The 44092-nt window shown below is 71.5% G+C and carries 36 protein-coding genes and 1 pseudogene (1 of these 37 only partly in view); 25 read left to right on the top strand and 12 right to left on the bottom strand.

Going from position 1 to position 44092, the window contains the following annotated elements; translation table 11 throughout:
• From ACH47Z_RS34595 to ACH47Z_RS34585, 3 genes are all read left to right on the top strand, one after another.
• Positions 1-836 (top strand): FAD-dependent monooxygenase (locus tag ACH47Z_RS34595; protein ID WP_399080884.1); only part of this gene is annotated, 836 nt, incomplete at its 5' end.
• Complete coding sequence (locus tag ACH47Z_RS34590; protein WP_399080882.1) at positions 833-2851, top strand: acetoacetate--CoA ligase; 2019 nt, start codon at positions 833-835, stop codon at positions 2849-2851. The genes ACH47Z_RS34595 and ACH47Z_RS34590, both read left to right, overlap by 4 nt.
• Before the next feature lie 63 nt (positions 2852-2914).
• Entirely contained in the window at positions 2915-3538 is a 624-nt protein-coding gene (locus tag ACH47Z_RS34585; RefSeq protein WP_399080880.1) for a malonic semialdehyde reductase, read from the top strand.
• 93 nt (positions 3539-3631) lie between these two features.
• Here ACH47Z_RS34585 and ACH47Z_RS34580 read toward each other — a convergent pair.
• A pseudogene (locus ACH47Z_RS34580) lies at positions 3632-4549 on the bottom strand (HoxN/HupN/NixA family nickel/cobalt transporter); the annotation flags it as partial.
• Positions 4550-4563: 14 nt separating this feature from the next.
• Between ACH47Z_RS34580 and ACH47Z_RS34575 the strand changes: the two are divergent.
• The 8 genes from ACH47Z_RS34575 (at position 4564) to ACH47Z_RS34540 (ending at position 14754) form a co-directional block, all read left to right on the top strand.
• On the top strand, positions 4564-5004 hold the full coding sequence (locus ACH47Z_RS34575) for a hypothetical protein (RefSeq protein WP_399080902.1): 441 nt from the start codon (positions 4564-4566) through the stop codon (positions 5002-5004).
• A 50-nt stretch (positions 5005-5054) separates the two neighbouring features.
• Complete coding sequence (locus tag ACH47Z_RS34570; RefSeq protein ID WP_399080878.1) at positions 5055-5306, top strand: hypothetical protein; 252 nt, start codon at positions 5055-5057, stop codon at positions 5304-5306.
• 269 nt (positions 5307-5575) lie between these two features.
• Positions 5576-6418, top strand: coding sequence for an oxygenase MpaB family protein (locus ACH47Z_RS34565; RefSeq protein WP_399080876.1), 843 nt, complete (start codon positions 5576-5578; stop codon positions 6416-6418).
• A gap of 126 nt (positions 6419-6544) precedes the next feature.
• Positions 6545-8689: a tetratricopeptide repeat protein gene (locus ACH47Z_RS34560; RefSeq protein WP_399080875.1), complete on the top strand. Its 2145-nt coding sequence runs from the start codon at positions 6545-6547 to the stop codon at positions 8687-8689.
• An 89-nt stretch (positions 8690-8778) separates the two neighbouring features.
• Positions 8779-10344, top strand: a complete 1566-nt coding sequence (locus tag ACH47Z_RS34555) for a phytoene desaturase family protein (RefSeq protein WP_399080873.1) — start codon at positions 8779-8781, stop codon at positions 10342-10344.
• Positions 10345-10423: 79 nt separating this feature from the next.
• Complete coding sequence (locus ACH47Z_RS34550; RefSeq protein ID WP_399080872.1) at positions 10424-11536, top strand: NAD(P)H-dependent flavin oxidoreductase; 1113 nt, start codon at positions 10424-10426, stop codon at positions 11534-11536.
• Positions 11533-13113 (top strand): acyl-CoA synthetase, encoded by a 1581-nt coding sequence (locus ACH47Z_RS34545; protein ID WP_399080870.1) that lies wholly within the window; start codon positions 11533-11535, stop codon positions 13111-13113. The genes ACH47Z_RS34550 and ACH47Z_RS34545 overlap by 4 nt, the downstream gene beginning before the upstream one ends.
• Before the next feature lie 144 nt (positions 13114-13257).
• Positions 13258-14754, top strand: coding sequence for an acyl-CoA synthetase (locus ACH47Z_RS34540; RefSeq protein WP_399080868.1), 1497 nt, complete (start codon positions 13258-13260; stop codon positions 14752-14754).
• Here the strand turns inward: ACH47Z_RS34540 and ACH47Z_RS34535 are convergent.
• The 4 genes from ACH47Z_RS34535 to paaK all read right to left on the bottom strand — a co-directional run bounded on the left by ACH47Z_RS34535 (position 14751) and on the right by paaK (position 18039).
• On the bottom strand, positions 14751-15308 hold the full coding sequence (locus ACH47Z_RS34535; RefSeq protein ID WP_399080866.1) for a S1 RNA-binding domain-containing protein: 558 nt from the start codon (positions 15306-15308) through the stop codon (positions 14751-14753). The genes ACH47Z_RS34540 and ACH47Z_RS34535 overlap by 4 nt on opposite strands.
• A 33-nt stretch (positions 15309-15341) precedes the next feature.
• The gene (locus ACH47Z_RS34530; protein ID WP_399080864.1) at positions 15342-16238 is read right to left on the bottom strand and encodes a TIGR03620 family F420-dependent LLM class oxidoreductase; all 897 of its coding nucleotides are present in this window, start codon (positions 16236-16238) and stop codon (positions 15342-15344) included.
• Positions 16239-16344: 106 nt separating this feature from the next.
• A complete protein-coding gene (locus tag ACH47Z_RS34525; RefSeq protein ID WP_399080862.1) occupies positions 16345-16677 on the bottom strand; it encodes an ArsR/SmtB family transcription factor in 333 nt (110 codons plus the stop codon).
• A gap of 57 nt (positions 16678-16734) precedes the next feature.
• A complete protein-coding gene (paaK, locus tag ACH47Z_RS34520; RefSeq protein ID WP_399080860.1) occupies positions 16735-18039 on the bottom strand; it encodes a phenylacetate--CoA ligase PaaK in 1305 nt (434 codons plus the stop codon).
• Positions 18040-18230: 191 nt separating this feature from the next.
• Between paaK and ACH47Z_RS34515 the strand changes: the two genes are divergently transcribed.
• Together ACH47Z_RS34515 and ACH47Z_RS34510 are read left to right on the top strand one after the other, a co-directional pair.
• Positions 18231-19097 carry an alpha/beta fold hydrolase gene (locus ACH47Z_RS34515; protein ID WP_399080858.1) on the top strand — a complete coding sequence of 289 codons (867 nt, stop codon included), beginning with the start codon at positions 18231-18233 and terminating at the stop codon, positions 19095-19097.
• Positions 19098-19134: 37 nt separating this feature from the next.
• The gene (locus ACH47Z_RS34510; RefSeq protein WP_399080856.1) at positions 19135-19839 is read left to right on the top strand and encodes an alpha/beta fold hydrolase; all 705 of its coding nucleotides are present in this window, start codon (positions 19135-19137) and stop codon (positions 19837-19839) included.
• A 39-nt stretch (positions 19840-19878) separates the two neighbouring features.
• Here the strand turns inward: ACH47Z_RS34510 and ACH47Z_RS34505 are convergent, their stop codons facing one another.
• Both ACH47Z_RS34505 and ACH47Z_RS34500 read right to left on the bottom strand, forming a co-directional pair.
• The gene (locus ACH47Z_RS34505) at positions 19879-21528 is read right to left on the bottom strand and encodes a sulfatase (RefSeq protein WP_399080855.1); all 1650 of its coding nucleotides are present in this window, start codon (positions 21526-21528) and stop codon (positions 19879-19881) included.
• A gap of 154 nt (positions 21529-21682) precedes the next feature.
• A complete protein-coding gene (locus ACH47Z_RS34500; RefSeq protein WP_399080853.1) occupies positions 21683-23317 on the bottom strand; it encodes an acyl-CoA synthetase in 1635 nt (544 codons plus the stop codon).
• 189 nt (positions 23318-23506) lie between these two features.
• Here ACH47Z_RS34500 and ACH47Z_RS34495 point away from each other — a divergent pair, with 189 nt between their 5' ends.
• The 7 genes from ACH47Z_RS34495 to ACH47Z_RS34465 all read left to right on the top strand — a co-directional run bounded on the left by ACH47Z_RS34495 (position 23507) and on the right by ACH47Z_RS34465 (position 30236).
• Positions 23507-24307 (top strand): crotonase/enoyl-CoA hydratase family protein, encoded by an 801-nt coding sequence (locus ACH47Z_RS34495; protein ID WP_399080851.1) that lies wholly within the window; start codon positions 23507-23509, stop codon positions 24305-24307.
• Positions 24308-24483: 176 nt separating this feature from the next.
• The gene (locus ACH47Z_RS34490) at positions 24484-25425 is read left to right on the top strand and encodes a Zn-ribbon domain-containing OB-fold protein (RefSeq protein ID WP_399080849.1); all 942 of its coding nucleotides are present in this window, start codon (positions 24484-24486) and stop codon (positions 25423-25425) included.
• Complete coding sequence (locus ACH47Z_RS34485; RefSeq protein WP_399080847.1) at positions 25422-26492, top strand: thiolase domain-containing protein; 1071 nt, start codon at positions 25422-25424, stop codon at positions 26490-26492. Before ACH47Z_RS34490 ends, ACH47Z_RS34485 begins: the two co-directional genes overlap by 4 nt.
• Positions 26489-27655, top strand: coding sequence for a thiolase domain-containing protein (locus ACH47Z_RS34480; protein WP_399080845.1), 1167 nt, complete (start codon positions 26489-26491; stop codon positions 27653-27655). The genes ACH47Z_RS34485 and ACH47Z_RS34480 overlap by 4 nt, the downstream gene beginning before the upstream one ends.
• A gap of 103 nt (positions 27656-27758) precedes the next feature.
• Complete coding sequence (locus ACH47Z_RS34475; protein ID WP_399080843.1) at positions 27759-28001, top strand: DUF397 domain-containing protein; 243 nt, start codon at positions 27759-27761, stop codon at positions 27999-28001.
• Between the two features lie 122 nt (positions 28002-28123).
• Positions 28124-29026 (top strand): universal stress protein, encoded by a 903-nt coding sequence (locus ACH47Z_RS34470; protein WP_399080841.1) that lies wholly within the window; start codon positions 28124-28126, stop codon positions 29024-29026.
• Between the two features lie 712 nt (positions 29027-29738).
• The gene (locus ACH47Z_RS34465) at positions 29739-30236 is read left to right on the top strand and encodes a hypothetical protein (RefSeq protein ID WP_399080839.1); all 498 of its coding nucleotides are present in this window, start codon (positions 29739-29741) and stop codon (positions 30234-30236) included.
• Positions 30237-30247: 11 nt separating this feature from the next.
• Here the strand turns inward: ACH47Z_RS34465 and ACH47Z_RS34460 are convergent, their stop codons facing one another.
• Positions 30248-32218, bottom strand: a complete 1971-nt coding sequence (locus ACH47Z_RS34460) for an N-acetylmuramoyl-L-alanine amidase (protein ID WP_399080837.1) — start codon at positions 32216-32218, stop codon at positions 30248-30250.
• Between the two features lie 260 nt (positions 32219-32478).
• A complete protein-coding gene (locus ACH47Z_RS34455) occupies positions 32479-33615 on the bottom strand; it encodes an aminoglycoside phosphotransferase family protein (RefSeq protein ID WP_399080835.1) in 1137 nt (378 codons plus the stop codon).
• A 257-nt stretch (positions 33616-33872) separates the two neighbouring features.
• On the opposite strand from ACH47Z_RS34455, the gene ACH47Z_RS34450 reads away from it, so the two are divergent.
• Positions 33873-35366 (top strand): hypothetical protein, encoded by a 1494-nt coding sequence (locus ACH47Z_RS34450; protein ID WP_399080833.1) that lies wholly within the window; start codon positions 33873-33875, stop codon positions 35364-35366.
• A 53-nt stretch (positions 35367-35419) separates the two neighbouring features.
• On the opposite strand, the gene ACH47Z_RS34445 is transcribed toward ACH47Z_RS34450, so the two are convergent.
• Positions 35420-36847: a PP2C family protein-serine/threonine phosphatase gene (locus ACH47Z_RS34445; protein WP_399080831.1), complete on the bottom strand. Its 1428-nt coding sequence runs from the start codon at positions 36845-36847 to the stop codon at positions 35420-35422.
• Positions 36848-37194: 347 nt separating this feature from the next.
• Between ACH47Z_RS34445 and ACH47Z_RS34440 the strand changes: the two genes are divergently transcribed.
• Both ACH47Z_RS34440 and ACH47Z_RS34435 read left to right on the top strand, forming a co-directional pair.
• On the top strand, positions 37195-37608 hold the full coding sequence (locus ACH47Z_RS34440) for an SsgA family sporulation/cell division regulator (RefSeq protein WP_399080829.1): 414 nt from the start codon (positions 37195-37197) through the stop codon (positions 37606-37608).
• Positions 37609-37737: 129 nt separating this feature from the next.
• Positions 37738-39765, top strand: coding sequence for a phosphocholine-specific phospholipase C (locus ACH47Z_RS34435; protein ID WP_399080827.1), 2028 nt, complete (start codon positions 37738-37740; stop codon positions 39763-39765).
• On the opposite strand, the gene ACH47Z_RS34430 is transcribed toward ACH47Z_RS34435, so the two are convergent.
• Positions 39755-40789 (bottom strand): Gfo/Idh/MocA family protein, encoded by a 1035-nt coding sequence (locus tag ACH47Z_RS34430; RefSeq protein WP_399080826.1) that lies wholly within the window; start codon positions 40787-40789, stop codon positions 39755-39757. The genes ACH47Z_RS34435 and ACH47Z_RS34430 overlap by 11 nt on opposite strands.
• 89 nt (positions 40790-40878) lie before the next feature.
• The gene (locus ACH47Z_RS34425; RefSeq protein WP_399080824.1) at positions 40879-41973 is read right to left on the bottom strand and encodes a chemotaxis protein; all 1095 of its coding nucleotides are present in this window, start codon (positions 41971-41973) and stop codon (positions 40879-40881) included.
• A 157-nt stretch (positions 41974-42130) separates the two neighbouring features.
• Here ACH47Z_RS34425 and ACH47Z_RS34420 point away from each other — a divergent pair, with 157 nt between their 5' ends.
• Positions 42131-42907, top strand: coding sequence for an alpha/beta fold hydrolase (locus ACH47Z_RS34420; protein WP_399080822.1), 777 nt, complete (start codon positions 42131-42133; stop codon positions 42905-42907).
• A gap of 327 nt (positions 42908-43234) precedes the next feature.
• A protein-coding gene (gene asnB / locus ACH47Z_RS34415; RefSeq protein ID WP_399080820.1) for an asparagine synthase (glutamine-hydrolyzing) crosses the window boundary here: on the top strand, positions 43235-44092 show its 5' end (the start). The gene runs 984 nt beyond the window's last position; 858 of the gene's 1842 nt are visible here — the first part of the coding sequence; it begins with the start codon at positions 43235-43237; the stop codon falls past the right edge of the window.

The raw sequence follows: 44092 nt of genomic DNA, 5'->3' as shown, positions 1-44092 counted from the left end.
CCGACGGGCCGCAGGGCGACGACTTCGAGGTGATCCGGCAGGCCCAGTACACCTTCCGGGCCCGCCTCGCCGACCGCTGGCGCCAAGGGCGCGTCTTCCTGCTGGGCGACGCCGCCCACCTCACCCCGCCCTTCGTCGGGCAGGGCCTGTGTGCCGGCCTGCGCGATGCCTACAACCTCACCTGGAAACTCGCCCGCGTCCTGCGACAGGGCGCACACGACGGACTGCTGGACACCTACCAGCAGGAACGAAAGCCGCACGCACGCCACCTGATCCGCGTCGCGGTCGCCGTGGGCTGGGCCATGACCGGCGGCCAGGGCCGCGGTGCGGCCCTCCGCCGGGCCGTGGTGGGCGCGGCCTGCCGCATCCCCGGCGTGACCGCGGCAGTGAGCCGCGACCTCAGCCCCGCACTGACCGCCGGCCCACTCGTACGGCGTCACCCCCGGCCGGCCGGCCGCGCACTGGCTGGAACCTTCTGCCCGCAGCCCTGGGTACGCCACGACGGCGGGCCGGTCCGCCTCGATGACGTCCTCGGCAACTCCTTCGCCGTCCTGACCGCCGTGCCGCCCACAGCGGGGATGACGGCCGTGGCCACAGCCCTGGGCGCACCCCCGATCCACGTCGACGACCTCGACGACGACGGCACCTTGGGCGCCTGGCTGGCAGGCGGCCGCTCGGACGCCGTCCTGCTGCGTCCCGACCGTGTCGTGATGGACACCGTCCCCGCCGGCACCGGCGACTTCACGGGCACCGCCGCCTGGGCACCCCTGCTGCACACGGGCCGCCGTACGCCTGATGCCCGGGCCGTTCCCCTGCCGAGGAGCAGCACACCATGACCACCCCGCACCCCACGCCGTACCCGGCCCCCTTCTTCACTCCCGACCCGAAGGCGGCCGCCCGCAGCCGCATCGCGGACTTCGCCCGGTGGGCCGCACGTCACCAGGGCGCCGAAGGAGTTGACGAACCCACCGACTACGAGGCTCTGCACCGCTGGTCCGTCACCGACCTCGAAGGGTTCTGGGAGGCGGTGTGGCAGTACTTCGACATCGACGCCACGACTCCGTACGAAAACGTGCTGGCCGAGGAAACCATGCCCGGCGCACGCTGGTTCCCGGGCGCCACTCTCAACTACGCCCACCACGCGGTGCGCAACCTGCACCCGGACGCGCCCGCGATCACCGCGCTGGACGAGACCGGAGCCGGCTACGAGATCACGGGCCGGCAGCTCCGCGCCCAGGTCGCCTCGGTCGCCGCCACCCTGCGCGACCTGGGCGTCGGACAGGGCGACCGGGTAGTGGGCTACCTGCCCAACACGCCCCACGCCATCATCGCCTTCCTCGCCACGGCCAGCCTGGGCGCGGTGTGGTCGGTGTGCGGCCAGGACTACGCGCCCAAGGCCGCCGCCGACCGCTTCGCCCAGCTCGAACCCACGGTGCTCATCACCGCGGACGGCTACCTCTTCAACGGGACCACGCACGACCGCCGTACCGCCTCGCTCGAGCTGGCAGCCGCCCTGCCGACGCTGAAGGGCACGGTGTTGGTGGACCACATGGGCCTCGCCTGGCCCGAGGCGGGCCCCTCGGGGCTGGTGATTCCCTGGGCGGAAGCGGTCAGCCGCGTCGAGTACCTCGCCATCACCCCGGTGCCGTTCGACCACCCGCTGTGGGTCGTGTTCTCCTCCGGCACCACCGGCCTGCCCAAAGGCATCGTCCACGGGCACGGCGGCGTCCTGCTGGAGCACCTCAAGACTCTCGGCCTGCACAGCGACCTGGGCGTCGGAGACCGACTGCTGTGGTACACCACCACCCACTGGATGATGTGGAACCTGGTCGTCTCCACCCTGCTGACCGGCGCCACCACCTGCACCTACGACGGCAGCCCCGCGCCGCAGGCCCGCCCGGACATCCTGTGGGAGCTGGCGGCCCGCCACCGGGTCACCGTCTTCGGCACCAGCCCCCAGTACCTGCTGGCCATGACCAAACTGGGCATCGAACCCTCCGCGCACGACCTGTCCGCCGTCCGTGTCATCGGATGCACGGGCTCCGCCCTGCCCGCATCCACCTACCCGTGGGTCCGCGACCACGTCGGCGCAGGCATCCAACTGGCCTCCACCAGCGGCGGCACGGACGTCGTCTCCGGCTTCGCCGGCAGCGCCCCCACCACCCCCGTCTGGAAGGGGGAGTTGTCCGCCCCCAACTTGGGCGTGGCACTGGCCGCCTACGACTCCGAGGGCACGCCGGTTCGCGACCTGGTCGGCGAACTGGTCGTCACCCGGCCCATGCCGTCGATGCCGTTGTACTTCTGGAACGATCCTGACGGCAGCCGCTACCGCGACGCCTACTTCGGCGCCTACCCGGGCGTGTGGCGGCACGGGGACTGGATCACCCACACCTCCCACGGCTCGGTCATCGTCCACGGCCGCTCCGATGCCACCCTCAACCGCAACGGCGTACGCCTGGGCAGCGCGGACATCCACGACATCGTCGAACGCCTACCCGAGATCACCGAGGCCCTCGTCATCGGCGCGGAGGAACCCGATGGCGGCTACTGGATGCCGCTCTTCGTGGTCCTCACCGAAGGGACCGTCCTGGACGACGGGCTGCGCGACCGGATCCGCGACGCGATCCGCGCCGGCGCCTCACCCCGACACGTCCCCGACGAGATCCTCGCCGTACCGGCCCTGCCTCACACGAAAACCGGCAAGAAGCTCGAGGTTCCCGTCAAGCGGCTCCTCCAGGGCGCCGCCGCCGAGCAGGTCCTCAACCCCGGAGCCGTCGACAATCCCGAACTGATCGCCTACTTCGCCCGGTTGGGCGCGGAGCGGAACAAGCGGTCGACAGACCACACATGACCGTCGGAGCGGAGACCCTGCCCCGACACCACACCATCCCCACACCGAAGCAAGAGAGAAACCGTGAGCACCACCGACCGCGAACAGCAGCCCCTCGATGTACTTGACGAAGCCGGGCGAAAGATCCTCTTCACCGAAGCCCGCACTGCGAACACCTTCGCCACCACGGCTGTTACCGACGACGAACTCGCCACGATCTGGGAGCTCGCCCGCTGGTCGCCGAGCGCAGCCAACGGCCAGCCTCTGCGTGTCCTCTTCGTGCGCACCCGTGAGGGCAGGGAGCGACTGGTCCGGCATCTCGACGAGGGCAACAGGGCCAAGACCCTCAGTGCGCCGGCCGTGGCGATCCTCGCGTACGACGTCGACTTCCACGACCAGATGCCGACCGTGTTCCCGGCCCGCGGCGAGATGCTGCGAGCGGCGTTCGCCGACCAGACCGAAAAGCGCGAAAGCATCGCGGGCTACAACTCCGCACTGCAGACAGGGGTCTTCCTGCTCGCGGTGCGCGCGGCGGGCCTCGCCGCCGGCCCCATGGCGGGCTTCGACAGGGCCGGCGTGGACGATGAGTTCTTCACGGGTACCAGCTGGCGTTCACATCTGGTGGTCAACATCGGTCATCCCGGTGCCGACCCGTGGTTCCCGAGGCTGCCCCGCGTCCCCGTTGAGGACGCCGTCGCCTGGGCCTGACGACCGGGTGGGTCCCCAGCACCGTTGCAGCTGCGCCCGCCCGTGCCGCCAGGAGCGGCACGGGCGGGCGATGGGGGAGGGGCACTACCGCTGTCAGTCGGCCTGCTGCTCGGCCGGCCGCAGCCCAGCGGTCCACTTCTCCTCGATCCGCCCGAACTTCCACACGGCCAGCGCAATACCCCACGTGGCGAAGAAGAGGCCCACGATGACGAAGCCGATGATGTTGAGGTCCAGGCCACCGACCCAGGCCCAGAACGCGCCGTGCAGGCCGGCCTTGTCGGCGAGCAGGCCCAGCAGCTCGGCAGTGCCGATGACCAGCGCGACGGCGACGGACAGGCCCGTGATGACGAGGTTGTAGTAGACCTTGCGGACTGGCTTGGAAAAGGCCCAGCCGTAGGCGAAGTTCATGAAACAACCATCGATGGTGTCCAGCAGACTCATGCCGGCCGCGAAGAGTACCGGCAGGCAGAGAATGGCGTACCAGGGCAGCCCGGACGCCGCTCCAGAGCCTGCCAGCGCCAGCAGGGCGACCTCGGTGGCGGTATCGAAGCCGAGACCGAACAGAAGGCCGAGCGGATACATCTGCCAAGGCTTGGTGATCGACTTCATCACTCGTCCCAGCAGGCGGTTCATGAGGCCACGATGGTTGAGCTGCTGCTCCAGAGCGGCCTCGTCGAAGTGGCCCGAGCGCATCTGCCGGAAGACTGCCCAAATACCCGCCAGAACGACGCTGTTGATGATGGCGATGATGTAGAGGAACGTCCCGGAGACGGTCGTACCGATCACCTGGGTGACGTGGTGCAGTTCGGATTTGTCGTCCCGTACCGGTCCCGCGAGGGCTTTGATGCCCAGGGAGAGCAGGAGCGCCAGGAAGAACACGATGCTGGAGTGCCCCAGGGAGAACCAGAAGCCGACCGACAGGGGACGTCGGCCCTCCTCCATCAGTTTCCGGGTGGTGTTGTCGATCGCCGCGATGTGGTCGGCGTCGAAGGCGTGCCGCATGCCGAGGGTGGCAAGATCTCCGGGTGGCCTTCCCAGATGAGCCTGCCTCTCATCTGCCGCTCCTGTGGGTCTCCTCACCATCCCGTCTGAAGCCCGGCCTTGACGAGGAGTCGAAGCTGCCAGCCGGATTCGCCGTGGCAGGCAGAGCTGCAGAGCAAATCTTCATCGAGTTCGAGGCTCCGTTTGCGGGATTTGTTGCCGAGCCCCGTGATTACAAGGTCCAGATTCAGGTAAGAGTCGGCCACCGCAAGGGGTGGCGCCCGCTTTTGACCTTCACACTGAGGGGCGCGAACATCATCGATCCGGAGCGGTACACCGTCTACAGCAATGCGCCTCTTGTGCTGACGAAAGAGGACCGGCAGAAGGCGGACGCCGCCCTTCTGGAGTTGCTGACCGGGCACCAGGATGTTTCCGCTTCGGACGAGAGGGAGCAGCGGGACGGGACTGCCAGTGGGGGCCCCTAGAGCGGCAGGAGAGCTGGCGAACGTTGAAGGCGCCGTGAAGTGCCGCAGAGGTGACGGCGGAGGAGAGGGTGTACGCGGCTGCGCTGAGGACGAAGGCAGACCTGAACGGGACCGTCCCCGAGGACCGTGTCGTCCAAGCGACCGCGGCTGAATCCGTAGGGGCGATCCAAGAGGCATACCGCTTCAGGCCGGGCCTCGATGACGCGACTGCCGATGGGCGGCTGTCCCCAGCCGTTTCGCGGCAGCTCGACGGGTGGCTCAAGCGGGAGCGGGAGGTGTTGCTCCCCGCCGTCATGGACTGACCGACGCATACTGGCGCGAGCGGTACGGCTTGCCGTCCAGCGCAGCTTCTCGTCTCGCAGGAACACGGCGTGCGGTTGTCGCGTTCATGTCAAGACTTCGCCGAAGATCTCCGACCCCGCTATGGCGACACACGCCTCATGACCTGCGCTGTACCAAAGTGCCAACTATCTCGCTGATTCCGCGGCCCCGGCCGCTGAAGCTACTTGGCATCAGTGCAGGTCGTGAACGTGGCCTGGTGCCAACTGGCGAGCCCGGTCACACTGCGGGCATGGGCGACCCCGGGCTCTTCACACCGAACTCCGTGACCTGGCAGATGCACGGCGACCCCATGATGTGGGTCGCCGGCGTCCGCGCGCTGTACCTCCAGGCCCTGCACCCGCGCGCGGTGCGGGGCGTGATCCAGAACTCCGACTTCCGGCGGGACGCCTGGGGCCGGCTGATGCGCACCGCCAACTTCGTCGGTACGACGACCTACGGCACCACCGAGGCCGCCGAACGGGCCGGCGCCCGCGTCCGCAAGATCCACAGCATGCTGACGGCGACCGACCCGGACACCGCCGAGCGCTACGGCGTGGACGAACCCGCGCTGCTGCTGTGGGTGCACTGCGCGGAGATCGACTCCTATCTAGACGTGTTGCGTCGCTCCGGCTTCCCCCTCACCGACGCCCACGCCGACCGCTACATAGCCGAACACCGGGTCAGCGCACGCCTGGTGGGCCTCGCTCCGGCGACCGTCCCGGCGAGCCGGGCCGAACTCGCCGCGTACTTCGAGAAGGTGCGGCCGGAACTGGTCGCGGGACCCGAGGCACGCGTGGTGGACGACTTCCTGCTCCGTCCGCCGACGCATCCCCTCCTCGTACCGGTGCGCGAGCTGCTGTGGCGGCGCGTGGCTCAGCTGGCGTACGCCGCCCTGCCGACGTACGCCCATGAGCTGTACGGCAGACCGGCCCCCGCACCCGCCGTCGTCACCCGTCGGCTGCGGGCCACGGGCAGGCTCCTGCGTGGTGTTCCGGCACGTGTGCGCTGGCAACTGCCGCCCAAACACATCCTGCGCGCGATGGCGAGGCTCGGCCCGGACGCACGTCCGGCACCGTACAAACTCGGACGATAGGTCGTCATACTGGACGAGCAGGGGGGTGCGGCGCCGATCGGGCCGGCGCGGTGCGTCCGGGCACGGTCCGGGGCGGGCCTTCCAGGGGTGGGGCGGGGCGGACGGCGACGGGGGCGGCGGATCGCTATGGGGGAGAACAGGCTGATTCAGGGCCGGTACCGGCTGCTCGAGCTGCTCGGGCGCGGCGGAATGGGCGAGGTGTGGCGGGCCCGGGACGAGTCCCTGGGCCGGCAGGTCGCGGTGAAGTGCCTCAAGCCGCTCGGCCCGTACCACGATCCGGCCCTCGCCCGTGTGCTGCGGGAGCGGTTCCGCCGCGAGGCCCGGGTGGCCGCGTCCCTCTCGCACCGCGGGGTGACCGTCGTCCACGACTTCGGCGAGTCCGACGGCGTGCCGTACCTGGTGATGGAACTGCTGGACGGCCGCGATCTGAGCCGGCTGCTGCAGGACAACAAGGGCCATCCGCTGCCCGTGGACGACGTGGCGGACATCGCCGCCCAGGTCGCCGCCGCCCTCGCCTACACCCATCAACACGGCATCGTCCATCGGGACTTGAAACCGGCCAACATCGTGCGGCTGACCGACGGCACCGTGAAGATCTGCGACTTCGGCATCGCCCGCCTCGGCCACGACATCGGCTTCACCGCCCGGCTGACCGGCACCGGCGTCGCCCTCGGCACCCCGCACTACATGTCACCGGAACAGATCGGCGGCGGTGAGGTGGACCGGCGCAGCGACCTGTACTCGCTGGGCTGCGTGCTCTACGAAATCGCCACCGGTGCACCACCGTTCGACCTGGAGGACGCCTGGGCGATCCTCATCGGCCACCGCGACACCCCACCTCGCCCGCTGCGCGAACTGCGCCCGGAAGTCCCCGGCTACCTGGAGGAGATCATCCTCGCCCTGCTGGCCAAACGGCCCGAGGAACGGCCGTACGACGGCGGGGAGTTGGTCCGACGGCTACGGGCCGGACGAGCAACGGCGGTTCCGGCCGCGGCCGTTGGGCCAGGCATGGGGGACGGCGGCCGACTGCCGTCCTGGACCCACGGCATCACCACGGGCCACAAGGCGCTCGGCGGCGGACTCGGCGCGCTGCCACCGGACCCCGGGGCGGTCTTGTCGGGCCGCTGGGTCGCGCCCCAAAGGGGCGCGGGGCTGCATCCATCGGCGGCTCCGCCGCGGGGCGCGACCAGCCACAACGCACCCGCAGACAGCCGACGGCCCGTCCCGGCCCTCCCAGCGGAGCGTCTCGGCCCCGACCTCCCCGACATCCTGGCCGCCCGCTACGAGGCCGCCTTTACCCTCCTGCGCACCGGCCGCGTGGCCGAGGCGCTCGACGCCTACACGGACATCGCCGAGGCGAGAGCGAGGGTGCTCGGCGCCGACCATCCCGACACGCTCGCCGCCCGCCAGGAGACCGCCTACGCGCTCGGCCGGCTGGGCCGCCACTTCGACGCCCACCAGGTGTACAGCGCGGTACTCGCCGCCCGGGTGCGGGCCATGGGCCCCGACCACCCGGACACCCTGCGCTGCCGGCACAACCTCGCCTGCACCCTGGGCCGGCTCGGCCGGCCGGCCGACGCGCTCCGCGCCGCCCTCGACGTCGCCGAGGCGAGGGCGCGGGTGCTCGGCCCCGACCATCCGGACACCCTGGTCTCACGCTGCGAAGTCGCCTATGCGCAGGGTCAATTGGGGCGCTGGGAGGAGGCCCTGCGGCTGTACCGCGAGGTCGCCGTGGCCCGGGCGCGCGTGCTCGGCCCGGACCATCCCGACACGCTGGCCGCCCGCTACGAGACCGCGCTCAGCCTCGGCCGGCTGGGCCGCAGCGCGGACGCCCTGCGCCTGTACCGTGAGCTGATCGAGGACCGCACCCGCGTCCTGGGCCCCGGCCATCCCGACACCCTGCGCGCCCGGCACGGCCTCGGGGTCAACCTCGGTCGGCTCGGCCGCTGGGAGGAGGTCCTGGCCGAGTCCCGCGACGTGTGCCTGCTGCGCGAGCAGGCCCTGGGTCCCGCCCACCCCGACACGCTCGTCAGCCACCGCGAGGTCGCCGTGGCCCTGGGCTGGCTGGGCCGCTGGGAGGACGCCCTCGCCGAGTACCGCCGGGTCGCCGCCGCCCGCGAGCGGATCCTCGGCCCGGACCACCCCGACACCCTCGCCAGCCGCAACGACGAGGCCCACTGCCTGGAGCGGCTCGGCCGGGGCACCGAGGCCGGCGAGCTGTACCGCCGGGTCGCGGTGGTCCGCCAGCGGCTCGCGCCCGGCGGCGCCTGAGCACCGCCGGGGCCCACCTCCGGCTCGGGAGCCGACATGGCCGGGGCGCTCCTCTGGCCGCCGTGGATCAACACGTGTTACGAAGGACCATGGCTGTCACCGAGGGAACCCGCACCTACGACGCCGTCATCGTCGGCGGCGGACACAACGGCCTGGTCGCCGCCGCCTACCTGGCCCGGGCCGGCCGCTCCGTCCTCGTGCTGGAACGGCTCGACCACACCGGCGGCGCCGCCGTCTCCACCCGTGCCTTCGCCGGCGTCGACGCCCGGCTGTCGCGCTACTCCTACCTGGTCAGCCTGCTGCCGCAGAAGATCGTGCGCGAGCTCGGACTCGACTTCCGGGTCCGCGCCCGCACCATCTCCTCGTACACCCCCGCCGAACGCGACGGCCGGCCCACCGGACTCCTCGTCGGCGGCGACGAGCGGCGCACCCGGGAGAACTTCGCCCGGCTGACCGGCGGCGAACACGAGTACACGGCCTGGCAGCGCTTCTACGGCATGACCGCCCGCGTCGCCGAACGGGTCTTCCCGACCCTCACCGAGCCCCTGCCCAGCCGGGACGATCTGCGCCGCCGTATCGACGACGATACCGCCTGGCGCGCCCTGTTCGAGGAGCCGATCGGCGTCGCCGTCGAGCGGGACTTCGCCGACGACCTGGTGCGGGGCGTGGTCCTCACCGACGCCCTGATCGGTACCTTCGCCGACGCCCACGACCCCTCCCTCGTGCAGAACCGCTGCTTCCTCTACCACGTCATCGGCGGCGGCACCGGCGCCTGGGACGTGCCCGTCGGCGGCATGGGCGCCCTCACCGACGCGCTGGCCGCCGCGGCCCGTGCGGCGGGCGCCGAGCTGCGTACCGGTCACGAGGCGGTCCGGATCGCCACCGACGGCGACCGCGCCGAGGTCACCTACCGCACGGCCGACGGCGAGGGCGTCGCCGCCGCCCGGCACGTCCTGGTGAACGCCTCCCCGCAGGAACTGGCCGTCCTCACCGGGGACTCGGCACCCGAGCCCGCCGAGGGCGCCCAGCTCAAGGTCAACATGCTGCTCACCCGGCTGCCGAGGCTGCGCGACCCGGACGTCGACCCCCGCGAGGCCTTCGCCGGCACCTTTCACATCGCCGAGGGCTACCGGCAGCTCGCCACCGCTCACGCCCAGGCCGCCGCCGGTGAACTGCCCGCCGTGCCGCCCTCGGAGATCTACTGCCACTCGCTGACCGATCCCTCGATCCTCGGCCCCGAACTCGCCGAGCGCGGCTACCAGACGCTCACCCTGTTCGGCCTGCACGCCCCTGCCCGGCTCTTCGACCGGGACAACGACGCCGTACGCGAGGACCTGCTGAAGTCCACCCTCGCCCAGCTCGACACCCACCTCGCCGAACCCCTCGGCGACTGCCTGGCCACCGACGCCGACGGCCGCCCCTGCATCGAGGCGAAGACCCCGCTCGATCTCGAACGCGACCTCAGGCTGCCCGGCGGCAACATCTTCCACCGCGCCCTGTCCTGGCCGTACGCCCAGGAGGGCACGGGCCGTTGGGGAGTCGAGACCCGGCACGCGAACGTCCTGCTGTGCGGCGCGGGCGCGGTGCGCGGCGGAGGGGTGAGCGGGGTGCCGGGGCACAACGCGGCGATGGCGGTGCTGGAGGCCGGGGCGTAACACCGTTGCCGCCCAAATAATCTGACGAGACGTCAGAAAAGCTCTTCCGTCGTCCGGCCCGCTGCGGCATCCTGCGCCCATGCAGACGGAGCTGAGCAAGACACTGGGAGTCGAGCACGCCGTCTTCGGCTTCACGCCGTTCCCTGCCGTCGCCGCGGCCATCAGCCGGGCCGGCGGCTTCGGCGTGCTCGGCGCGGTCCGCTACACCGCCCCCGACGACCTCAAACGCGACCTCGACTGGATCGATGCACACGTCGGCGACCGCCCGTACGGCCTGGACGTGGTGATGCCCGCCAAGAAGGTCGAGGGCGTGACCGAGGCGGACGTCGAGGCGATGATCCCCGAGGGACACCGGCAGTACGTGCGGGACACCCTCGCCAAGCACGGGGTGCCGGAACTGGCCGAGGGCGAGGCCTCCGGGTGGCGCATCACCGGATGGATGGAGCAGGTCGCCCGCACCCAGCTCGACGTCGCCTTCGACTACCCGATCAAACTGCTCGCCAACGCCCTCGGCTCGCCGCCCGCCGACGTCGTCGCCCGCGCCCACGACCGGGACGTGCTGGTCGCCGCGCTCGCCGGCAGCGCCCGGCACGCCCGCAAGCACCAGGAGGCGGGCATCGACATCGTCGTCGCCCAGGGCTACGAGGCCGGCGGCCACACCGGGGAGATCGCCACGATGGTGCTCACCCCCGAGATCGTGGACGCCGTCGACCCGCTGCCCGTCCTGGCCGCCGGTGGCATCGGCAGCGGACAGCAGGTGGCCGCCGCCCTCACACTCGGCGCACAAGGTGTGTGGCTGGGCTCCATATGGCTCACCACCACAGAGGCCGATCTGCACTCGGCCGCCCTGACCCGCAAGCTGCTCGCCGCCGGGTCCGGGGACACCGTCCGCTCCCGCGCCCTGACCGGCAAGCCCGCACGCCAGCTCCGTACCGAGTGGACCGATGCCTGGGACGACCCGGCCGGCCCCGGCACCCTGCCCATGCCGCTGCAGGGACTGCTGGTGGCCGAGGCCGTCTCCCGGATCCAGAAGTACGAGGTCGAACCACTGCTCGGCACCCCCGTCGGCCAGATCGTCGGCCGGATGACCAGCGAACGCAGCGTCCAGGCCGTCTTCGACGACCTCACCCGCGGCTTCGAGCGGGCCGTGGACCGCGTCAACCGCATCGCCAAAAGGAGCGGCCAGTCGTGAGCGCCCAGGGGAACACGCCTCCCGCCGGTTTCTGGGCGCAGGCCGCTCAGCACCCCGACCACACCGTCCTCATCGCTCCCGACGGCGAGGAGTGGACCGCCGGACGCCTGCACGCCGCCGCCAACCGGCTCGTCCACGGGCTGCGCGCGGCCGGCCTCGAACGCGGCGACTCCTTCGCCGTCGTCCTGCCCAACGGCGTCGAGTTCTTCACCGCCTACCTGGCCGCCACCCAGGCCGGTCTGTATCTGGTCCCGGTCAACCACCACCTCGTCGGTCCCGAGATCGCCTGGATCGTCGCCGACTCCGGCGCCAAGGTGCTCATCGCCCACGAGCGGTTCGGCGCCGCCGCCCGCGCCGCCGCCGACGAGGCCGGACTGCCCGCCACCCACCGGTACGCGGTCGGCGAGTTGGACGGCTTCCAGCCGTACGCGAGGCTCCTCGACGGACAACCGGAGTCGGCCCCCACCGGCCGCGAACTCGGCTGGGTCATGAACTACACCTCCGGTACGACCGGCCGCCCGCGCGGCATCCGCCGCCCGCTGCCCGGCAAGACCCCCGAGGAGGCCTACCTCGGCGGATTCCTCGGCATCTTCGGCATCAAGCCGTTCGACGACAACGTCCACCTGGTCTGCTCACCGCTCTACCACACGGCCGTCCTGCAGTTCGCGGGCGCGTCCCTGCACATCGGCCACCGACTGGTCCTGATGGACAAGTGGACCCCGGAGGAGATGCTCCGCCGCATCGACACCCATTGGTGCACGCACACCCATATGGTCCCGACCCAGTTCCACCGTCTGCTGGCCCTCCCGGACGAGGTGAAGGCACGCTACGACGTCTCGTCGATGCGGCACGCCATCCACGGCGCCGCCCCGTGCCCGGACCACGTGAAGCGGGCCATGATCGACTGGTGGGGGCACTGTGTGGAGGAGTACTACGCGGCCAGCGAGGGCGGTGGGGCCTTCGCCACCGCCGAGGACTGGCTGAAGAAGCCCGGCACGGTCGGCAGGGCCTGGCCGATCAGCGAACTCGCGGTCTTCGACGACGACGGCAACCGGCTGCCGCCGGGCCAACTCGGCACGGTCTACATGAAGATGAGCACCGGCGGTTTCTCGTACCACAAGGACGAGGCGAAGACCCGCAAGAACCGCATCGGAGACTTCTTCACCGTCGGTGACCTCGGCGTGCTCGACGAGGACGGCTACCTCTTTCTCCGCGACCGCAAGATCGACATGATCATCTCCGGTGGGGTCAACATCTACCCGGCCGAGATCGAGTCCGTGCTCCTCTCCCACCCGGCCGTCGCCGACGCCGCCGCCTTCGGGATCCCGCACGACGACTGGGGCGAGGAGGTCAAGGCCGTGGTCGAACCGGCCCCCGGCCACGAGCCCGGCCCGGCGCTCGCAGCCGCCCTCCTCGACCACTGCGCCCAGCAACTCGCGGGCTACAAACGGCCCAAGAGCGTCGACTTCACCGCCGAGATGCCCCGCGACCCCAACGGCAAGCTCTACAAGCGTCGGCTGCGCGACCCGTACTGGGAGGGCCACACACAGCCGGTGTCGAAGCCGAGGTCCGCGTAGCCGGCCGCGGCGGCCAGCCGTCTCAGGTGGCTTCGCAATGGCGCCTCCCAACACCGTTGAGACAAGGAGCGGTTGAGCCCACCGGGGGATGCGACTCTCCCCGGTGCTTGACCTGCCCTGGTGACGGACCGAGGATCATGAGTCATGACGCAGGGACACGGCAGCACGGTTGACGGGGTGCTGCGGCGCAGCGCCCGGCGCACCCCGGCGCGGGTCGCGGTGGAGTACGGCGAGCGCCGGTGGACGTACGAGGAACTCGACGCCGCCGTCTCCCGCTCGGCCTCGGTGCTGCTCGCCGAAAGGCTCACGCGCGGTGACCGGGTCGCCGCCTACGGCCACAACTCCGACGCCTATCTGATCGCCTTCCTCGCCTGCGCCCGGGCGGGCCTGGTCCATGTGCCGGTGAACCAGAACCTCACCGGTGACGACCTGGCGTATCTCGTCACCCAGTCCGGCAGCAGCCTCGTCGTCGCCGACCCGGACCTGGCCGCCCGACTTCCGGGCGGGGCAAGGGTGTTGCCACTCAGGGACGCGGAGGACTCCCTGCTGGCCCGCCAGGCGGAGGCAGCGCCGTACGACGGCCCGGAACCGCGCACCGAGGACCTGGTGCAGCTGCTGTACACGTCCGGTACGACGGCCCTGCCCAAGGGCGCGATGATGACTCACCGGGCCCTGGTCCACGAGTACTTGAGCGCCATCACGGCTCTCGACCTGAGCGCGGGCGACCGCCCGGTGCACGCCCTGCCCCTCTACCACTCGGCGCAGATGCACGTGTTCCTGCTGCCTTACCTGGCGATCGGCGCGACGAACATCATCCTCGACGCACCCGACGGGGACCGTCTCTTCGACCTGATCGAAGCGGGCCGTGTGGACAGCCTGTTCGCACCGCCCACGGTGTGGATCGGCCTGGCGGGCCGGCCCGACTTCGCCACCCGCGACCTCGAGGGCCTGCGCAAGGCGTACTACGGCGCCTCGATCATGCCCGTCCCGGTCCTGGAGCGCCTCCGCGCACGCCTGCCGAAGCTCGCGTTCTACAACTGCTTCGGCCAGAGCGAGATCGGCCCGCTCGCCACGGTGCTGGCACCCGACGAGCACGAGGGCCGGCTGGACTCCTGCGGCCGTACCGTGCTCTTCGTGGACGCGCGGGTCGTGGACGACCAGGGCGGGGACGTACCCGACGGCTCTCCGGGTGAAATCGTCTACCGCTCACCGCAGTTGTGCGAGGGCTACTGGGACAGGCCCGAGGAGACCGCCGAGGCCTTCCGGGACGGCTGGTTCCACTCTGGTGATCTCGCGGTCCGCGACGCCGACGGCTACTTTACGATCGTGGACCGCGTGAAGGACGTCATCAACTCCGGTGGCGTACTGGTGGCTTCACGTCAGGTCGAGGACGCTCTGTACACTCACGAGGCCGTCGCCGAGACCGCCGTGATCGGCCTGCCCGACGACCACTGGATCGAGGCCGTCACGGCAGTCGTCGTCCCACGCGGCGAGGTGACGGAGGATCAGCTCATCACGCACGTGAAGGAGAAACTCGCACCCTTCAAGGCGCCCAAACGGGTCCTGTTCGTGGACGAGTTGCCCCGCAACGCCAGCGGCAAGATCCTCAAACGCGAACTGCGGGACCGCTTCAGCGGCTAGCCAACCCGGCGCCGGGACAGCGACAGGCGGCGTCGCTCCCGGTCGAGGGCGGTGACGACGACCGTGATCTCGTCGCCCACCTGGACGACCTCCGAGGGCGCCTGCGCCGGCGGCGAAGAGAGCTCTTCCAGGTGGACCAGTCCCTCGATGCCGTCGGCGACCCGCACGAAGACGCCGAACGGAACCAGCTTGGTGACCGGCCCGCGCAGTCTCTGTCCCACCGCGACGCCGTCCGCGAACTCCTGGAAGGGATCCGGCCGGGTCGCTCGCAAGGACAGCCTGGCCTCCAGGTTCCTGGTGTCGAACTGCAGGAACTCACAGGTGACGCGCTGCCCGACCCGCACGACGTCGGACGCCGTCGCGAAGGGTGTCCAGGACAGCTCGGGGATCGTGATGAAGCCGACGCCGGGGAAGTCGGGGTGTGCGGGGCCGTCGTCCAGGGCCACGAACACACCGAACCGCTCGATCGCCGCGACGGTGCCGGACAGCAGTTCGCCGCGGTGCAGTGATTCCAGGAAAGCCCGGAGTTCCGGGTGCTCGGACCGCCAGTCCATGCCGGCCAGTCTTTCACGCGGAGTTGTACTGGCCTAGGCCTTGGCCGGCAGCAGCGCGTCGGCCAGCAACCGCCAGTGCGGCAGCGCCGATCCGCCCGGCTCGACGCCGATCACCTGTACGGCGACGTGGTCGGCGCCCGCCGTCACATGGCCGGTCAGCTTCCGTACGACCGTCTCCGGGTCGCCCCAGAACACCAGGTCATCCACGAAGCGGTCGCTGCCGCCGGCCGAGAGGTCCTCGTCGGTGTAGCCGAGGCGGCGGAACTTGGCGATGTTGTACGGGGTTTCGAGGTAGCCGCGCAGATGCTCGCGGGCGACGGCGCGGGCCCGGTCCGGCTCGGTCTCGAACAGGACGGCGTGCTCGACGGCCAGGAAGGCGCCCGGGCCGAGGATCTCCCGGGCCTGCGCCGTGTGGGCCACGTTCACGTGGTAGGTCTGGGCCCCGTCGGCGCGGTCGCGGGCCAGTTCCAGCATCTTCGGGCCGTACGCGGCCAGCAGTCGCCGCAGCGGGGTGGCGGGACGCGGGTTGGTGATCTGCGCCGTGCCCAGCGCGTCCAGTTCGTCGAGATAGCCGGCCATGGCGCCGAGCGGCTTGACCCCCGGCCTGGGGCGACCGCCGAAGCCCAGACCGAGCACGTGCCGGCCCGGGTAGGCGTCCGCGAGCAGCAGTGCCGAGCCGTACGTCCAGCGGGCCTCCCGGGACCAGATCTGGGCGATGCCGTTGACCACGGTCAGCCGCCGGGTGGAGGCGAGCAGATAGCCGGCGTGGGTGAACGCGTCCCGGCCGAGCCCCTCCGGAATCCACAGCGCCCGCCAGCCCAGGTCCTCCAGCCCCTGCACCGAATCCCGGATCCGCGCGGCCGGCTGGTGCTCGAAGTCGAAGGTGTAGATCCCGAACGTGCCGAGATCCAGGCCGTTCTTCCCCGCCATCGTGTCTCTCTCCCACGTCGTCCCGATGCGATCGATGAATCGGAATATCGCAGATTCTCGATATGAAGCGCAAGGGCCGGTGCCCTCACCTGCGCTTCCTGGTCGACTAGAGGGTCTGGCCCAGCTCCGTGACGAGGTCGGCTATGCGCTGCTCGTCCCGCTTGTAGTGGGTCCACTTGCCCACCCGGGTGGCCCGGACCAGACCCGCGCGCTGGAGTTCGGCCATATAGGCCGACACCGTGGACTGGGCCAGCCCCGCCTTCGCCTGGATGTGGCTCACGCACACACCCACCTCGGCCGGGTCGGCGATGGCCTTCTCCATCGGGAAGTGCCGCTCGGGCTCACGCAGCCAGCGCAGCATCTGCAGCCGCATCGGGTTGGACAGCGCCCGCAGCGCGTTGACCAGGTCCGGGTCCGGGGTGGGGGCGGTGTCCGTCATGGCTCCGGAGTATAGGCCGACGATGTTTCGAGGTACGTCGATACGACCGCCCCCGCGCTACCCCGCGTCCCGCGACCGCAGGTCCACGATCCGGCGGATCTTGCCCACCGACCGCTCCAGCGACTCCGGCTCCACGATCTCCACGTCGACGGAGACTCCGATGCCGTCCTTCACGGCGGCGACGATGGACCGGGCCGCCGCCTCCCGTGCCTCGGGGGGTGCGTCCGGGCGGGCCTCGGCCCGGACGGTCAGCCGGTCCAGGCGGCCCTCCCGGGTCAGCCGGAGCTGGAAGTGGGGCGCCACGCCGGCCGTGCGGAGCACGATCTCCTCGATCTGGGTCGGGAACAGGTTCACCCCGCGCAGGATCACCATGTCGTCGCTGCGCCCGGTGACCTTCTCCATCCGCCGGAACACCCGGGCCGTACCGGGCAGCAGCCGGGTCAGATCCCGGGTCCGGTAGCGGACGACCGGCATGGCCTCCTTGGTCAGCGAGGTGAACACCAACTCGCCCTGCTCGCCATCCGGCAGCACCTCGCCCGTGATCGGGTCGACCACCTCCGGATAGAAGTGGTCCTCCCACACGGTCAGCCCGTCCTTGGTCTCCACGCACTCCTGTGCCACACCGGGGCCGATCACCTCGGACAGCCCGTAGATGTCGACGGCGTCGATCGCGAACCGCTCCTCGATCTCGCGCCGCATCTGCTCGGTCCACGGCTCGGCCCCGAAGACGCCGACCCGCAGCGAGGTGGAGCGCGGATCCACACCCTGCCGTTCGAACTCGTCCAGCAGCGTGAGCATGTAGGAGGGGGTTACCATGATCACGGTCGGCTTCAGATCCCGGATCAGCTGCACCTGCCGCGCCGTCATGCCGCCGGAGGCCGGGACGACCGTACAGCCCAGGCGCTCGGCACCATAGTGGGCGCCCAGACCACCGGTGAACAGCCCATAGCCGTAGGCCACATGGACGATGTCACCGGGTCGCGCGCCGGCTGCCCGCAGTGAGCGCGCCACCATGTCGGCCCACATGGACAGGTCGTTGTCCGTATAGCCGACCACCGTGGGCAGCCCCGTGGTGCCGCTGGAGGCGTGCAGTCGGCGGATCTGCTCCCGGGGCACCGCGAACATGCCGTACGGGTAGTGCTCCCTCAGATCGGCCTTGGTCGTGAACGGGAAGAGGGCGAGGTCCGCGAGCGAGCGGCAGTCCTCCGGATGGACGCCGGCCTTGTCGAAGGACTCCCGGTAGAACGGCACGTGCTCGTAGGCGTGCCGCAGGGAGGCGCGCAGCCGCTCCAGCTGAAGCGCCCGCAGCTCGTCGGGCCCGAGCCGTTCGCCCGTGTCGAGCAGGTCCGTCGCATCCGCCATCGAGACGTCTCCCTCGCCGACCGTACATTCCGGACGACCGATCATTCGGTCGATCTGTTCGGGGCCAGTAATTCAGGCCGTCCGCCATCAGGCAAGAGGGCTGCGCGGAATTTCCGCACGACCGTTCCGCTGCGGTGTCCCCGGCGCAAAAACGTTGCACCTCGCCCGCGTGGACCGACATGATCGCGCCCATGCCGACCTTCACCGCGCCAGACGGCACCCTGCTCGCCTACCACCTGCGGGGCGAGGGCGATCCCGTCGCCGTCCTGCCCGGCGGTCCCATGCGCGCCTCGGTCTACCTCGGAGACCTCGGCGGACTGGCCGCGCACCGCCGGCTGGCCCTGCTGGACCTGCGGGGCACCGGCGACTCCGCGGTACCGGCGGACCCGGCGACGTACCGCTGCGACCGGATGGTCGAGGACGTGGAGGCGTGGCGCGCGCACATGGGCCTGGAGCACATGGATCTGCTTGCCCACTCGGCGGGTGCCGCCTTGGCCATGCTCTACGCGGCTCGCTACCCGCAGCGGATACGCCGCCTGCTGCTGATCACCCCCAACCCATCCGCGCTGGGCATGCGGGGGACGCCCGAGGACCGGCTGGCCGCTGCCCCGCTGCGTGCGGACGAGCCCTGGTTCGCGGAGGCCTTCCCCGCCTTCCGGGCCTGGCTGACGGGCGAGGCGGAGTTCGACGACGCGTTCGTGCCGTTCTTCTACGGCCGCTGGGACGACGCCGCCCGGGCGCACGCGGACGCCGAGCTCGAGCAGACCAACGAGGAGGCGGAGGGGCGCTACTTCGCCGACGGGGCCTTCACTCCCGACACGACCCGGGCCGCTCTCGCCACCCTGACCGCACCGGTCCTCGTGTACGCCGGCGACGTCGACGGCGGCCCGCGCCCGGGCCTCGCCCGCCGTGCCGCCGAGGCCTTCCCGAGGGCCGAGTTCACCGTCCAGCCCGGCGCCGGTCACTACCCCTGGCTGGACGACCCGGAGTGGTTCGTGAGCCGTCTCCTCGCGTTCCTCGACGGACCCGCGGACTCCGTTCTGCCCTCGGCAGAGTAGGCGCCCGGGAGCGGCCCGCCCGGCTAGCGTGCCCGGCATGGACACCGCGCAGCCGCAGATCGTCAAGGCGAACGGCATCACCCTGGCCTGCCGGAGCTGGGGCCCGGCGGACGCCCCGCCCGTCCTGCTGCTGCACTGCCGGGGAGCCGACGGCGCCGACTGGACGACCGTCGCCGAACGCCTCGCGGCACCACCGGATCCACGCCGGGTGTACGCCCCCGACCTGCGCGGCCACGGACACAGCGGCTGGCCCGGGGAGTACGCGGTGGAGGCGATGAGCGACGACGTGCGCGCCCTGCTGGCCGCCGTCGGTGTCGACCGCGCGGATGTCGTGGGCCACTCGCTGGGCGGCCTCGTCGCCTGTCTGCTGGCCCAGCACCACCCGGATGTCGTACGGCGCCTGGTGCTGGAGGACGTCTGCGCACCGGTGCCGCTCGACCCGCCTCGGCCGCCCGCCCCGCGGCCCGAGGGGGAGCTGCCGTTCGACTGGGCGATGGTGCGGGCCACCGACGAGCAGCGCAACGCGCCCGATCCTGTGTGGCGGGACCACATGGGCCGGATCACCATGCCGACGCTGGTCATCGGGGGCGGCCACACCAGCCTCATCCCGCAGGACAAGGTGGCGCAGCTCGCCGGCCTGATCCCGGACGCCTCGCTCGTGACCCTCGACGCCGGGCACCTGGTCCACGAGAGCCGCCCGGAGGAGTTCCTGGCCGTGGTGGAGGAGTTCCTCGGCCGCTGAGGACACATGGGCGCCGTCGAAACCCCGATGGAGGTCCCGTCACCGGCCCGGCTGGGGCCCGTACGCCGTCAGGAAGCGGTCACGGAAGCCGTCCATCGGCCAGACGGGGGCGTTCGCGGCGGGCTTCAGCCCCTCCGTCCAGCCCCAGCCGGAGATCCGGTCCAGCACCCGGGGGTCGTGGGCGACGACGGTGACCGGCACGTCCTTGCGGGGGCTGTTCGCGGTGACCGTCGGCACCGGCTGGTGGTCGCCGAGGAAGACCAGGACCGTGTTCTTGTTGCCGTAGCGCTGGACGAACTCGACGAGGCAGCGCAGCGAGTACTCGATGGAGGTGCGGTATTCGGTGCGCACGCTCTCCGCGGTCTTCCAGACCTCCTCCTGGGACTTGCCCTCGCGCCTGATCTGCTGGAAGACCGAGCCGTCGCCCAGCTTCGCCCACTCGACCATGCGCGGCACGGGCCCCCAGGGGTAGTGGCTGGAGGTGAGGATGATCTCCGCCATCAGCGGGCCCCGGCCCGCCTTCCCGAACTCCTCGCGCCGGAAGGTGTCCAGGGCGAACTGGTCTGGCACCTGTGACCAGCCGAAGTCCGGGCCGTGGTAGCCGAGATGGTGGCCGTCGTAGACATGGTCCAGGCCGAAGTACCGGCCCTCCGGCCAGGCCACCAGCACACCCGGCACGACGCCGACCGTGCGCCAGGCACCGGTCCTGCGGAAGGAACCGGTGAGGGTGGCGCGGTCGCTGGAGGTGAGGCTGCGGAACCGCTGCTGGTTGCTGATCCACAGCCCGGACAGGAACGTCGAGTGGGCGAGCCAGCTGCCGCCGCCCGTCACCGGCGAGCGCAGCCAGCCGCTGCGCGCCTGGAACTCGGCAGCCTTCAGACTCGCCGTGCTCTCCTTGAGGACCGCGTCGATCCGCGGGGCCATCGCCGGGTCCTCGATCGCCGAGCGGCCGTAGCTCTCGACGAAGGTGAACAGCACGTCCTTGCCGCGCAGGCCGGTGAGCAGCCGGTCGGCCGGGGTGTGGGCGAAGGCGTCGACGGCGGCCTGGCGCCGGAAGATCCGGGCGTCCGCGAGCGAGGCGCGGACCTGATGGGCGCGGTCGCCGAGGAGATCGGCGTCGAGCGTGGCGGCCACGGGCTGCCCGGCACTGTGCAGGCCGAGCACCACACTCGTGACCCACACGGTGCCCAGCACGAGGGTGCCGCGCACCGCCCGGGCGCGGTGCCGGGCCATCAGCGTGGTCAGCCGGACCGTCGCGCCCGTGGTCAGGACGAGGACCGCGACCGCGAGCAGCACGGCACCGGCGATGGCGGCCAGCTCACCCGCCCGGCCGGACGTCGCCCGCAGATAGTCCGCCGCGTTGCCCAGCAGTCCCCAGTCCAGCACCAGGTCGAAGGGTCGGTACAGCACCGAATAGAAGCCCAGGTCGAGGCACTTGAGGAGGGTGAGCAGCCCGATCAGCACACCGGCGGCCACCGCCCCGGCCCGCCGCACCCGGGCGGGCGCCATGAGCAGCAGGACGGCGAGCAGGATGCCCTCGGCCGGCAGACGTACGAACGCCTTGGGCGTGAGGTGATCCGGCTGGTCCGGCAGCACCAGCGCGCCCAGCAGGACGGCGACCGCGAGCACGGTCGTACCGATGATCACCCCTCGCCGGATCCGGTCGTGCCGAGGCGTGGGGTGCGACACCTGAGGGTCCTTCCGCGCGGGGCCGGGCGCCGGCACGGGAGACCGGGACCGGCATCACTCGTACGATCGTCCGTCACTTTATGTGGCTGGATGACATGGATCGTGCGCACAGAGTAATCCTCCGGTGCGATCGAAGCCGCGGGACACCCCGGACCTACGGCCGGTCCGCCGCCACCGCCACCTCCCGCGCCCACCGGTAGTCGGCCTTACCGCTCGGGGAACGCTGGACGGACTCCGTGATCACGAGCTGGCGCGGGACCTTGTAACCGGCCAGCCGGGTACGGCAGTGGGTCTGGATGTCGGCCAGGGAGGGGCGCGACGCTCCCTCGCGCAGCTGCACCACGGCCGCCACATGGTTGCCCCACGTGGCGTCCGGCACCCCGGCGACGAGCGCGTCGTAGACGTCCGGATGCGCCTTGAGCGCCTGCTCGACCTCCTCGGGATAGACCTTCTCGCCCCCGGTGTTGATGCACTGCGAGCCCCGCCCGAGCACCGTGACCACGCCGTCCTCGTCCACCGTCGCCATGTCGCCGAGCAGCACCCAGCGCCGTCCGTCCTTCTCGAAGAACGTCTCGGCGGTCTTGTGCGGGTCGTTGTAGTAGCCGAGCGGCACATGGCCGCACTGGGCGACCCGGCCGACCTCGCCCGCCGCGACCGGCTCGTGCGTCGCCGGATCCACCACCCGGGTACGGGAGTTGACCCGGATGCGGAAGCCCCGCTCGGGCCCGGAGTCCTCGGTCGCCGTGCCGTTGAAGCCCGACTCGGAGGAGCCGAAGTTGTTCAGCAGCATGGCGTTCGGGACCAGCTCCCGGAACTGTCGGCGCACCGTCTCCGACATGATCGCGCCGGACGAGGAGACGCTGAACAGGGCCGAGCAGTCCGTGCCCTTCAGCGGTCCGCCGAGCGCGTCGATCAGCGGCCGGAGCATCGCGTCGCCGACCAGCGACATGCTGGTGACCTTCTCCCTCTCGACGGTCCGCAGCACCTCCTCGGGCACGAACTTGCGGTGCAGGACGACGCGTTGGCCGAAGTTGAAGCCGATGAACGCGGTCAGCGTCGAGGTGCCGTGCATCAGCGGGGGAGTGGGGAAGAACGTGATCCCCGTGCCGCTGGCCGCGACCCGCTCGGCAAGCTCCTCCGGCGTCTTCACCGGCTCCCCGGTCGGCGCGCCACCGCCCAACCCTGCGAAGAAAAGGTCCTCCTGACGCCACATCACGCCCTTGGGCATGCCCGTCGTGCCGCCCGTGTAGATGATGAACTGGTCGTCCCCGGAGCGCGCCGGAAAGCCTCGCTCCGGCGACCCGGCGGCCTCCGCGTCCGCGAACGGCACCGCGCCCGGGACCCCGGCCGCCCCCGGTACCCCGGACGCGTCCCGTCCCGCGCACAGCAGATGCCGCAGCCCCGGCGCCCGCGGCAGCGCCCCCGCCACCCGGTCCGCGAACTCCGCGTCGTAGACCAGGGCGACCAGATCGGCGTCCCGATAGAGGTACACCAACTCCTCTTCGACATAGCGGTAGTTGACGTTGACCGGGACGACGCGGGCCTTCAGGCAGGCCAGTACCGTCTGGAGGTACTCGACGCCGTTGTACAGGTGGAGGCCCAGATGCTCCCCGGGGCGGATGCCGCTGTCGATGAGGTGGTGGGCGACACGGTTGGCGGCCGCGTCCAGCTCGGCGTAGGTCAGGCGGCGCTCCGCGCCGGTGCCCGGATGGTCGAGGTAGACGAGCGCCTCGCGGTCCGCGGCCACGTCGACGACCGACTCGAACAGATCGGCAAGGTTGTACTCCACCGCTCCTCCTGACCCCGGCAGCCCCGACGAAGAAAGGTGAGAACCGTCGCTTCGCCGGTCATCAGAGCAAAGGGCGCCGCAACTGTGAAGGGTCCGCACCAAACAAATCTGACTGACTGTCAGAAAACCCTTGAAGTGCCTCCCCGGCTACTGCAACCTGTTCTCGTTCTCACCGAGGGAGGATGGCCCATGGGCGGGACGGAACACCTCACCGTGCGGCGCGAGGGCGCCACACTGGTGCTCACACTCAACCGGCCCGACGCCAGGAACGCGCTCTCGCTTCCGATGCTCGTCGGCCTCCACGACGGCTGGCTCGAGGCCGACGCGGACGACGCGATCCGCTCGATCGTGCTCACCGGGTCCGGCGGCTCCTTCTGCGCCGGGATGGACCTGAAGGCGCTCGCCGGGAACGGCATGCAGGGCGAGCACTACCGCGACCGGCTCAAGGCCGATCCCGACCTGCACTGGAAGGCGATGCTGCGCCACCATCGCCCGCGCAAACCGGTGATCGCCGCCGTCGAGGGGTACTGCGTCGCGGGCGGCACCGAGATCCTCCAGGGCACCGACATCCGGGTCGCGGGCGAGTCCGCGACCTTCGGCCTGTTCGAGGTCCGGCGCGGACTGTTCCCGATCGGCGGCTCCACCGTCCGCCTGCAACGCCAGATCCCGCGCACCCACGCCCTGGAGATGCTGCTCACCGGACGGCCGTACACCGCCGAGGAGGCCGCCCGCATCGGCCTGATCGGCCATGTCGTCCCCGACGGCACCGCGTTCGAGGCGGCCCTGGAGATCGCCGAGCAGATCAACGCCTGCGGCCCGCTCGCCGTCGAGGCCGTCAAGGCGTCGGTGTACGAGACCGCCGAACTGACGGAGACCGACGGCCTCGCGGCCGAACTCGCCCGTGGCTGGCCGGTCTTCGACACCGTCGACGCCAAGGAGGGCGCCCGCGCCTTCGCGGAGAAGCGGCCCCCCGTCTACAAGCGCGCGTAACGCTCCGCTGGAGGTGCGGTGCGGACGCCGCGGGCCGTGCGTGGCTGGTCGCTCCCCCGAGTTCCCGGCTCCGCTCGAACCCGGGGGCCACCGTCGCGGCGGAGCCGTGTATGTCACTGCCCCGCGCCCCTTTGGGCGCGCCCTCACCGACCTTGCTCGAAGGAGGCACGTTCCCGATGCCCGAAGTCCTCAAAGCACCCCTCGTCGTCGAGTTCCCCTTCACCCGCTCCCTCGGCCCCGTCCAGAGCGCCTTCCTCACCGGCCTGCGCGAACGGGTCGTCCTCGGCGTGAAGACCAGCGACGGACGCACCCTCGTCCCACCCGTCGAGTACGACCCCGCAACCGCCGAGGAGATCCGCGACCTGGTGGCGGTCGCCCCCACGGGCAAGGTCACCACCTGGGCCTGGAATCACGCCCCGCGCCCCGGCCAGCCCCTCGGCACCCCCTTCGCCTGGGTCCTGGTCCGGCTCGACGGCGCCGACACCGCCCTGCTGCACGCCCTCGACGCCCCCGGCCCCGACACCGTGCACTCCGGCATGCGGGTGCGCATCCGCTGGGCCGGGGAGCGCACCGGCGCCATCACCGACATCGCCTGCTTCGAGCCGTACGACGGGGAACCCGGGCAACCCGGCCGCCACACCGGTGAGTTCGAGAACCCGCTCACCGGGATCGTGACCCCCGCCCGCCTCGACTACACCTACTCACCCGGCCGTGCCCAGTCCGCCTACATCGACGCCCTCTCCGGTCGGCGGACTGTCGGCGAACGCTGCCCCTCCTGCCACAAGGTGTACGTCCCGCCGAGGGGTGCGTGCCCCACATGTGGTGTCGCCACAGCGGAACAGGTCGAAGTAGGGCCGCGCGGTACAGTGACCACCTTCTGCATCGTCAACATCAAGGCGAAGAACCTCGACATCGAGGTCCCCTACGTCTACGCGCACATCGCCCTCGACGGCGCCGACCTCGCCCTGCACGCCCGGATCGGCGGCATCCCCTACGACCAGGTGCGCATGGGCCTGCGCGTCGAGCCGGTGTGGACCGAGGGCGGCCGCTACCCCGACCACTACCGGCCCGCCGGCGAGCCCGACGCGGACTACGAGACGTACAAGGAGCTGCTGTGACCAGCGAAGAAGCCCCGGCCGCCCGGGACATCGCCGTCATCGCCTTCGCCCAGACCGACCACCGGCGCTCCACCGCGGAGTCCTCCGAGGTCGAGATGCTCATGCCGGTGCTGCACGACGTCCTCGCGCAGACCGGCCTGAAGACCGCCGACATCGGCTTCACCTGCTCCGGCTCCAGCGACTACCTCGCCGGCCGCGCCTTCTCCTTCACCCTCGCCCTCGACGGCGTCGGCGCCTGGCCGCCGATCTCCGAGTCGCACGTCGAGATGGACGGCGCCTGGGCCCTGTACGAGGCCTGGACCAAACTGCTCACCGGCGACGCCGACACCGCGCTCGTCTACGCCTACGGCAAGTCCTCACCCGGCTCCGTACGCGACGTACTGACCCGGCAGCTCGACCCGTACTACGTCGCCCCCCTGTGGCCCGACTCCATAGCTCTGGCCGCCCTCCAGGCGCAGGCCCTCATAGACGCCGGCCACACCGACGAACCGGCGCTCGCCGCCGTCGGCGCCCGCAGCCGGGCCGATGCCGAAGCCAACCCGCACGCCCAGCTCAAGGGCCGGGTCTCACAGGGCGACTACGTCGTACGGCCGCTGCGCACCGGCGACTGTCCGCCCGTCGGCGACGGCGCCGCCGCCGTGATCCTCGCGGCGGGCGAGCGGGCCCGTCAGCTCGCCGCACGGCCCGCCTGGATCCGCGGCATCGACCACCGTATCGAGGCGCACGGCCTCGGCGTCCGCGACCTCACCGACTCACCGTCCGCCCGGCTCGCCGCCGAAAAGGCCGGTGCCTTCGAACGGCCCGTCGACACCGCCGAGTTGCATGCTCCGTTCAGCGCCCAGGAGGTGATCCTGCGCCGGGCGCTGCGCCTCGGCGACGACGTGCGCGTCAACCCCTCCGGCGGGGCGCTCGCCGCCAACCCCGTGATGGCCGCCGGACTCGTCCGCATCGGCGAGGCCGCCGCCCGCATCCACCGCGGCGAGTCCGACCGCGCCCTCGCCCACGCCACCTCCGGCCCCTGCCTCCAGCAGAACCTGGTCGCCGTACTCGAAGGGGATCCACGATGAGCAAGGAGCCCGTGGCCGTCACCGGCATCGGCCAGACCAGGCACGTGGCCGCCCGCCGGGACGTGTCGATCGCCGGACTCGTCCGCGAGGCGGCACAAAAAGCGCTGGACGACGCCGAGTTGACGTGGGCCGACATCGACGCCGTCGTCATCGGCAAGGCGCCCGACTTCTTCGAGGGCGTCATGATGCCCGAGCTGTACCTCGCCGACGCGCTGGGTGCCGTGGGCAAGCCGATGCTGCGGGTCCACACGGCCGGTTCGGTGGGCGGGTCGACCGCGCTGGTCGCCGCCAACCTGATCGCCGCCCGCGTCCACGGCACCGTAATCACCCTGGCCTTCGAGAAGCAGTCCGAGTCGAACGCCATGTGGGGCCTGTCCCTGCCCATCCCCTTCCAGCAGCCCCTGCTCGCCGGGGCGGGCGGCTTCTTCGCCCCGCACGTGCGCGCGTACATGCGACGCAGTGGGGCCCCGGACACCATCGGTGCACTCGTCGCCTACAAGGACCGGCGCAACGCCCTAAAGAACCCCTACGCCCACCTCCACGAACACGACATCACGCTGGAGAAGGTGGTGGCCTCACCCATGTTGTGGGACCCCATTCGCTACTCCGAGACGTGTCCCTCCTCCGACGGCGCCTGCGCCATGGTCCTCACCGACCGCGCCGGAGCCGCCCGCGCGCCGAGGCCGCCCGCCTGGATGCTCGGCGGCGCCATGCGCAGTGAACCGACCCTGTTCGCCGGCAAGGACTTCGTCTCCCCACGGGCCGGCCGGGACTGCGCCGCCGACGTCTACCGGCAGGCCGGTATCGCCGACCCGCGCCGGGACATCGACGCCGTGGAGATGTACGTGCCGTTCTCCTGGTACGAGCCCATGTGGCTGGAGAACCTGGGCTTCGCCGAGGAGGGTGAGGGCTGGAAGCTCACCGAGTCCGGCGTGACCGAACTCGACGGGGACCTGCCCGTCAACATGTCGGGCGGTGTGCTGTCCGCCAACCCCATCGGCGCCTCCGGCATGATCCGCTTCGCCGAGGCGGCGCTGCAGGTGCGCGGCCGGGCCGGGGAACACCAGGTGGACGGCGCCCGGAGGGTCCTCGGGCACGCCTACGGCGGTGGCTCGCAGTTCTTCTCCATGTGGCTCGTGGGATCGAACCCGCCCAACGCCTGAGCGACTGCCGGTGGTTGGCCGAAGTCCTTCCCACATGGCCTGTCGGCCGTCGTGACCGGTCGCTAGGCTGAGCCGCGGACGACGAACCGGGAGGAGCACGGACGTGGCCGAGAGCACCATCCAGCATCAGCCGCTCGCGGGCTGGGACAAGCCGAACCTCGACCTCAGCGACGCCGAATGGCAGTCCAGCAGCCGGGGTCTGGGCGATGTCCAGATCGCGTTTGTGGAGGGCTTCATCGCGATGCGCAACAGCGGCCGCCCGGAGAGCCCTTCCCTGATCTTCACGCCCGCCGAATGGGGCGCCTTCGTCTCCGGCGCGCGCGAGGGGGAGTTCGACCTCACCTGAGCCACACCGGGAGTGTTCCGGGCGGATTTCCGGACACGCGACCGGCAGGGCCCCGCTGGGACCGACGCCTGCGTCAGGCTGGCCCCAGCAAGGGGAAGGTCGTGTTCCGGAGGTGAGCAACGATGAGCACTGCGCCGGTCATCGCCGCGGTCGACGGTTCGGACGACAGCCTGCGCGCGCTGGACTGGGCCGTCGACGCCGCCCGGCGCCGCGCGGCACCGCTGCGGGTGGTGCACGTCCGGCAGTACGCCGCCTGGGGACAGGCCGACGTGCTGGTCGCCGGGCCGCCCGACGCCGAGGGCGATCCGGTCCTGGACGGGGTCCGCGCCCGGCTCACGGGCGACGCCGGGGAACCCGCCGTGGAGTACGTCGCCCTGGAGGGCGTACCGGGCGCCGTACTGCCCGAACTCGGCAGCGACGCCGAGCTGTTGGTCCTCGGCTCCCGGGGCCGCGGCGGCTTCGCCAGCCTGCTGCTCGGCTCCAACAGCCTTGCCGCCGCCCGGGACGCCGAGTGCCCGGTGGTCGTCGTACCCCGGCCCGGCCGGGAGGTCCACGGCGACGGGCCGGCCGAGCCCGGGCCCCGGGTGGTGGTCGGCCTGCACGTCGACAGCCCCGACGACGCCACCCTCGCGTTCGCCTTCACCGAGGCCGCCCTGCGCGCGGCCCGGGTACAGGTCATCGCCGCGTACCCGTGGCCGGTGCAGACCTGGTCCGCGCCGGGCCAGCTCATGCCGCCCGCGATCGACCAGAACGCTGTGGAGAGCGAGACCCGCACGCTGGCCGAGGGCTTCCTCGCCTCGCACCGCAAGCGGCACCCCGACGTCCGCGCCGACACCGAGGCCCTGCCCGGCGACGCGGCCGGCCACCTCGTCGCCGCCTCCAAGGACGCCGACCTGCTGGTGGTCGGCCGCCACCGCCGCCGCTTCCTCGCCCCGGCCCGCATGATGGGCTCGGTCGCCCAGGCCGTCCTCCTCCACGCGGCCAGCCCGATCGCGGTCGTACCACCGGCACCACCGGAGGAGTGAGACACCCACCGCCCCGCATAGACGCCGCCGAACCCAAGCCGACGCCGACGCGATCCTGGACCGGTCGGGCTGCTTGGTGGGTCTGATCGCGTGGCGTGCGGGGCCATCAGCCGCAGCGTGCCACGGGTGCCGCGTGCACGTCCGCCGAGCCCAAGCCGCCGATTCCGACGCGATCCTGGACCGGTCGGGCTGCTCGGTGGGTCCGGTCGCGTGGCGTGCAGGGGGCCATCAACCGCACCGTGCCACGGGCCCCGCGTGCGCGGCCGCCGGACCCAAGCCGCCGATGCCGAGGCCGCGCACGCGGCAGCCGTGGCGGGTCCATCGCGGCCGTATCGCCGGCCTCCCCGGAGGAGTGGGGAAGCGCGTGCGGCGACGGCTGTGCTGAGCACGGCAGCACCGTCGTGCGCCATCGTGCCGCGCCGGGAGCCCCGCCCGGCCCGTGCCCCCCGGGCGTACCCGGTCGACGGCCCGCACGTGCTGTCCGGGCACATGGTCGCGGACCACGCGCGCGTACCCGCCAAGGACGCCGGGACCGCCCCGCACGGCCGGGCTCACCAGCCGGTCCACCCCTCCTGCGGCCGCTCGCGCCTCGCCCGTGCACCGGGAGGAGCCCGCCCTCGGCCACGACGGCCCGGCACGTCGGCGATCCACACCGCCCCCGACCGGGTGCCCGCAGGTCACCCCCTGGGGCAGGGGCACGTACCATGGCCGCATGTCGTTCCTCCGTCGCCGCAGCGCCACTCCTGCCGGACCCGACTTCGACGTGCTGGCCATGGATCCGGGTGACTGGCCCGGTAACCTCGGGGCGGGGCTGCTGCCCGCTCCCGACGGCACCTGCCAGGGCGTCTTTCTGCGCTACGACCTCTTCGGCGGCCGCGGCCCCGCGATGATCATCGGCAATCTCCCCGAGGGCTCCCCGGCCCGCGAGGTCGCCGAGGGCGAGATCCCCTTCGAGGTGGGCCAGCTGCTGCTCGCGCTGGAGAACGACGAGGAGGTCACCGTCGTCGGCATCGAGGACACCCCGGTCCTCCAGGGTGACAACCTGCTGATCGTGCGGCGGCTCAAGCTGTCCGAGGGCCGGATCTCCTGCGTCCAGTTCGACCGCAGCGACGGCGTCCTCGTGACCATCGCCGCCTGGGACCGCCCCATCACCGACGACCTGTACGCCCTGCTGAAGCCGCTCCCGGCGGAGCTTTTCCAGCAGGGCTGAGACAGCGGCGGTCACCGGCCGGGCGAGCCCTCCAGGGTGACGTCCGCCGCGCGGACGAAGGCGACCCGGTGGCCGTACTGGATCTCGTAGTACAGGTCCTTGCCCACCACGACCCGGTGCGAGTCGGCGGTGAAGGTGACCGAGTAGTAGTACTCGCCCGGCACCTCGTCACCGACCACGTACCTCTGTCCGGCCGGAATCGTGTACGGCAGCGGCACGACCGACTGTGCGGGGACGCCCGTCGGGAAGGCCTCCTTCTCCGGGTAGGCGCGGCCGTAGACGGGGACGCTCGCCACGCCCTCCTTCGGCGTCACCACCAGGCCCCTCGCCGCGACAGCCGTCGGCGCCGTGCGCGGGTTCTCGAACCAGGCCTTCTGGCCCAGGTACCAGATGGCCGTCCAGTCGCCCCATCGGTCCGCCACCGCGTACTGCTGGCCGGTGGACGCCCGCGAGGACAGGTCGTTGACGCCGGTGGTCGGGTCCTTGCCCAGGCCGATGTCCTTGATCAGCGGGGCGTTCGTGTCATGGTCCGTGTACAGGCGCACCTCGCTGGAGCCGTGCGCCGTGCACGGCTGGCCCGACGTGGTGCAGCCCGTGTACTGCGGTTGGTTGGCGGCGTAGTCCGGCAGGATCGTCACCAGGCCGGACCGCTTGCCGGCGGTGCGCTTGAAGGGGTGGCCCAGCAGCTCGAAGTAGTGCCGCCAGTCCCAGTACGGGCCCGGGTCCGTGTGCATGCCGGGAATGGTCGACGTGGTCGGGCCGGGCACGTTGTCGTGGCCCAGGATGTGCTGCCGGTCCAGCGGGATGCCGTACTTCCGGCTCAGGTACTTCACCAGCCGCGCCGAGGAGCGGTACATCGCCTCCGTGTACCAGGCGTCCGGGTTGGCGAGGAAACCTTCATGCTCGATGCCGACTGACTTGGCGTTGACGTACCAGTTGCCCGCGTGCCAGGCCACGTCCTTCGCCTTCACATGCTGGGCGATCAGACCGTCCGTGGAGCGGATCGTGTAGTTCCATGACACATAGGTCGGGTCCTGGACCAGGTGCAGCACCCCGTCCCAGGTGCCCTCCGTGTCATGGATGACGATGTACTTGATGCTCTGGGACACCGGCCGGTCGCCGAGGTCGTGGTTGCCGTAGTCGTTGTTGCCGAACTGGGAGTACGGCGCCCACACGGCCTCGCAGGACACCGACTTCGGGCACTCGATGCCGTCCGTGGGCAGCGTGCGCAGCCCGGCCCGCTTCAGCTGGGCCGTGTCGGCGGTCAGCCGCGGCTGGGCGGCCAGCACGACCAGCTGGCCGTCGTCCGTGGTGCGTTCCTCGCCCGTGCGCAGGACGTCGTACACGTCGTTCGCGTACGTCGCCGCCGTCGCCGTGTCGTCCGCGCCGGAGAAGCGGGCCACCGCGCCGTACCAGGCGGCCGGATCGGTGCTCAGCGGCTCTCCCAGCTGCTGCTGCGCGGCGGCGAGCAGGGCGGCGCCGCCGGTCACGTTCGCCGCCGGGTCGGTGCGCAACCGCTCGGCGGACAGGCCCGTCAGCTCCGCCGCCTGCGGCAGCGTCCTCAGCCGGGCCGGGAGCGCGGACTCGGCCGGCACCCTGATGTCGGGGTGTACGGCCGTACGGGCGCCGTCGCCGCGGGCGTCCTCGGTGCCCTCGGCGTAGTGCTCCGTGGTGGCGACGGCGGTCCGGGCGTCGGTCAGATGCATGGGCCCGTAGCCGCCGGCCACGCTGGGCGCGCCGCCGTGCCGGTCCCAGCGGGACTGCAGGTAGGAGACGGCCAGCAGGACACTCTGCGGTACGTGGTACTCGGCCGCGGCGGTGGCGAACGCCCGCTGGAGCCGGCCCGCGGAGGAGCCGGACGCGCTCTGCGCGGGAGCCGCGCCGAGCAGCGGCAACAGCAGGGCCGCGGTGGCCAGAGGGGCGGCGGCGCGGCGGAGATGTCTGTGGGGTGTGGACGTGGGATCGGTGGCGGAACCTCGCAATGCGGCCTCCTGTGACGGGCGGGCGTGGCGGGGCGTGCGGCGCCGAGCTGGGTCAGTGGTACCCGCTAGCCGACGATCCGTCAATCATGCATTCGGATCGGTGATTTCCCATGTCACGGAGGGTTTTCGGCGAGTTTCGCGAAGATGGGTCGCGGGCCTGCGGGGCGTCACTGGCATACACCAGTGGCCTCGCCCGGCCCGGACGCACGAAGGTCCGCGATGCGCCGCCGCTCTGGCGCACCGCGGACCCGTCGTTCCCGTCAGCGAGTGCCGACGGCCGCCCGTACGGCCTTGCGGGCCATCTGGCAGTCGTCGTGCAGCCGCCTGAGCAGCAGCCGCTGTTCCTCGCCGGACGGCGCGGCACCCGGGTGGGCCGTACCCGGTGCCGCCTCGTGCATCGAACGCTGCACGGCCGTCTCGTACGTACGGATCTCCCGGGTCAGCAGCAGCATCAGATTCACCAGGAAGGCGTCCCGGGAGGCAGGGCCCGCCGACTGGGCGATCTGGCTGATCTGACGCCGGGCCACCGGCGCGTCCCCGAGGACCAGCCACAGCGTCGCCAGGTCGTACCCCGGCAGATACCAGCCCGCGTGCTCCCAGTCCACCAGCACTGGACCGGCCGGGGACAACAGGATGTTCGACAGCAGGGCGTCGCCGTGGCAGAACTGGAGCATGCCGTGCCGGCCCACCTCGTGGGCGATGCCGTGCAGCAGCTTCTGGAGGTCGCCGAGGTCCCGGTCGGTGAGCAGGCCCAGCTCGTGGAACCGGGAGATCCGGGCGCCGTAGTCCAGCGGCATGTCGAACGTGCCCGCCGGAGGCCGCCAGGCGTTCACCCGGCAGATCGCGCCCAGCGCGGCCCGGATGTCCGGGCGCGGTGGCGCCTCCACCGGATGCCGCTGCAGCGCCGCCACCCGGCCGGCCGTCCGCTCGATCACCAGGGTGCAGTTGTCCGGATCCGCCGCGATCAGCCGGGGCACACGGACCGGGGGCCGGTGCCGGACGAACGAGCGGTATGCGGCTATTTCGTGGCGGATCCGCTCGGCCCAGGCCGGCGACTGGTCCAGCAGACACTTGGCCACGGCCGTACTGCGCCCGGTCGTCCCGACGATGAGCACGGACCGCCCGCTGCGCCGCAGCACCTGCACCGGTGCGAACTCCGGACAGATCCGGTGCACCGAGTTGATGGCGGCGCGCAGCTGGGCGCCCTGGGGGCCGGACAAGTCGAGTCTCCCGCTGAGCGGTGGCGTACCGGGCTGGCCCGGGACCCGCCGGAGCCGGCCCGCGACCGGCGCGGGCCCGCCCGGACGCGCCACCGGGTCGAGGTACGGCCCGCCGCCCGCCGGGCGGGGACGCAGCGGCCGGGGCGGGGCGGACACGGAGGACGATGCTGCGTACATGGGAGATACAGATCCCTTCGTGTGCCTGCGGTGCCTGCCTGAAAAACCTTGCGCGCAACCCGGCCCGGCCGCCTTGGGCACCCTGGGGAATGCCCCTGTCATATTGACGGGAGACCGGGTCGGGGTGGCGCGTTCCTACTCGACACCCGATGGGCAGTGGCACACCATCTGGCGCACCCTGGCGAACCGTGGCGAATAGTCGCCCGGCAACCTCCGCGGGTCTACTGTCAACTCAGCCGAGAACCTGGGGGCTTGACGTGAGCGGACAATCCAACACCCGCCTATCGGACCTGTTCGGCCTGGCCGGCTGGTCGAAGGGCGAACTCGCGAGGCTGGTCAACAAGCAGGCGGCGGCCATGGGCCACCCCCAGCTGTCGACCGACACCTCCCGGGTGCGGCGGTGGATCGACATGGGAGAGATCCCGCGCGATCCGGTGCCGCGGGTGCTGGCGGCCCTGTTCACCGAGCGTCTCGGCCGTGTCGTGACCATCGAGGACCTCGGTCTGGTGCGGCACGGGCGTAACGGGAAACGGCAGGGCGACGGGATCGAGGAACATCCCGACGGCGTGCCGTGGGCGCCCGAACGGACCGCCGCGGTCCTCACCGAATTCACGGGAATGGACCTCATGCTCAACCGACGCGGCTTGGTGGGCGCGGGTGCCGCGCTCGCCGCGGGATCCACACTCAGCAGCGCCATGCACGACTGGTTGCACACCGACCCGGCCCTGAAGGCCGACGCCCCCGTCCTCGACGACCCCCTGCACGCCGACCCCGCTGGGTTCGACCGCTATGAGGCCGCCCCCATCGGGTCGCAGGAGATCGAGGAACTGGAGCGCTCGGTCGAGGTGTTCCGCGCCTGGGACGCGGCCCGCGGCGGCGGGCTTCAGCGCAAGGCGGTCGTGGGCCAGCTCAACGAGGTGGGCGGCATGCTCGCCTACCGCCATCCACCCCATCTCCAGCGCCGCCTGTGGGGCGTCGCGGCCAACCTCGCGGTCCTCGCGGGCTGGATGTCGCACGACGTGGGCCTGGAGCCCACGGCGCAGAAGTACTTCGTCATCGCCGCCCACGCCGCCCGCGAGGGCGGCGACCGCCCCCGCGCGGGGGAGGCCCTGTCCCGGGCGGCCCGGCAGATGGTGCACCTCGGCCGGCCCGACGACGCGCTGGACCTGATGAAACTCGCCCAGTCCGGCTCCGGCGACCGCCTGCAGCCGCGTACGAAGGCGATGTTCCACACCATCGAGGCCTGGGCGCAGGCGTCGATGGGCAAGGGCCAGGCCATGCGCCGCACCCTCGGCCGGGCGGAGGACCTCTTCGTCTCCGACCGGCCGAGCGAGGAGCAGCCGGACTGGATGCAGACCTTCAGGGACGAGGACCTGTACGGCATGCAGGCCCTCGCCTACCGCACGCTCGCGGAGTTCGACCCGGCCGCGGCCGTGCACGCCCAGCACTACGCGGAGAAGGCGCTCGCGCTGCGCATCGACGGCCGGGAGCGGTCGAAGATCTTCGACCATCTGTCCATGGCGTCGGCCTGCTTCATCGCCGACGACCCGGAACAGGCCGACCGCTTCGCACGGCTGGCCCTGATGTCGATGGGCTCGAACTCCTCCCGTCGTACCTGGGACCGGCTGCGCCAGATGTACCAGCTCACCGCCCAGTACGCCGAGTACCCGAAGATCCACGAACTGCGGGAGGAGATCAGGAACGCCCTGCCCAAGCCGAGGGCCAAGGGCGGCAACAGCGCACAGGCGTGACCGCACGGGCACAGGAGGCCCGTGCGCGCAACTCACCTGTCACTGTGGTCAGTTCACTCGGTGACCCTGGCGACGAGCACGCATGCCTCGTCCTCGCGCCCGGCTCCGCCGAACTCCTCGACCACCGTCCGGACACAGTCCTGCGCGGTGCGCGCCGTGCCGAACCGTGGGGCGAGGTCGAGCAGCCGGTCCACGGCCGCCGTGGTGATCCGGCCCGGTACGAGCCCGTCGGTGTGCAGGAGCAGCAGGTCGCCCGGCTGGAGGGTCTCCTCGGCCTGCCCGTAGACGGCACCCGAGGTCGCGCCGAGCAGCACACCGTCCGGCGCGGTCAGCACGCGCCCCGTCCCGTCGCGGTACAGCAGCGGGGCGGGGTGTCCTGCCTGGGCCCAGAGAAGAGTGCGGGTCTCGGGCCGGTAGCGGCAGCAGACGGCGCTGCCCAGGGCGGGCTGCACGGTGGCGTCCAGTAAACGGTTGAGCATCCCGAGGAGTTCACCGGGCCGGGTGCCGGCCAGCGCCATCCCGCGTACGGCACCGAGCAGCATCGCCATGCCCGAGGCGACGGCCACCCCGTGACCGGTGAGGTCGCCGACGCTGAGCAGGGTCTCGCCGTCGGGCAGATCCAGCGCGTCGTACCAGTCGGCGCCGATCAGCGTGCTCGTCTCCGCCGGCAGATGGTGGGCGGCGAGGTCGAGGGCGCGCGGTCGCGGCTGCGGGAGGCTCAGGGAGCCGAGCCACGACGGCAGCACGGCTTCCTGCAGCTCGGCCGCGATCCGGTGCTCGGTCCGCTCCCGCCGGCGTCGCCGCTGCAGCGAGTCATGGGTCTCGCGCACCGTCCGCTGGCTGTGGCGCAGTTCGCTCACGTCCCGCAGCACGGCCCACATCGAGGAGGTGCCGCCGTCGGCGCCGAGCACGGGCTCGCCCATCATGTGCACCGTCCGCACCGAGCCGTCCGGCCGTGCGACACGGAACTCGCCGTCGATCGGCCTGCCGTCGACCAGACAGCCCGTCACCATCGCGGTCAGCTTCGGCCGGTCCTCCTCCAGGAGCAGCGAGGGCAGCTCGTCCAGGGTGAGGGCGGGGTCGGCCGGGTCGCGGCCGAGGATCTGGTACAGCTCGCCGGACCAGGTCGCCTCGTCCGTCAGCAGGTTCCACTCCGCGGTGCCGACCCGGCTGAGCAGCGAGCCGCGCGGGGTGACGGCCGGCGCGGCGTGGAATCCCTGCGCCGTGGCGGGCTCGGCCGGGGGCTCCGGGCCGTCCCGGAGCTGGGCCAGGTGGGCGTCCAGGTCGTTCAGTTGATGCAGCGCGAGGTCGTACAGGGCGCGCTGCCAGCGTTCCTCCGGGTCCGTGCCGTCGCTCGGGGTGTCCCGCCGTACGGCGTCCACGTCGCCCCTGAGCCGCCGCGCCTGCGTTATCAACGCCTCGACCGAGCCGCGTCCGGGCGGCTGGGCGGCTGGGCGGCCCGCGGAGACTGGGGACGGCATGACGCACTCCGATGGGGGACGATACGGCGAAGCAGGACGGGGGACCGTTACGACTGTGGCACAGCCCGCGACGCCCTGTAAGGGATTTGGCAACACACGATACGGTGGTGCTTCCGGCATATGCCAGAGTCTTCCCGGAGCGATCCGCGGGCACGAATGACGTACGCGCCAGGCGCCCCAAGTCGTAGAAAGCCTACGAGAGTTGGCCCGCGCCGGCGATCTTCGTGTAGCGCTCACGCGCATGTTCGACGCGCTTGTGTTCGCCCGTCATGCCGACCGGCCTGTACCCGCCGAACTCTGACCGGATTTGGCGGTATGTGAAGCGCTTTCGCGGACTCCATAAAAGCATGGACACCACTGTCGAACAGCCCGTGCTCGCCCGGCTCGTCACCGCGGAGGACCAGGAGATCCCCGTGTCCGCCACGCTGCGCTACACCACGGACGATCCGCTCGCCGTCTTCGTGGACTTCCCCGCCGAGGCCGCCCTGGAGGGCGAGGACGTCACCTGGACCTTCGCGCGCTCCCTGCTGGACCAGGGACTGCGGGCCCCGGCCGGCCACGGGGACGTGCAGATCTGGCCCTACGGCCGCACCTGGACGGTGATCGAGTTCCACTCGCCCCACGGCCTCGCCCTGCTGCAGTTCCACACCCTCGGCCTGCGTCGCTTCCTGCTGTGTACCTACGAGGTGGTGGCACCCGGGCAGGAGGACGTCACCAGGGTGGTGGAACGGGGACTGAGCGCCCTGTTCGGCGGGGTGTGACCAGCCCCGACCGACTTTGACTTCTGTTCACCTTCGCCTCACCGCATGGGTATGGACCCTGACGATCGCCCCGTGCACCCTGGCGCGCGGTGTGCCGCTGGGGCACACGAGGTGACGAGGACGGGGCGAATGACACCGATCAGCCGAAGAGGCTTCGTGGGGCTGGGCGCGTCCGTCGCGGCGGGTGCGGCGCTGGGCGCCGGCACCCCTCGTACCGCGGCTGCCGCATCGACCACGGCGACCGGCACGATCCAGGACGTCAAGCACGTGGTGATCCTCATGCAGGAGAACCGCAGCTTCGACCACTACTTCGGCCGTCTGAGGGGTGTGCGCGGCTTCGGCGACCGCAGCGGCATCACCCTGAGCGGCGGGTATCCGGTCTTCGACCAGCCGAACGGGCTCGGCCGCCAGTATCCGTGGAAGCTCAGCGCGACCCCCTCCGCCGGCGGCCAGAACGGCGAGACCCTGGCCCAGTGCAACGGCGACCTGCCCCACTCGTGGTCCTCGCAGCACTCCGCGTGGAACAAGGGCCGCATGGACAACTGGGTCGCGGGCGTCGGCAACGTCCGCTCGCTCGGCTACCTGGACCGCTCCGACATCCCCTTCCACTACGCGCTCGCCGACAACTACACCATCTGCGACGCCTACTTCTGCTCCACGCTCAGCGCCACCGGCCCCAACCGCACCTACCTGTGGAGCGGCAAGGTCGACTCCTCCTCCTACGACGGCGGCGACGAGTCCGGCCTGACCTGGCAGAACTACGCCGAGGCGCTGCAGGCCGCCGGGGTGAGCTGGAAGGTCTACCAGAACGCGGCCGACAACTACGGCGACAACGGCTGCGCCTACTTCAAGAACTTCGCGAACGCCACGGCGGGCAACCCGCTGTACGACCGGGGCATGTCCTCGGTGCCGAAGGTGACCGGCTCGACCCCCGACGACATCGCCGCGGCCATCAAGGCCGACGTCCTCGCGGGCACCCTCCCGCAGGTCTCCTGGGTCGTCCCCGACCAGGCCTTCTCCGAACACCCCTACGCCCCGCCCGGCGACGGCGCCCACTTCGTCAACCTCGTCTACCAGGCCCTCGCCGCAGAACCGGACGTCCTCGACTCCACCGTCCTGTTCCTCAACTACGACGAGAACGACGGCTACTTCGACCACGTGCCCCCGCCGTCCCCGCCCGCCGGAACCGCCGGGGAGTTCCTCAACGGGGTGCCGTACGGCTTCGGCTTCCGCGTACCGATGATCGTCATCTCGCCCTGGACACACGGCGGTTGGGTGTCCTCCGAGGTGTTCGAGCACACCTCGGTGCTGCGCTTCCTGGAGACCTGGACGGCCGCCCTCGGCACGCCCGCCCAGTGCCCCAACATCAGCGACTGGCGGCGCAAGGTGAGCGGCGACCTGACCGGCGTCTTCGACTTCGCCAACCCGGTCTACGGCGCGGTCTCGCTGCCCGCGACCAGCGTCATCGGCATCAACACCTGCGGCCCGCTGCCCAACCCGGTGCCGACGGACAACGCCCTGCCCGCCCAGGAGTCCGGCACCCGGCCCGCCCGCGCGCTGCCGTACCAGCCGAACGGCTGTCTGGACCACCTGGAGTTCGGCGCGGCCGGCAAGATCCTCGCCTGGTTCACCATGACCAACCAGGGCGACCCGGCTTCCCGGGCGGCCCACTTCTCCATCCACCCCAACGCCTACCGCGACACCACCCCCTGGCAGTACACGGTCGACGCGGGCGGTACCGCCTCCGACTCCTTCAACATCGGCACGGGCTTCGGCGGCGGCAGGTACGACCTGACCATGGTCGGCCCCAACCGCTTCCTGCGCCGCTTCCAGGGCGACGCCACCAAGGCCGGCAAGTCGGCGGAGGTCAGCACCCGTTACGCCGTTGAGCCCGGCACCGGCAAGCTCGCGGTCTACTTCAAGATGGCCAACTCCGGTGCGTCGTCGGTGAAGTTCACCATCACCTCCAACCACTACCGCGGCGACGGTCCGTGGACCTACACGGTCGCCGCGGGCGGCTCGACGGAGGACTTCTTCAACGCGGTCGCCTACCAGAACGGCTGGTACGACTTCACGGTGACCGTCGACTCCGACACGACCTGGTCGCGCCGGTTCACCGGGCACCTGGAGACGGGCGCCGCGAGCGTCAGCGGCTGACCCCGGCGCAGGGGTCGTACAGGTCCGGGCGCGGGGCGAGTCCGACGGCCACCCGGCCGCCGGTCTCCAGCGCCCGGACCCCCGCCTCGGCGACGACCGAGGACGCGTAGCCGTCCCAGACGCTCGCGCCGGTGACCTCGCCGCGCCGGGTGGCGTCGACCCACGCCTGCACCTCGCGGTCGTAGGCGGCGGCGAAGCGCACGAGGTAGTCCTGCGCCACCTCTTCGCGGGCGGTCCCGCCGGTGGTGACCACCATGGTGTGCTCGTCGCCGATCCGGGCGCTGCCCCGCTCGCACACGGCCTCGCAGCGCACCTGGTAGCCGAAGCCGCAGTTCACGAAGACCTCGACGTCGACCAGAGCGCCCCGGTCGGTCTCGAACAGCACGAACTGTGGATCGAGCAGGCCCGCCGGGGCGTCCGAGGGCGGCGTGGGCCGCAGCACGGTCACCGCCGTCAGCTCCTGCCCGAGCAGCCATCGGGCCGCGTCGATCTCGTGCGAGACCGAGCTGTTGACCAGCATCGCGCTGGTGAAGTCCGGCGGCGAGGAGACATTGCGGTGGGTGCAGTGCAGCATCAGCGGCCGGCCCAGGCTGCCCCCGTCCAGCAGCGCCTTCAGCCGCCGGTACTCGGCGTCGTAGCGGCGCATGAAGCCGATCTGCGCCAGCCTGCGGCCCAGCCCGGCCTCGGCCTCCACGATCCGCAGCGCGCCGGTGGAGTCCGGCACCATGGGCTTCTCGCACAGCACCGGCAGTCCCCGGGCGAAGGCGGCGAGCAGCGCCTCCTCATGAGCCGGGCCGGGGGAGGCGATCAGCACGGCGGCGACACCGGGCGCGTCGAGCGCGCTCTCCGCGTCCGGGTGGACACTCACCCCGGTGAGGCCGGCCACCGCTTCCTTCGCCCGCTCGACGTCGGGGTCGGCCACGGCCGCGACCCTGGCTCCGCTCACCACCTGGTCGAGCCGCCGTATGTGATCGGCCCCCATGTGTCCGGCACCCAGTACCGCCACACCCAGCAGCTCACCCATGCGCGCGCTCCCTTACGCCGACGATCACGCCGTAGCGTACGCCGGGCAGGGAGCGCTGCCGGGGGAGCGGCTCGGTGCCGCGGGGCTGCTCAGTAGCGCAGGACCCCCGCGATCCCGTGGGCGTCGCCCAGGGTGCCGTCGGGTACGAAGCGGACCTCGGCGCCGGTCTGCAGGCACTGCTCGACGATCTCGTCCACGATGTCCTCGCGGGCCTCGAGGTCGCCGGGCTCGGCCGGCACCAGATGGCCGCCGAGGTCGTTGACGGTCGCCCGGAAGTTCTCCTCGACGGCGAGCAGCCGGACTCGTCCGTCGCGGGCGCTCTGCCACAGCTCGTCCAGACCGGCCGCGTAGGTCTTGCGGCCGCGCGCGGAGGTCAGCTCGTCGACGACGGACGTGGTGTCCTTGCGGGCCTCGTCCTCCAGCACCGGCCGCAGGGCCTGCCACACGGCCTCGTGACCGGCGTGCGTGAGGCCGCCGTGCGGGACCTGGACGGCACACTTGGCCACGTTGCCGGCCTCCTCCAGCAGCGACAGCGCAGCCTGTTCGCCGGTGACGTACAGCGGCCGGGGCTCTTCGCGCAGGAGCGCGGCCATGGCGGTGTCGGCCTCGCGCAGGAACTGGCGCGTGCCCTCGTCGCTGTACGCGCTCGGCGTGTCGCCGATCTGCTCCTGGCGCTCGGGATCGAAGTTCGGCTGCCGCCGCTCCAGCGGGAAGCCGCCGGACTCCTCCGCCACGACACGGCCCTCGCCGCCGCTCCACAGGGTGACGCGGTCCGCGGAGACCGACAGCACCCAGAAGGGCCGTTCGGCCGCGTGCGCGGCGACCAGGTTGCGGGTGAGGAAGGTGTCCGCGAGCACCACCCGCTCGGGCACGGTACGGGCCAGGGACCAGACCTGGTGCTCGCCCGGCGCGGCGAAGATCACCAGACCGTCCTCGGCGTGTGCCAGGTCCACCTCGGCCAGTGCGCGGTCGAGCTGGGCCTCGACGTCGTTGCGTCGTTCACGGGTGACGGCGGGGTCGGCCTCCAGGCGCTTGCGCGCCTCGGTGAGGACATTGCGCAGCCGGACCGGGTCCTGCTCGTTGTCCGGTTCACGACGGTGTGTCGGGGTCAGCACGGACACCGCCGGGTAGGGACGAGGGCGCCGCAGTTCGGCCAGGGTCGCGGGACTCAGTGCGTGCTCCATGACAGCACGATAGGGCGGATTCACGCATACGGCATTCGGGGTAAAAGCGGACCCGGCGTGCGCTGGGAACTCCCCGCCGGGAGGCGGTGACGCGGCGCCCCGCGGCCGGATACCGTACCCGCCAGTAACCGAACCGTGGCGCACCCAGGAGGCCCCCATGCCGCAGCTCGACGTCGCCGGAGCGACCCTGACGTACGACGACGAGGGTCCCCGTGACGCGCCCGAGGCGCCCCTGGTGTTCGTGCACGGCTGGACCGCGAACCGGCACCGCTGGGACCACCAGACTGCGCACTTCTCCGCAGGACGCCGGGTGATCCGCCTCGACCTGCGCGGCCACGGGGAGAGCACGGGAGCCGGGGTCCGTACGATCGCGGAGCTGGCGGACGACGTCGTAGCCCTCCTCGATCACCTCGAGGTCGAACGGTTCGCGCTGGTCGGCCACTCCATGGGCGGGATGATCGCGCAGACCGTCGCCCTCGCCCACCCCGGCCGGGTGGAGCGGCTGGTGCTGGTCGGCTCCATCGCCCGGATGGCCTACAGCCGTGGGCGCGGGTTGCTCATGGCCGTGTCCACGCTGGTGCCGTTCAAACTGTTCGTGGCGGCCAACATCCAGCGCGCCTTCGCGCCCGGCTATCCGCGCGAGGAGATCCGGGCGCACATCCGCGCCTCGGCCGGCACTCCGCGCGAGGTCGTCATGACGCTCTACGGCGCCATGCGGGCCTTCGACGTCCTGGACCGGGCCGGTGAGATCCGCACGCCCACCCTGATGGTGCACGGTTACCACGACGTCCAGCTGCCGGTGCGGCAGATGCTGCGGATGGCCACGGCGTATCCGGACGCGGTCGTCCGTGTCCTCGACGCGGGTCATGAGCTGCCCCTGGAGAAGCCGGCCGAGCTGACCGACGCGCTGGAGCGGTTCCTGGCGCGGGCCTGACTTCTCCTGGCCGAAAGCCTGACCCTGCCTGACCGAAAGCGCCTGACCCGTGTGGCGTTTGGGGAAGTCTTTGCCTCTGGCCGGTTCCTGACGGCACCGGCCCGGTGGTGCGGCCTCCGCCGGATTTCGCGCGAGCAAAAAGCGGCCGAAACCATCGGGGAGAGGGGGCCGACCGTGTTACGCCCGCGTTGACTGCCTCGGGCAACTGGCGGACGCTCGTAGATATAGGTGCTCGATACAACCGATTTGCCGACCGGAACCCGGATCACCGCGGAAGGTACAGGTGAGCGCGGGAAGCGGCCGCGAACCGGAGGCAGGAGGTAACGCATGTGCGGCATCACCGGATGGGTCTCCTACGGCCGTGATCTGACCGCCGAGGCCACCACATTGCATGCGATGACCGAGACGATGGCCTGCCGGGGCCCGGACGACCGCGGCACCTGGACCGAGGGCCCGGCCGCCCTGGGACACCGCCGTCTCGCGATCATCGACCTTCCCGGCGGCCGCCAGCCGATGTCCCTGCCGACCCCCGAGGGAACCATCGCCATGGTCTACTCCGGGGAGGCCTACAACTTCACCGAGCTGCGCCGTGAACTCGAGGGCCGCGGCCACCGGTTCACCACCGACTCCGACACCGAGGTCGTCCTGCACGGCTACCTCGAATGGGGCGACGAGGTCGCCGAACGCCTCAACGGGATGTACGCGTTCGCCGTCTGGGACGGCCGGCACGACAAGCTCGTGATGATCCGCGACCGCATGGGCATCAAGCCCTTCTACTACCACCCCACCCCCGATGGCGTCCTGTTCGGCTCCGAACCCAAGGCGATCCTCGCCAACCCGCTGGCCCGCCGCCGGGTCACGCTGGACGGCCTGCGCGAGCTGTTCGTGCTCATCAAGACGCCCGGGCACGCGATCTGGGACGGCATGCGCGAGGTGGAGCCCGGCACCGTCGTCACCGTCGACCGTTCCGGCATCAGCACCCGCGTCTACTGGCGGCTGCGGACCCTCGCGCACACCGACGACCGTGACACCACCATCGCCACCGTGCGCTCCCTCCTCGACGACATCGTGCGCCGCCAGCTGGTCGCCGACGTACCGCGCTGCACCCTGCTCTCCGGCGGCCTCGACTCCTCCGCGATGACCGCGATCGCCGCCCGGCAACTCGCCGAACAGGGCGAGCGCGTA

The sequence above is a fragment of the Streptomyces sp. NPDC020192 genome (assembly GCF_044388685.1).
Taxonomy (GTDB): Bacteria; Actinomycetota; Actinomycetes; order Streptomycetales; family Streptomycetaceae; genus Streptomyces.
The sequence above is the reverse complement of the archived record's forward strand: the minus strand, read 5'-3'. Positions and strand labels throughout refer to the sequence as shown.

What these genes read in the sequence shown, in the direction of transcription:
- ACH47Z_RS34590 (WP_399080882.1), top strand. Translation starts at nt 833, where the DNA reads ATGACCACCCCGCACCCCACGCCGTACCCGGCCCCCTTCTTCACTCCC.
- ACH47Z_RS34565 (WP_399080876.1), top strand. Translation starts at nt 5,576, where the DNA reads ATGGGCGACCCCGGGCTCTTCACACCGAACTCCGTGACCTGGCAGATG.
- ACH47Z_RS34560 (WP_399080875.1), top strand. Translation starts at nt 6,545, where the DNA reads ATGGGGGAGAACAGGCTGATTCAGGGCCGGTACCGGCTGCTCGAGCTG.
- ACH47Z_RS34555 (WP_399080873.1), top strand. Translation starts at nt 8,779, where the DNA reads ATGGCTGTCACCGAGGGAACCCGCACCTACGACGCCGTCATCGTCGGC.
- ACH47Z_RS34550 (WP_399080872.1), top strand. Translation starts at nt 10,424, where the DNA reads ATGCAGACGGAGCTGAGCAAGACACTGGGAGTCGAGCACGCCGTCTTC.
- ACH47Z_RS34540 (WP_399080868.1), top strand. Translation starts at nt 13,258, where the DNA reads ATGACGCAGGGACACGGCAGCACGGTTGACGGGGTGCTGCGGCGCAGC.
- ACH47Z_RS34535 (WP_399080866.1), bottom strand. Translation starts at nt 15,308, where the DNA reads ATGGACTGGCGGTCCGAGCACCCGGAACTCCGGGCTTTCCTGGAATCA.
- ACH47Z_RS34530 (WP_399080864.1), bottom strand. Translation starts at nt 16,238, where the DNA reads ATGGCGGGGAAGAACGGCCTGGATCTCGGCACGTTCGGGATCTACACC.
- ACH47Z_RS34525 (WP_399080862.1), bottom strand. Translation starts at nt 16,677, where the DNA reads ATGACGGACACCGCCCCCACCCCGGACCCGGACCTGGTCAACGCGCTG.
- paaK (WP_399080860.1), bottom strand. Translation starts at nt 18,039, where the DNA reads ATGGCGGATGCGACGGACCTGCTCGACACGGGCGAACGGCTCGGGCCC.
- ACH47Z_RS34515 (WP_399080858.1), top strand. Translation starts at nt 18,231, where the DNA reads ATGCCGACCTTCACCGCGCCAGACGGCACCCTGCTCGCCTACCACCTG.
- ACH47Z_RS34510 (WP_399080856.1), top strand. Translation starts at nt 19,135, where the DNA reads ATGGACACCGCGCAGCCGCAGATCGTCAAGGCGAACGGCATCACCCTG.
- ACH47Z_RS34495 (WP_399080851.1), top strand. Translation starts at nt 23,507, where the DNA reads ATGGGCGGGACGGAACACCTCACCGTGCGGCGCGAGGGCGCCACACTG.
- ACH47Z_RS34490 (WP_399080849.1), top strand. Translation starts at nt 24,484, where the DNA reads ATGCCCGAAGTCCTCAAAGCACCCCTCGTCGTCGAGTTCCCCTTCACC.
- ACH47Z_RS34480 (WP_399080845.1), top strand. Translation starts at nt 26,489, where the DNA reads ATGAGCAAGGAGCCCGTGGCCGTCACCGGCATCGGCCAGACCAGGCAC.
- ACH47Z_RS34470 (WP_399080841.1), top strand. Translation starts at nt 28,124, where the DNA reads ATGAGCACTGCGCCGGTCATCGCCGCGGTCGACGGTTCGGACGACAGC.
- ACH47Z_RS34465 (WP_399080839.1), top strand. Translation starts at nt 29,739, where the DNA reads ATGTCGTTCCTCCGTCGCCGCAGCGCCACTCCTGCCGGACCCGACTTC.
- ACH47Z_RS34455 (WP_399080835.1), bottom strand. Translation starts at nt 33,615, where the DNA reads ATGTACGCAGCATCGTCCTCCGTGTCCGCCCCGCCCCGGCCGCTGCGT.
- ACH47Z_RS34445 (WP_399080831.1), bottom strand. Translation starts at nt 36,847, where the DNA reads ATGCCGTCCCCAGTCTCCGCGGGCCGCCCAGCCGCCCAGCCGCCCGGA.
- ACH47Z_RS34440 (WP_399080829.1), top strand. Translation starts at nt 37,195, where the DNA reads ATGGACACCACTGTCGAACAGCCCGTGCTCGCCCGGCTCGTCACCGCG.
- ACH47Z_RS34435 (WP_399080827.1), top strand. Translation starts at nt 37,738, where the DNA reads ATGACACCGATCAGCCGAAGAGGCTTCGTGGGGCTGGGCGCGTCCGTC.
- ACH47Z_RS34430 (WP_399080826.1), bottom strand. Translation starts at nt 40,789, where the DNA reads ATGGGTGAGCTGCTGGGTGTGGCGGTACTGGGTGCCGGACACATGGGG.
- ACH47Z_RS34425 (WP_399080824.1), bottom strand. Translation starts at nt 41,973, where the DNA reads ATGGAGCACGCACTGAGTCCCGCGACCCTGGCCGAACTGCGGCGCCCT.
- ACH47Z_RS34420 (WP_399080822.1), top strand. Translation starts at nt 42,131, where the DNA reads ATGCCGCAGCTCGACGTCGCCGGAGCGACCCTGACGTACGACGACGAG.